The organism is Terrisporobacter petrolearius (genome assembly GCF_020748185.1).
In the GTDB taxonomy this organism is placed as follows: Bacteria; Bacillota; Clostridia; order Peptostreptococcales; family Peptostreptococcaceae; genus Terrisporobacter; species Terrisporobacter petrolearius.
The window spans coordinates 115,343-160,911 of record NZ_JAHZMO010000006.1 but is presented as its reverse complement, the minus strand read 5'-3'; the positions used below and the strand labels follow the sequence as shown (position 1 = coordinate 160,911).

General features: G+C 28.9%; 40 protein-coding genes, 1 tRNA gene and 1 other annotated feature (1 of these 42 cut by a window edge). Of the genes, 6 read left to right on the top strand and 35 right to left on the bottom strand.

The genetic code is table 11. From position 1 onward, the window contains the following. Positions 1–158: 158 nt before the first annotated feature. Positions 159–373, bottom strand: a binding site (T-box leader). Positions 374–464: 91 nt separating this feature from the next. Next, on the bottom strand, positions 465–2,507 hold the full coding sequence (locus tag K0040_RS05965) for an ATP-dependent helicase (protein WP_228108007.1): 2,043 nt from the start codon (positions 2,505–2,507) through the stop codon (positions 465–467). Positions 2,508–2,637: 130 nt separating this feature from the next. On the opposite strand from K0040_RS05965, the gene K0040_RS05960 reads away from it, so the two are divergent. Continuing rightward, complete coding sequence (locus K0040_RS05960) at positions 2,638–3,555, top strand: ribonuclease H-like domain-containing protein (protein WP_228108006.1); 918 nt, start codon at positions 2,638–2,640, stop codon at positions 3,553–3,555. A 124-nt stretch (positions 3,556–3,679) separates the two neighbouring features. On the opposite strand, the gene K0040_RS05955 is transcribed toward K0040_RS05960, so the two are convergent. Next, complete coding sequence (locus K0040_RS05955) at positions 3,680–4,429, bottom strand: CPBP family intramembrane glutamic endopeptidase (protein ID WP_228108005.1); 750 nt, start codon at positions 4,427–4,429, stop codon at positions 3,680–3,682. A 265-nt stretch (positions 4,430–4,694) separates the two neighbouring features. On the opposite strand from K0040_RS05955, the gene K0040_RS05950 reads away from it, so the two are divergent. After that, positions 4,695–5,468 (top strand): ABC transporter ATP-binding protein, encoded by a 774-nt coding sequence (locus K0040_RS05950; protein WP_228108004.1) that lies wholly within the window; start codon positions 4,695–4,697, stop codon positions 5,466–5,468. Between the two features lie 3 nt (positions 5,469–5,471). Continuing rightward, entirely contained in the window at positions 5,472–7,106 is a 1,635-nt protein-coding gene (locus K0040_RS05945) for a hypothetical protein (protein ID WP_228108003.1), read from the top strand. Positions 7,107–7,136: 30 nt separating this feature from the next. Here the strand turns inward: K0040_RS05945 and K0040_RS05940 are convergent, their stop codons facing one another. After that, positions 7,137–7,919 carry a CPBP family intramembrane glutamic endopeptidase gene (locus K0040_RS05940; protein ID WP_228108002.1) on the bottom strand — a complete coding sequence of 261 codons (783 nt, stop codon included), beginning with the start codon at positions 7,917–7,919 and terminating at the stop codon, positions 7,137–7,139. 12 nt (positions 7,920–7,931) lie between these two features. Beyond that, on the bottom strand, positions 7,932–8,189 hold the full coding sequence (locus K0040_RS05935; protein WP_228108001.1) for a hypothetical protein: 258 nt from the start codon (positions 8,187–8,189) through the stop codon (positions 7,932–7,934). 220 nt (positions 8,190–8,409) lie between these two features. Here K0040_RS05935 and K0040_RS05930 point away from each other — a divergent pair, with 220 nt between their 5' ends. Then, positions 8,410–8,583, top strand: coding sequence for a hypothetical protein (locus tag K0040_RS05930; protein ID WP_228108000.1), 174 nt, complete (start codon positions 8,410–8,412; stop codon positions 8,581–8,583). Between the two features lie 808 nt (positions 8,584–9,391). Here the strand turns inward: K0040_RS05930 and K0040_RS05925 are convergent. From K0040_RS05925 to K0040_RS05910, 4 genes are all read right to left on the bottom strand, one after another. Continuing rightward, positions 9,392–10,729 carry an ATP-binding protein gene (locus K0040_RS05925; protein ID WP_228107999.1) on the bottom strand — a complete coding sequence of 446 codons (1,338 nt, stop codon included), beginning with the start codon at positions 10,727–10,729 and terminating at the stop codon, positions 9,392–9,394. After that, positions 10,726–11,436: a LytR/AlgR family response regulator transcription factor gene (locus K0040_RS05920; protein WP_228107998.1), complete on the bottom strand. Its 711-nt coding sequence runs from the start codon at positions 11,434–11,436 to the stop codon at positions 10,726–10,728. Before K0040_RS05920 ends, K0040_RS05925 begins: the two co-directional genes overlap by 4 nt. Positions 11,437–11,610: 174 nt before the next feature. Then, positions 11,611–12,366, bottom strand: a complete 756-nt coding sequence (locus K0040_RS21035; RefSeq protein WP_228107997.1) for a YdcF family protein — start codon at positions 12,364–12,366, stop codon at positions 11,611–11,613. 141 nt (positions 12,367–12,507) lie between these two features. Next, positions 12,508–14,073, bottom strand: a complete 1,566-nt coding sequence (locus tag K0040_RS05910) for a ClC family H(+)/Cl(-) exchange transporter (protein ID WP_228107996.1) — start codon at positions 14,071–14,073, stop codon at positions 12,508–12,510. Between the two features lie 154 nt (positions 14,074–14,227). Between K0040_RS05910 and K0040_RS05905 the strand changes: the two genes are divergently transcribed. Further along, complete coding sequence (locus tag K0040_RS05905; RefSeq protein WP_228107995.1) at positions 14,228–15,463, top strand: cation:proton antiporter; 1,236 nt, start codon at positions 14,228–14,230, stop codon at positions 15,461–15,463. Positions 15,464–15,592: 129 nt separating this feature from the next. Here K0040_RS05905 and K0040_RS05900 read toward each other — a convergent pair. From K0040_RS05900 to K0040_RS05785, 24 genes are all read right to left on the bottom strand, one after another. Further along, positions 15,593–15,685 (bottom strand) — tRNA-Ser (locus K0040_RS05900). A gap of 140 nt (positions 15,686–15,825) precedes the next feature. Next, complete coding sequence (locus K0040_RS05895; RefSeq protein WP_228107994.1) at positions 15,826–16,134, bottom strand: DUF8180 domain-containing protein; 309 nt, start codon at positions 16,132–16,134, stop codon at positions 15,826–15,828. 13 nt (positions 16,135–16,147) lie between these two features. After that, positions 16,148–16,564: a DUF3842 family protein gene (locus K0040_RS05890; protein ID WP_018592077.1), complete on the bottom strand. Its 417-nt coding sequence runs from the start codon at positions 16,562–16,564 to the stop codon at positions 16,148–16,150. A 25-nt stretch (positions 16,565–16,589) separates the two neighbouring features. Further along, entirely contained in the window at positions 16,590–16,781 is a 192-nt protein-coding gene (locus K0040_RS05885; RefSeq protein WP_074919938.1) for a CooT family nickel-binding protein, read from the bottom strand. A gap of 215 nt (positions 16,782–16,996) precedes the next feature. Beyond that, entirely contained in the window at positions 16,997–17,854 is an 858-nt protein-coding gene (locus tag K0040_RS05880) for an ABC transporter ATP-binding protein (RefSeq protein WP_074919939.1), read from the bottom strand. Next, complete coding sequence (locus tag K0040_RS05875) at positions 17,854–18,936, bottom strand: FecCD family ABC transporter permease (protein ID WP_228107993.1); 1,083 nt, start codon at positions 18,934–18,936, stop codon at positions 17,854–17,856. Before K0040_RS05875 ends, K0040_RS05880 begins: the two co-directional genes overlap by 1 nt. Next, positions 18,936–19,961: an ABC transporter substrate-binding protein gene (locus K0040_RS05870; RefSeq protein WP_228107992.1), complete on the bottom strand. Its 1,026-nt coding sequence runs from the start codon at positions 19,959–19,961 to the stop codon at positions 18,936–18,938. Before K0040_RS05870 ends, K0040_RS05875 begins: the two co-directional genes overlap by 1 nt. 402 nt (positions 19,962–20,363) lie before the next feature. Then, positions 20,364–22,292, bottom strand: a complete 1,929-nt coding sequence (gene acsV, locus K0040_RS05865; RefSeq protein ID WP_228107991.1) for a corrinoid activation/regeneration protein AcsV — start codon at positions 22,290–22,292, stop codon at positions 20,364–20,366. 176 nt (positions 22,293–22,468) lie between these two features. Further along, entirely contained in the window at positions 22,469–22,846 is a 378-nt protein-coding gene (gene gcvH, locus K0040_RS05860) for a glycine cleavage system protein GcvH (RefSeq protein WP_228107990.1), read from the bottom strand. A 32-nt stretch (positions 22,847–22,878) separates the two neighbouring features. Next, on the bottom strand, positions 22,879–25,008 hold the full coding sequence (acsB, locus tag K0040_RS05855; protein WP_228107989.1) for an acetyl-CoA decarbonylase/synthase complex subunit alpha/beta: 2,130 nt from the start codon (positions 25,006–25,008) through the stop codon (positions 22,879–22,881). Positions 25,009–25,115: 107 nt separating this feature from the next. Beyond that, positions 25,116–25,931, bottom strand: coding sequence for a carbon monoxide dehydrogenase/acetyl-CoA synthase methytransferase subunit (gene acsE, locus K0040_RS05850; protein WP_228107988.1), 816 nt, complete (start codon positions 25,929–25,931; stop codon positions 25,116–25,118). A gap of 64 nt (positions 25,932–25,995) precedes the next feature. Continuing rightward, positions 25,996–27,345 carry an acetyl-CoA decarbonylase/synthase complex subunit gamma gene (acsC, locus tag K0040_RS05845; protein ID WP_228107987.1) on the bottom strand — a complete coding sequence of 450 codons (1,350 nt, stop codon included), beginning with the start codon at positions 27,343–27,345 and terminating at the stop codon, positions 25,996–25,998. A 30-nt stretch (positions 27,346–27,375) separates the two neighbouring features. Beyond that, positions 27,376–28,320: an acetyl-CoA decarbonylase/synthase complex subunit delta gene (gene acsD / locus K0040_RS05840; RefSeq protein WP_228107986.1), complete on the bottom strand. Its 945-nt coding sequence runs from the start codon at positions 28,318–28,320 to the stop codon at positions 27,376–27,378. A gap of 19 nt (positions 28,321–28,339) precedes the next feature. Beyond that, positions 28,340–29,110 carry an ATP-binding protein gene (locus K0040_RS05835; protein ID WP_228107985.1) on the bottom strand — a complete coding sequence of 257 codons (771 nt, stop codon included), beginning with the start codon at positions 29,108–29,110 and terminating at the stop codon, positions 28,340–28,342. 54 nt (positions 29,111–29,164) lie between these two features. Beyond that, complete coding sequence (gene lpdA, locus K0040_RS05830; protein WP_228107984.1) at positions 29,165–30,556, bottom strand: dihydrolipoyl dehydrogenase; 1,392 nt, start codon at positions 30,554–30,556, stop codon at positions 29,165–29,167. A 33-nt stretch (positions 30,557–30,589) separates the two neighbouring features. Continuing rightward, positions 30,590–31,471 (bottom strand): methylenetetrahydrofolate reductase, encoded by an 882-nt coding sequence (locus tag K0040_RS05825; RefSeq protein ID WP_228107983.1) that lies wholly within the window; start codon positions 31,469–31,471, stop codon positions 30,590–30,592. Positions 31,472–31,501: 30 nt separating this feature from the next. After that, positions 31,502–32,176 (bottom strand): methylenetetrahydrofolate reductase C-terminal domain-containing protein, encoded by a 675-nt coding sequence (locus K0040_RS05820; RefSeq protein WP_228107982.1) that lies wholly within the window; start codon positions 32,174–32,176, stop codon positions 31,502–31,504. Between the two features lie 48 nt (positions 32,177–32,224). Continuing rightward, positions 32,225–33,082, bottom strand: coding sequence for a bifunctional 5,10-methylenetetrahydrofolate dehydrogenase/5,10-methenyltetrahydrofolate cyclohydrolase (locus K0040_RS05815; protein WP_228107981.1), 858 nt, complete (start codon positions 33,080–33,082; stop codon positions 32,225–32,227). A 166-nt stretch (positions 33,083–33,248) separates the two neighbouring features. Beyond that, positions 33,249–33,881 carry a cyclodeaminase/cyclohydrolase family protein gene (locus K0040_RS05810; RefSeq protein ID WP_228107980.1) on the bottom strand — a complete coding sequence of 211 codons (633 nt, stop codon included), beginning with the start codon at positions 33,879–33,881 and terminating at the stop codon, positions 33,249–33,251. Between the two features lie 117 nt (positions 33,882–33,998). Further along, positions 33,999–35,675 carry a formate--tetrahydrofolate ligase gene (locus K0040_RS05805; RefSeq protein WP_228107979.1) on the bottom strand — a complete coding sequence of 559 codons (1,677 nt, stop codon included), beginning with the start codon at positions 35,673–35,675 and terminating at the stop codon, positions 33,999–34,001. Between the two features lie 85 nt (positions 35,676–35,760). Beyond that, a complete protein-coding gene (locus K0040_RS05800; RefSeq protein WP_228107978.1) occupies positions 35,761–36,546 on the bottom strand; it encodes an ATP-binding protein in 786 nt (261 codons plus the stop codon). A gap of 146 nt (positions 36,547–36,692) precedes the next feature. Beyond that, positions 36,693–38,654, bottom strand: coding sequence for an anaerobic carbon-monoxide dehydrogenase catalytic subunit (gene cooS, locus K0040_RS05795; RefSeq protein WP_228107977.1), 1,962 nt, complete (start codon positions 38,652–38,654; stop codon positions 36,693–36,695). Positions 38,655–39,211: 557 nt separating this feature from the next. Continuing rightward, positions 39,212–40,360, bottom strand: coding sequence for a tetratricopeptide repeat protein (locus K0040_RS05790; protein WP_228107976.1), 1,149 nt, complete (start codon positions 40,358–40,360; stop codon positions 39,212–39,214). Continuing rightward, complete coding sequence (locus tag K0040_RS05785; RefSeq protein WP_500301419.1) at positions 40,350–42,131, bottom strand: B12-binding domain-containing radical SAM protein; 1,782 nt, start codon at positions 42,129–42,131, stop codon at positions 40,350–40,352. Before K0040_RS05785 ends, K0040_RS05790 begins: the two co-directional genes overlap by 11 nt. A 113-nt stretch (positions 42,132–42,244) precedes the next feature. Here K0040_RS05785 and K0040_RS05780 point away from each other — a divergent pair, with 113 nt between their 5' ends. Then, positions 42,245–42,445 carry a hypothetical protein gene (locus tag K0040_RS05780; protein WP_039678494.1) on the top strand — a complete coding sequence of 67 codons (201 nt, stop codon included), beginning with the start codon at positions 42,245–42,247 and terminating at the stop codon, positions 42,443–42,445. 3 nt (positions 42,446–42,448) lie between these two features. Here the strand turns inward: K0040_RS05780 and K0040_RS05775 are convergent, their stop codons facing one another. The 3 genes from K0040_RS05775 to K0040_RS05765 all read right to left on the bottom strand — a co-directional run. Continuing rightward, entirely contained in the window at positions 42,449–43,378 is a 930-nt protein-coding gene (locus K0040_RS05775) for a hypothetical protein (protein ID WP_228107974.1), read from the bottom strand. A 197-nt stretch (positions 43,379–43,575) separates the two neighbouring features. Beyond that, positions 43,576–45,276, bottom strand: coding sequence for an arginine--tRNA ligase (argS, locus tag K0040_RS05770; RefSeq protein WP_228107973.1), 1,701 nt, complete (start codon positions 45,274–45,276; stop codon positions 43,576–43,578). A 92-nt stretch (positions 45,277–45,368) separates the two neighbouring features. Continuing rightward, a protein-coding gene (locus K0040_RS05765) for a 2-thiouracil desulfurase family protein (protein ID WP_228107972.1) crosses the window boundary here: on the bottom strand, positions 45,369–45,569 show its 3' portion. It continues 243 nt past the right edge of the window; the window shows 201 of its 444 coding nt (coding positions 244–444); its start codon lies beyond the right edge, outside the window — the gene reads right to left on this strand; the stop codon is at positions 45,369–45,371.

The following is a 45,569-nucleotide window of genomic DNA, read 5'->3' as shown; positions in this document are numbered from 1 at the left end:
CTAGAAAGAATTAAATTACTACATTATAATCAGGGTTTTAATTCGCTTTATATTAATTATTGGCGAAGCCATCACGAATCAATCATTTTCATTATAGCTTGTGAAGAAAGGTTTAATGTTTTTTCCTTATAATAAAAAAAGTCCCTTAGTCATAATGACTAAGAGACGAATTAACCGCGTTACCACTCTTGTTGATAGGCAGTGCACTTACCTATCCACTCAAACCCTTAAGGCAGGCGCTACCTATTATCATACTTAAGTTCTGATAATCTTCTCCAAAGCTCTCTTCACTCTAAACTTTATTATTAGGCTTACACCATACCCTAACTCGCTGTAACTCCATTTAGGTTACTCTCTTTTTCATAGAATTTTCTTTTTCAAATTATTAATAAGATTATAGTCAGATAATTTACCTTTGTCAATAATAAATTTCAGAATTTTTTAATTTTTGTTCATGTTTTTATTTATAGCTGCTTTATAATATTATTTCTCATGCATAATTTATAATCTAAAGTTTTTTCTTCATTTTTAAACTTAACTTGTACCATATCCCCATCTTTACCCACAATTCTTCCATTTCCAAAACTTTTGTGATAAAGTTTATCCCCAATTTTAACACTTTTCATCTCTTCTTTTGTGGGGTTTTTTATATCATTCAAAAATCTTGATTCATAAGCTTTTTTGCCGTATTTATTTAAGGGAGAACTTAAGGTTAAACTTTCTTCTGCACGAGTCATGCCTACATACATAAGCCTTCTTTCTTCTTCTATTTGGTCAGCCTTTTTGTCATCATCATCAACATCATAAGATTTTTCATGAGGAATTGTTCCTTCATTAATTCCTATAATATAAACATATCTGAACTCTAGTCCCTTGGCACTATGCATGGTAGTAAATACTACTCCATCTAATTCCTTTTTATACTGATTTTGCTCCAATTCTGACTTAACTTTTTCTATATGATCTAAATATTCTTCAATAGTTTCAAAGTTAGATGCAGAACTTTCTATCTCATTCAAAATTTCTATTAATCCATTTGTCTTTATTTTTCTATTAACACAATAATCTAAAATATACTTATCATAATCTAAGGTTGTTCTTATATATGATATGGCATCTTGTGGACATTGATGTTTTAAATAACTTATATCAATATCCAAATCATTTATAGTTTTCACTTGCTTTGGATGAAGATTACATTTTGTTATTAAAGCATTTACAAAGTCTTTGTCTTCTTTAATTTGATTCAAATTATCTCTAGATATATATCTAAAAGGTTTATTAATAATTCTTATCCAATCCTCATTACTATGTTTTTTTACAGCAATTTTTAAGTAAGACAGTATATCCCTCGCTGCCCAGTGGTCGTATATTGTCACTATTGAGTCTTTTATAGTAAAAGGTATCCTCATGTCCATAAACACATCTACAAGGGCTCTAGATTGAATATTTGTCCTGTAGATCACTGCAAAATCCCTATATTCTACATAATCCTTTTTAATTTTTTCTAAAATTTCTTTTCCAATTTGAATTGCCTCATCTTCTGAATCCTTTGGTTTAATATAATTTACTATTGCACCTTCACCTTGATTGCATTTTATAGTTTTATCATATCTGCTCACATTTTTTTCTATTAATTTATTAGATACATCAATTATTTCTTTTTTAGATCTGTAATTAATATCTAACAAAATCTTTTCTGTCCCTTTAAAATACTCTTCAAACTGTAATAAAAAATCAGGTCTAGAACCTCTAAATCCATATATACTTTGGTCTTCATCTCCTACAACAAATATATTGTTATTTGGATTTGACATTAGTTTTAGTACTTCAAATTGCACTCTATTTATATCCTGGAACTCATCTACTAAAATATATTTATAAACTTGTCTAACCATATCTAAAGCCTGTTTATTTTGGTTCAACAAATAATAAGTTCTCAGCAACATATCATCAAAATCTATTTTTTTAACTTGCTCCTTATATTCTTCGTACATATTGTAAGTATTTATAAATTCATCTTTTGTTAAAATTTCTGATTCAAAATCTTGCTTGTCCATTAGCTCATTTTTAACATAAGAAATCTCATTTATAACTTGTCCAACTGTTTCATCATCTTCGCCATTTTCTACTTTTAAATTTTTAAGTATGCCTCTAATAGTATTTCTTTTTGTTTTTTCATCAAGAATACTATTCATCTCGTATTTTCCAAAATATCTTAAAATTTTATAAAAAATAGCATGAAATGTTCCAAAAGTAACTTTATTTATTCTACTATCCTTGCAAATTTGAAGAGCTCTATTTCTCATTTCCATGGAAGAGTTCTTTGTGAAACTTATTGCTAATATCCTTGTTGGAGGAATATTTTTATTCATTATCATATTGGCTATTCTATAAGTTATAACTCTTGTTTTACCTGACCCAGGCCCAGCCAATACCATGCATGGTCCTTCTACATGCTCCACTGCTTTTCTTTGATTTTCGTTTAATTTATCTTTATCAATCATCTTTTCCCACCTTGAAGTATTTGTCTATTTATTTATAAAATTACATTTACTATCATTTCTATTTAATATATGATTAAATTACTTTATTCAACGTCTATTATAGTACAAAATTGAAAAAAGGAGAAATATCATGAAAATTATAGAAAAAATATTAATAGATGAAAAATTAAACATGAATAGTAACACCTTTATATTCGACATTGAAACTACTGGACTAAGTCCAAAATTTTGCAAAGTTATTTTAATAGGTATTCTATATAATTGCCAAGATAAGACTGTTATTAAACAATTTTTTGCAGAAAATGAAGACGAAGAAAAAGAATTGCTTCTAGCTTTTGTTGATAATATTAAGTGTTTCAAAAGACATGTGACTTATAATGGTCTAAGTTTTGATATAGGATTTGTAAATTATAGATTAAAAAAACACCACATTGATTTTAATTTAAATAAAGAAGATGACTTTGATATTTTTAGATTTATAAAATCATTTAAATCTCCCTTAGGCTTAGAGGATTGTAGTTTAAACTCAGTTGAAACATACTTTAATATTCATAGAGATGATGTTATAGATGGTGGAGAAAGTGTAAAATTATATAAAGAATTTGTTAAAAACAAAGACCGTAAGCTTTTAGATACTATTCTTTTACATAATTACGAAGATATTTATAATTTAAGTAAACTTGTAAATATTAAAGATTTAGTAAGAGAAAAGTTGGATTTAATAGAACTAGGTGGCATTAATTATAATCTTAAAGTTTTTCCTTTAAACTATAAAATAAATGCAAAAAAATTATGTATTAATTATTTTATTTTCACTGGAGAACACCATAATATTTCAATATACAACGACAATTATTCTATAATATGCCAAAATAATAATATTTCTCTGGAAATAAATATCAATAAAGGTATAGATAGAGATAAAAATAACATATTATTTTATAATTTATCGAAAATTATTCCACTTAAATTCAATGATCATATTTTAGAAGATAATATTTATTCTTTATGTGATTTTATTATTAAAAAAGAACTTAATAATATTTAAAATTTATAAAGATTATATACTTTATTTTATAAATAAAGAAATGATAATAGTAATATATTTGTATTTTATTTACTATTATCATTTCTTTTATAATTTTTAATTCTAATTAATTTACTTGAACTTGCTATTTATTTAAACATTTTTCATGCCTTGGTATTATTTTTGATAGTGGAAAAACAAAACATAAGATGCCTAATAATATTATTACATAATATAAAGTAGAACTAATATTTCCTAACTTAGGTATTATTAATACTCCCATTAAATTAAACACTATATGTAAAATAATGTTTCCTAAAAGTGAATTATATCGCATATATATTAGAGCTAAAAATATACCTAATATAAATGTATATATAATTTGATCAATATTTCCATGCCACAATCCAAAAACTAATGCTTGTGCAATAACTGCAGATACTATCTTATGATTATTTTTAAGATATCCAAATATAACATGTCTAAACATTATTTCCTCACATATAGGAATTAATATTATCACTGATATCATTTGTAAAACTGAAAGACTTATAGGTTCTAACTGATTTTCTACATTCATTACTTGAGTTAACAATTGAGCTAACTTAGGTAGGACAATACTACATCCAACTCCAAATAAACTAATATATATTATATTTCTTAAACTTATTTTCTTAAAAATATTTCTATCAAATACTTTTTCTTTTTCATTTAATAAATCCATTACGTTTAAGGTAACAAATTGACCCATAAAGGATATTATATATATATATTTACTTATTTCATAACCGTCTTCAATACAAATAACTACTATTTGTGCAATTATTCCTATAGTCATTTGAAGTGATAAATATAACCCTAGACATACTCCTAATGATTTAAAAAACTGTTTCATATTTTTACTTCCCCCTATTATAAAATAGTAGATAATGTAAACTTATAACTTTTTATAATAAAGGTCAATATATCTCGGTTGAATAGTGTGTTTTTCATGGTCAACAGTTTTGTGTATACCATTTATTCCTAAAAATCTACCATTTAAGCATTTTTTATATATTTTGCTTTTATTCTGATACAATTATTATAAAATAGCGTTTTATTATGAATGAGTGTATCAAAACACCTAAAACAACATATACAACTCACAAGGGAGCTAGATTATGAATAATGCAATATTTATAAAGGATTTAAGAATGAAATTTGAAGGAAAAGAAGTTTTAAGAGGAATAAATCTAGAAATAGATAAAGGAAATATAATAGGATATATAGGTCCAAATGGAGCCGGAAAAAGTACAACAGTTAAAATAATACTAGGACTTGTGGAGGGCTATAGTGGAACAATCCAAATATTCGGTGAAGATATATCAAATGGAAATGATGAATATAAAAAAAGAATAGGATATGTGCCTGAAGTGGCAGAAACTTATGAAAGTTTAACTGCTCGAGAATATTTAACATTTATAGGCCAACTTTATGGACTGGAATATGATATTGCGGATGAAAAAGCTTGTGAATTAATGGATATATTAGGAATAAAAGAATATTATGACTCAAGAATTAGCTCTTTTTCAAAAGGTATGAAACAAAAGGTAGTTATAATATCTAGTTTAATACATAATCCAGATATACTATTTCTAGACGAACCTTTAAGTGGATTAGATGCAAATAGCGTAATGATAATAAAAGAAATTCTAATGAGTTTAAAAGAAAAAGGTAAAACAATCTTTTACTCTTCACATATCATGGAAGTTGTAGAAAAGATAAGCGATAGAATAATACTTTTAAACAATGGAAATATTGTTGCCGATGGTAAATTTGAAGATTTAAAAGAAAGTGTACATGAAAAATCTCTACAAGAAGTATTTAACAGCCTGACAGGATTTAGTGAACATAAAGAACTTGCAGAGAAATTCATATCCATAATAGAGGTGTAGATTATGATGAATTTTATTACACTAAAAATACTTGATAAATTTAGATTTTTATATGAAAAACTAGGTGTTGACTATGATGATATGAGATTAATACTAAATACAAAACTAACAATATATTCAAGAGAAAAATCTAGCATATTAAATAATTGTCAGTTTATGGAATTTCCATCTCAATATCTAACGTTATTACTATATACTCTTTTTAGTTTTTGTACTATGTTAATTATGATAATAAATAAAAATGTTTTTTTAGCAATGTCTGTATACTTTTCAATGTTCTTATTTTTTATGTTTACAACAGTTATGTCAGATTTTTCGTCTGTAATATTAGATATAAAAGATAATGGTATATTAGCTACTAGAGGTGTCAACCTAAAAACATTAAACGCCTATAAATTAACACATGTTATGATCTATATAATAAATACAAGTTTATTATTAAATGTATTTGGATTAATTGTATCAATAAAGTATGGATTAATGTTTCTTTTAGTCTTCTTAATAGATATAATACTTATGGATATTTTTATAATTATTATATCTGGACTAGGTTATCTTATAGTATTAAAAATATTTGATGGTGAAAAACTTAAAGATGCAATCTGTATTATACAAATAGTGGTTGCAGTCTTGTTTAGTGGATCTTATTTTTTTATTGATACTATAACGGAAAATATAAATTTAGTGGAAAACATGGATATTGGTATAATAAGTTACTTTTTCCCGTCTTTTTGGTTTGCAGCTCCACTTGAAATAATATCAAAAGGTAATATGGATAAAAATTTATTTATACTTTCTTCCTTTGCTTTAATTATACCTATAATATCATTTTTAATATATATGAAACTTACACCAGTATTTGAAAAAAAACTTCAAAAACTTAATAAGGAAAGCACACGTAAAAAAGTAAAAAATCATAATTTAACAATGAAATTGAGTAAGGTTATATGTAGGGATAAAGAAGAAAGGATATTTTTTAATTTTATTTCTAATGTAATGAGAAAAGATAGAGATTTTAAACTTACAGTCTATCCTCTTATTATAATGAACTATGTACTTCCTCCTTTAGTTTTTTGTTTTCGTTGTAGTGATGATTTTATAAATTCATATTTATATCTATTTATATATATGTGTTTGATGAGTATTCCTATAATATTATTTGAGTTAAAATTTTCTACAAATTACAAAGCCTCATATGTATATACAACTACACCTATAAAGAATGAAATTTGTATATATAAAGCATGTATTAAAACTTGCTTCATTAATATAATAATACCTATTTTTTTAATTCAAAGTATAGTTGTTATGTTTATTTGTAAAGTAAATATAATTCATCATATTATCATTATATTTTTAGCTTCAATATTTATATCTATAATGTCATTTAAAATGTTAAAAAAAACTATGCCATTTTCTTATAAATTGAATCCATTTGATAAGAAAATCAATCCACTTAAAAGTGACGCAGTACTAGAATATTGTTTAATTGACATTTTAATATTTATTATGGCAATTGCTCACTTTCTTATTTCACTTACTGGCATTTATGGAATTAGTATTTATATGATAGCTATTTTAATATTAGATATAACTTTATATAAATCAACTTTTAGAGTATGTAAAAATAAGATGTAGATATTAAATTTCTACACCTTATTTTTATATTTAATCCTCATATAATATTTTATCTAGCTGTTCTTTGTATTTATTGCTCATTTTAATAATTGAAAAAATAAATAAAGCAATGGAAATAATTATAGCACCAATACTTATTACTATATTACCATTCATTACAGTAGGTATTACAAGACTTCCAAATAAATTATATACCATATGCAAAATTATACATCCTATCATGGACTCACTATACATATAAATTAAGCCTAATGCTATACCTAATGCAAAAGTGTAAATTCCTTGCACAATATTCATGTGATAAACTCCAAAAGCTAAAGCTTGTAAAACAACTGCAAGTACGATGTTATAGTTATTTTTTAAATATGTAAATATTATTCCTCTAAAAAGTAATTCTTCACATATAGGAATTAAAATAACCATCAGTAACATTTGTATTAAAGAATTATTTGATTCCTCTATCATATTACTTATATCTGAATAACCTTGGAATACCAAAGTTAACATTCCTGCTAATATAGACAAAATAAAACTAATCCCTATTCCAAATAATACAATATATACAATCTCTTTTTTATCTATTTTTTTTATATCTAATTGTTCTAATAATCTCTTACCTTTTACATAGCTTAGTGAGTAATATAAAGGTAAAAAAATCACATATGCAAAAAAGGTTGGCAAAAATATAAATTGCTTTAATTTTTCTAGATCATCAAAAGTTATCATGAAAATTAGTTGAATAACAGTCATAATTGCTATAACTATTAATGGTAGACCTATACATATTCCTATTGATTTTAAAATTTTCTTCATTTAATCACCTTACTAAAATAAACCATTAGTATAAGCTAAATATACTGCTAAAACCCAATTTAATAAACTTAAAACTAAACCTATTATACTTAAAATCAACCCTATTTTATACGCCTTGAATTTTTGTTCTTTTAATCTCTTTCTAGATACCAATATTCCAAAAATACCTGTTATAACACCTATTAATGGTATGAACCATGAAAATAAGTTTACTATGCCTAACACCATAGGTGCTTTATATCGTTTTTGTTCCTGAATTTGACCTTCCATAATTTACCCCTCCCTCTTTTATAAATCGTATCTATTATTACCTTATAGTCGTTACCAATAATTATCAATATATTTAATCTAAATAGTATTTTTTTTGGTATGAATGGTTTTTGATTTATCATTCATGTTAAAAATCATACCATTCACACAATTTGTATTACTTTTTAAAATTTTTGTGATAATATTATCTCGAATTAAAAATTTATAAGAAGGTCTTATCATGGAAGAATTAAAAATTGATGAATTAGAAACAGTTAATGTAGGAGACGCACTAGTAAGTTTTGTTGTTGGTTATTTAGGCAGTAAAGCTGTAGATGCTTACGGCAAATATGTTTTAGGAATAGGAGTGAATAAAAATGGTAGAACTCAAGGTAGAAGTAGAGGATACTTTTAAATTCAACAGTAAGATTATTAAAAGTATTAATTGTTGTCATTAGTATATTGGGATTGCTTTTCAAATTTTGTTATAGACCTTTTATTTATAAAAATAATCTTTCTGATTTAGGAATAGCTGATTGTTCTCCTAACTTTTTTTTGTAATGTTTATATCATGTGTTATCATTGCTTTTAAAATTTCTCAAAGAGAAAACATTACTATTAAAAAAATTAAGAACATAGTTTTTTTCTCTATGCTAGGTATTTTAGTATATGAATTAGAACAATTATTTTCAAATATGACCTTTGATTTTTTTGATGTAATATCAACAATATTAGGAGGCATAGTTATATTTTTTATCTTAAAAAAATGGCTTATTACAAATTATACATAACAGTATGAAGTTAGATTTACACAAAAATCTCTACAAGAAGTATTCAACAATCTTACAGGATTTAGTCAACATAAAAACCTTGCTGACAAATTAATTTAATAATCATTATGATTTTTTCTATTTCAAATTTCATTTATGAAATTAATAAATATAAAAAATATCTCTACTTAATTTTGAACTGCCCCCTGTCAAGTGATAGGAGTCATTTCAATTTTTATATTATTATTTAAAATAATTTCAACAACATATTGTTTCTTTGATGTTCTTATAATTAATGTTTTAATGAGTTTTATTCTACATCAAAATAAAAGCACACAAAATGTGAAATAATAAAAAGCAAAGTGATAAACATATACAGTGTTTATCACTTTGTCATACAATTTTAATATATTAAATTAAAATTAATCATACTATGCAAAAATTCACCTAGATTTATATATCATGATAAGGAATCATAATCTTAACAGTAAATATATTTTCAGAATGACTAACAATTAATTCTCCAAAATATTTTTCAACTGTACTTCTTACATTATTAAAACCTATTCCATGCATATATGAATTTTTTTTATTAGTTAAAAATAAATTCTTTTCTTGCTTAATTTCGTTTGTTTTAGTATTTTCAATTAAAATAATACAAAACTCATCTATATATTTACTTTTTAAAATTATTTTCTTAGATATATTATAAGAATTTACTTTATCACAAGCTTCAATTGCATTATCTATTAAGTTGGAAAATATAGTGCATACGTCCACCATATCAATAAAATCACTCTTAGAAAAATCCATATCAACAAGAAAATCAATGTTTTTTTCCATACATATTGATTTTTTAACTCTCAAAATTGAGTCTAATATCATGTTACCTGTGTATGATTCTTCATTTAACTTATTATAATTTCCTATATTACCTTCCAGGCTATCTATATACTCTAATACTTTGTTTCTATCTTTTTCTTCACACAAGTGTCTTATACAAATAATATGATTTTTCATATCATGGTATAGAGATCTCACTTTATTTTTTTCTTTATTTATATCTAAATAATAATTATATTCTTTAAGTACATTGTCTTTAATAATCTTATTCTCATAATCTAATTTATAACTATCTATGCTTTTTCTGATTATATAAAAAGTACAAACATTGTAAATTAATGTTGAAATCGTTATAGCTATCAAAATTACAATACAATATTTTATTAAAAGTTTATCTATTGCTATTATTCTAAATACGATTATTAATATTAATATATTTATTATTATAGGAGTGCATATAACAATGTATGTTACTTTTTTACATGTATTTTTAATGTTTTTCAATTTTATCATTTGATTGAATATTTTGCCTATAACTATCATAAATATATTTTCAATTATCATACATTCAATTTCAACAATTAGTGAATCTGTATAAAAATATTCAGTTAAATCATTGTAATTTATATTAAAAGCCAAATATAAGCTAATATTTTCAATAGGTATATATACAAGAAACCAATATATCAAACTAATTAAAAAACACTTTAAAATACTTTGTTCATAGTTAATTTTATAAAAAATAGTACAAATAAGTATAAATATTATTTCATTCTCAAACTCAAATACAAGTATAAAAATAGCAATAAAAATAATAATTATATAATTAATACGTTCATTAAACTTTTTACAATTAAAATTATCCAATATTGATTTAAATAAAATTAAATATGATAATCCAGTAGTAAAGCTTAATGTATTATAAAAGGAATTGCTTATATCCATCATATTAAGCTTCCTAATACATCTGTGATTTTTATTTTTAAATCTTTCATTTTATCTCTACTAACCAGTATTTCATTGTTTTTTATAAAAACTGAGTTTTGAGCAATAGAGTTTACTTTACTTATATTTATTAAATAGGCCCTATGACACCTGTAAAATAAATTTTCTTTTAACTCTTTTTCAATTTTTTTAATACTAGATCTTGTTTTATATATTTTATTATCTGTATGTATTAATGTAAAACCAGATTCTGTCTCTGCATATAATATAGAATTTATAGGAATAATAACTGTTTTTCGTTCATCTTTTTCTTTTATTGTTATATATTTTTCATTATTGTTCACAATATCATTTTTACACTGAATTAAATGCTTCGAAAAGTCCTTATAATTTATTGGTTTCAATAAATATCTAAATGCCCTTACTTCATACCCCTCTTGTATAAAATCCCAAAAAGATGTGGTAAAAATTATCATTACATTACTATCAAATAACCTTATTTTTTTAGCAGTTTCAATACCATTCATACCTGTCATTTTAATATCTAATAAAAGTATATCTAATTTCTTAGGATATTTTTTTAATAACTCTTCACCACCACTGAACTCTACCACTTCATAGGACTCACTAAAAAATACTTTCCCCAGATAATCCCTTAGTATGTTCCTATGTATTGCTTTATCATCACAAATGGCTATATTAAAAATCATATATATGCCCCCTTTTGCGACTATAAGAATCCCCTCTTCATAATAGTCCTTTATTTTATTTTGTTAAATTTTCGTAAAATCCAAAATTAATTTTACCATATTTTGTATTTATGTTCAATTTGATTGGTGCATTAATTCTAAATCATAAAATAATTGATTTGCCTAATTGACTGATTATTTCTCTTTTATACTTCTATAAAAGTCTATAATACTTGTTGGGTACTCCCTTATCATGTAATATATCCGACTTGATAAACTGCTTGTGGAACATAGACCTTCATTATCAATTCCTAGCATGCTAGCTATAAATCTTCCCCTAAATAAATGATAATCACTAGTAACGATTAAAGCTTTATTTTCTAATTTTAAATCTTCCATTATCTCTTTGCTAAACATTATATTTTCTAAAGTTGTAGTTGCTTTATTTTCTAATATTATATTGTTTTTATTTACTCCATTTTTTACAAGATAATTTTTCATTGCCCATGCTTCGCTCATCACTTCGTCCTTACCTTGGCCACCAGATACAATTATATTTAAATGTTTATTTTCATTGTAGTACTCAATTGCTTTGTCTAACCTTTGCTTTAGAGTCTTAGACACTCCTTCTTTATTTACTTTAGCTCCTAAAACTATCATCGTGTCCATACTATTTGTAGAATTTACATCCTTGGCTTTGTGCATATTTATGATGATTGCACTTTGCAATAAAATAAACGATGTTATAAATAATATCATTACTGTTTTATAAATTTTGTATATTATTTTTGTATATTTATTTTTATAATCAATATTTTTAGCACTTATTAATAAGTATATAAGTATCATTGATACAATTACAAATACTGTAGAAAAGCTTAGTCCCCATTGAGATAATGCTAATATTATTGGAATACTTAGTACTATAAGTAATTTTATATTTTTATTCACAACTATTCTCCCTTTCAATTTACGATTATCCGTTATTTGCAGTCAATTATAGCATACTATATTAAAATTCAAAAAGGAGTGATTTAGTCAATGTTAAAGTATTCACTAATTCACTCCTTAATTCTAATTTTTAATTATTTATTAAACAGTAGATGCCATTTCTGATATATCTTCTATCATACATGAAGCACTCTCTTCATTTGTCATTACTACTAATAAGTCCCCTGCATAAATTTTTGTATCTCCCCTAGGCAAAATTTCTTTTTCACCTCTGTGTATTGATACAACTAAACAATTTTCAGGCCATTGTATATCTTTTATTTCTTTATTATCTAGATCACTATATATGTGTACTACTATTTCTATTAATGTTTTCTTTCCTGCTCTACCTTCATACTTATTAGTTCCTTTAGCTAAGATTCTACTAAGTAAACTTTCATAAATTGGCTCAGAATTTAAAATATCTGAAGTTAATTGAGAAACTATTACAACTACAGCTAAGGCTAACAAATGATTTAATGAACCTGTCATTTCAGAAATTAACAATATGGCCGTGATAGGTGCTTTTACTATTGATGCAAAATGACCTGCCATAGCAAGAACAATAAAGTTTACTAAATAAACATCTGGTATTCCTAAATATTTAACATATATAAGTCCTACAAAATTACCTACTAAGGCTCCTAAAACTAGTAGTGGGAAGAATATTCCTCCTGGAACTCCAGATCCAAAACTAATAAATGTAAATAGGAATTTTATAATTATTAATGAAAATAAAAATATTAAAGTAAATTGACTTTCTTTTAAGGTCATGATTAAATCATGGCCTCCACCTAAAACTATAGGACATAACATTCCTATTATTCCTGTCATTACAAAAGGAATAATACATTTTATCTCTACAGATGTGTTTAATTTTTTATATAGATCCTGAGTTTTTAAAAGACCACTACTGAATATAACTCCACTAACACCTATAATTATACCAAGGATTATCAAGCCCCAATAATATTTTAAAGGTAGAGAATTTAATTTTGAAAAATGTAGGGACGGTGCCATACCAAAGAAATTTTTTGAAATAAAATCAGCAGTTAAAGATGCTATCATTGCTGATAATAGTACTAATGGTGAAAAATTTTTGTGAGTTTCCTCCAAAGAAAACATTACACCTGATATGGGTGCATTAAATGCTGCAGAAAGGCCTGCACTTGCTCCACTTGTTATTAAATACTTCTTTTCATTTTCTAATTTTTTACTTTTCTCAGAAATTCCCTCACCAATACAAGCTCCCATTTGTACCGATGGTCCTTCTCTTCCAAGAGAAAGTCCTGCTCCTAAACAAATTAACCCGCCTATAAACTTATAAACCAATACCTTAAACCAATTTTGTTTTAAGTTTCTAGTTAATATTCCCTCAACTTGAGGAATACCACTACCGCTTATCATAGACTCTTTTTTTACCATTTTACCAACTATAAATCCTAAAAAAATTAAAATTAAAAATACAATAGGTATTAGTATTATATTTTCTGTAGCTTTATTGTATAAATTTATAAACAGGGGGCTTGCTTTCAATAATAGTATTCTGTGTATTACAATTACTAATCCCACTATAATACCTATTAATAAAGAATCCATAATTAATCTGTATTTTAGATTTTCAAGTCGTTTTAACATATTATATACTCTGTCTTTCTTTGTATCCATAATATCTCCTTTCAAATCTAATTTTAAACATATTTCATTAAAATTACAACCAATTGACAAGAATCTTATATACGTTAATTTAATATAGCATAATAGAATATATGTTTTTGCAAATAATAAATTTAACAAAATCATCTTAGAAAGGAAAATCATCATGACCGAGAATATTTCTGCAGTTAGTTCTAATGAGCTATTACTCGTTATGGCATCAATATCTGTACTAGGCATAATTGGTGCTTATATAGGAGAAAAATTAAAAATCCCCGATGTGGTTATATATTTATTATTTGGAGTTGCTTTTGGACCAACTTTTTTTAATTTGGTAAATATTAATTCATTTCCTGTGGCAAATGAGTTTATATTAACATTTGGCTCTGCTTTTATTCTATATGAAGGTGGTAGCGAAATTAAACTTAAGGTTTTAAATAAAGTAAAGATAACCGTTTTGTTATTATCTTCTTTTGGTGTATTTTTAACTGCTGCAATAATTGGAGTAAGTTCAAATGCTATATTAAATTTACCTCTTCAAACCAGTATTTTGCTAGGTGCTATAGTAGCTTCAACAGACCCAGCTAGCTTGATACCCGTATTTAAGCAAGTAAAAATTCAAAATACACTAAAACAAACTATTATTAGTGAATCTGCATTTAACGATGCATTTGGGGCTATACTTTTTACTTCAATTTTAGCAAGTATAACTTTATCTCAAAAATCTAGTTTACTGGAAACTAGTTTGCAACTAGTATTTATGATTACAATCGGATTACTTGTAGGAACTGGCGTGGCGCTTATTGGAACAGCATTAGCATCTACAAAAATTTACGGTATTTTTGGTAAATATGAAGCAATAATGTCATTGGCAGTAGTAGTCTTTGCCTATGAAATATCTGAAAGATTAGGTGGTAGTGGTTATATGTCTGTTTTTATAGCAGGTTTAGTAACAGGCAATAAAAAACTTTTTAATTTATGGATAGAAGATGATATATATATAGAAGGTGTCCACTTTAGAGAGACAATTTCAACAATTGCAAGAATGGCTATATTTATAGTTCTTGGTACTCATTTAGACTTAAATTCATTAGTTAAATACGGCTGGAAAGCTTTTTTAATAGCATTAATTTTAATATTTATATCTCGTCCTATTGTTGTTATAATTTGTACATCACTTGACGTAAAAGCTAAATGGAGTAAAAATGAAAAATTATTTATGATGTGGGTTAGAGAAACTGGTGTTATACCTGCTGCACTATCAGGAATTGTGGTCTCAAACAAAGTCCCTGGATATGAAATTATATCATCTACAGTATTTATGTGTATAGTTATAACACTGTTAGTCCAAGCTAGCACAACCGGTATTGTTGCTAAAAAATTAAATGTATTAGAGGAATAGTTTTTTACATATTATTTCATATATTATATAAAAAGTATTAACTAGTGGATATTTATGAGGAAAAATATATAAATCAATAATTTAACTATAATAAAAAAGACTATGGAACAACTTCCATAGTCTTTTAATTGGCGGAGAAGGAGGGATTCGAACCCTCGCACCGGTTTAATCCAGCCTAATCCCTTAGCAGGGGATCCTCTTGAGCCACTTGAGTACTTCTCCAATACTATTTCATTATATTATATGAAAACCTTTTTGTCAACTATTAGTATTTATTAAATATAATTTGTTCTCAATATTTAATTTTATTATTAACAAAAGCAAAGAAAATTTTCATATTCTTTGCTTTTTATCTTAAATAACTACATATTTTTTTTAGCTTCTAATAACATCTCATTAGCTTGTTGCATACATACGATTGCTTTTTCTATATACTCAGCAGTTTCTTCTTTACCCATTTCTTTTGCTTTGTTTACCCATTCTCTAAAACCTTCTTCATGAGATTGGTTATGGTTAACCCAGTGTACTAATAAAATGTTTAAAGTTTTTTCATCTTTACTTACTTCTTCCTCGTGATTATGACAGTTTCCTCCACAACCACATTCAGCATGTACATGATCGTGCTCATGATGATGACCTTCATGATATAAAGCTACATTTTTATTAAACATTTTAAACTCCCCCTTATTTTATATTAAATTCTCTTTTTATTATTTTAATCGTATCTTTAATTAATAATGATAATGGTTTGCCTTCTATACCTATTACTTCAAAATTTTCTGGCATTATTGGTAATAATATTTTAAACGCTTCGCTATCACATACGGCCTCACTTATGGTACTTGTTACTTCTCCCATCATGGTATTGGGCATTACAATCGAAATAGGCGAAACAATTATATTGGCTTTTTTTGAAGATACTACTATGGCATTTTCTCCTGTTGCACCTTTATTTGCATGGGCCTTCATCATGGCACTTGTAGCTATTGAATTTGTACCTAATGCATATATTTCCATATACGATGGTAGTTCTTCTCTTAACGCACTAACTACTTGAGCTCCTATACCGCCACCCATTCCGTCTATTACTGCAATTATCATATTTGACCTACCTCTAATTTGATTTTTATTTTTCTGCTAAAATTATTTTGTGGTCCATTAATCTTATTTCTTTAATAAAACCATCAACTATTTTTTGTTCTCCCAACAAATCTGTTAAGTAAACCTTTCCTTCAGCTGGATCTACGTTTACCACATTTTCCATTACTTTTTCTAATTGATTATCTTTTCCTAACACAAATGCAGATGATTCACACATATAAAAATCCCCCTTAACTATATAAATCTAATCAAAAAAAGATTTCTAAAGGCATTACAATACCATAAGAAACCTTCATGATTTCACTTACAAATTTTTCTATTAATATAAGTATATACTCATATTATTTGCAAGTCAAACACTTAAGTACAATTTATTTTCTACAATAAAAAGTATTGCAAAAAATCCTTGTTTTCCTATTGTATTTTACTAAATTAGACATATATTTGATTTTCTTCATGAGAATGTAATCCTGTAAATCCATCTTCATGTATATGATTATTACCTACCCCATTTATATGCTCATGAGTATGCATAAAAGACACTTGTAGTTTTTTGTTAATTGGATTTTTACCTACATAAGCATTTACTCCAAATATTTCTTTTAATGTTTGGGCTGTTATTACTTCTTCCACATTTCCAAATTTTTTTATTTTCCCATCTTTCATAACTATTAAATAATCACAATACATAGATGCTATATTCATATCATGTATTGCCGATAATGTTGTTATTTTCATACTTTTTACCAAATCCATTAACTGTATTTGATACCCTATATCTAAATGATTTGTTGGTTCGTCTAATATTAAAAAATCTGTATTTTGTACTAATGCCCTTGCAATTAAAGCTCTTTGTTTTTCTCCCCCTGACAAGTTTGAAAAACTTCTATGACTATAATCATCTAAACCTACTTTTTTTAACATTTCTGATACCATTTTTAGATCATCCTTAGAGTAATCTTCAAAAACCGATTTATAAGGATATCTCCCCATTTTTACTATTTGCTCCACAGTGAAGTCAAACTGGGAATTACTTTCCTGGGCTAATACAGCTATTTCTTTTGCACATTCTTTATCTTTCATTGTAAATAAGTCTTTATTATCCAAAATTATCTTCCCACTTGAAGGTTTGTATAATCTATATATATTTTTTAATAAAGTAGATTTTCCTGAACCATTTGGCCCTATAATACCTACAAAACTTCCTTTAGGAACATCAAAGGATATATCTTTCAATATTTCTTTATTATCTATACTAAATCTTAAATTTTTCACTTGAATTTTTTGCATTATTCTTTTCCTCCAAAGTCATAATTTCTGTTAGAAATTAAATATAAGAAGAATGGACCGCCAACTAATGCTGTTATTATTCCTATAGGTATTTCTATTGGTGGGAAAAGCCCTCTTGCAAATACATCTGATATTATTAAAAATATTGACCCTACTAAAGAAGAAAGTACTATTAACTTTTTATGATCATTTCCTCCAATAGTTCTACACACATGTGGTACTACAAGGCCTATAAATCCAATTGCACCTGTTATTGCAACTAAAGATGATGTCAATAATGTGGCTAAAATTAATATGGTAGATTTTATAAACTTCACATTTATACCCAAAACTATAGCATTATCATCTCCTAAAAGCAGTATATCTAAAGATTTTGACATTATAAACACTATTATCATCACTATAACTAATATGATAAAAGGAAGTAATAATACCTCCCATTTTGCTCCACCTAAACTACCAACAGTCCAAAACAACGCATTTTTAGCTTGATTGGAATTTTCTGCTGAATATATAAGTAAATTAGTTAATGCTGAAAATATTGTTGATATGGCCATTCCTGTAAGCACAAGTCTTGTTGTTGATGTTGTCTTTCCCATTTTAGTTCCTATTGCAAATACCAATACTCCTGATATTATAGATCCAACAAATGCACCTGCACTAACACTGTTAATTCCTATTGCTGATATTCCTCCAAGAACAATTACTCCAACGGCTCCACAAGATGCACCTGACGATATTCCTAATATATATGGCTCTGCTATTGGGTTTTTTGTCACACATTGCATCATAACACCACAAAGGGCCAATCCAGCTCCACATATGGCTCCTAATAATACTCTAGGAAATCTAATTTCCCATATTATATTTTGCGTCATAACAGTTCCCACGTCACCAAATAAATTTCCTTTTGTTAACTTATTCAGTAGTACTTTGTATACTTCTCCAGGTTCTATGTATGTACTACCCACAGCAATAGCAATAACTACTGTTGCTGCTAATATGACTGTTAACAACAGTATCCAAAACAAGAAACCTTTCTTATTAGAAAGGCTTTTATTTTGTTTTATTGATATTTCCATTATTTATTTTCTCCATGAAAATATCCATACATTTCTTCTATTAACTTAGGATTTCTGATACCTGGAGATAAATCTGCTAATCCTACAACATATATCTTATTATTTTTTATAGCTGATACATCTTTTAATGCTGGATGAGATTTTAAAAACTCAATTTTGTCTTTAACTGGTTCTCCAGCCATAAAATCAGTTACTAATATTACTTCTGGGTTTTGTGATACTATACTCTCAAAAGAAACATTTATATATGGTTTTTCTGCATCTTTTCCAAATATATTACTTCCACCTGCTAACTCAATTAAATTATTAGCAAGACCTGATCCAACTACCATGGCGTCTTTTTCTCCTGAATCATATACCATCATTTTTACTCTATCTTCATCTTTTATATTTCCTAATTTATCAGTTACTGATTTTATATCATTTTTCATTTTATTTATTACTTCTGTTGATTTATCTTGAACACCAAATATTTTTCCAAGTAGTTCAAAATCTTCATAAACAGTCTCTACTGTAGCATCTGCAGAATAGGATTTAGCCATAAATGGTGCTATATCCTTTTCAATAAGTTCCTGTGGAGACCCTGTTGTTTGCTCGCTTATTGATGAGTCCCAACCACTAACAAAATCTGCTCCTGTAGCCATAAATCCTTCTTTTGCTACAGAATGCCCCTCACCTATTTTAAGTTGTGGTATCTTTTCATAAGCTTCCTTAAATTCTGGAAGTATTGGGTTATCTAAAAGTGCTGTTCCTATCATTCTATCTCCTAAATCTAATGCAAGTAACATCTCTGTCATAAATTGTGATAAAGTTACAGCTTTTTGTCTTGGAGTTTCTACTTTTACATCGTAATCTTTTGCTCCATCAGAATATGTATACTCTACTTTTTCAAAGTTGCTTGATTCAACTTTAGTTTCTGGTGTTTCTGTCTTTTTATTATTAGATGAACACCCAACAGCACCTAATGTTAAACTTATTACTGATATTACTGCTAGAACTCTTTTTAAACTTTTACTTTTTGCCATAAAATTTTCCCCCTAAAATTACTCTTCTTATGTTTATTAAATATAAAAGACCATGAGATTGTATATGTCAATAAAGACATATAAAACCTTCATGGTCTTAATTACTGTGTTTATGCTGTTATTATGTAGCATTAAATCTTTTCTTAGCTTTTTTCTCATATTAATCTTCTGATAAATATTTAGCACTTCTTGTGCTTTATTCAATAATAATATAACATTTATTACTTTATATGTAAATAATGTAAAACATTTGCAGAATATTAAATATTATACATAATACTACATTTTTTTATTTTTATACAAAATACGACACATATAATTTATTTAACATTATAAAAAAGCTATGAATTACGCAGTTTTACTTGATTCCATAGCTTTTTTATCTGTTATAAATTATTATTTTCATTCTAAAATTTCTTTTACTGTTGGGAACTGATCTATATTAGTATGTGGCAAAAAGCACGCTGACACAAATTCATCCATATATGTAGGATATACACTTAACTCTACATATGTCATTTGAGATGCAATTTCTTCTAGTTTGTGTCTTGCATTTGAACTTATTAAGCTTAAATATGATCCAACTAATGAACTATTTCCTATATACTTAAACTTACTTCTTTCTATATCTGGAAGCAAACCTATTAAGATTGAGTTTTCAATATCAAGGTTATTTCCTATTCCTCCTGCTATATAAACATTATCAACCACTTCAAAATCCATGCCCAAACTTTCTACAAGCACTGATGCTCCTGAATATATAGCACCTTTTGTTCTGATAAAATTATCAATATCTACCTCATTAATAAACAAATCATTTTCCAAACCTTCGTAGTCTTCTTTAAATGCTAAGATATATTCACCTATATCATGTTCATTAAATCTGACTCTTTTATTATCTAACTCTCTTTTTATTTTTCCTCTTCTGTCAATTATGCCTTTAAGTAGCATCTGACATATTAAATCTATTATACCTGAACCACAAATTCCTATAGGTGTACATTCGCCTATTATTGTTAATTCAGGTTCTAAAGTATTTTCGTCTATACTAACTTTTTCTACTGCTCCATCTGATGCTCTCATACCACAACTAATTCCTCCACCTTCAAAGGCTGGTCCTGCTGAGCATGCACAACACATCATAAAATCTTTATTTCCAAATACAATTTCTCCATTAGTACCAAGGTCTATGAATAATGTATTTTCTTCGCTAGCCCATATTCCTGCTGATAATACACCTGAAGTTATATCTCCACCTACATAACTTGCCACGTTTGGAGCTAAGTATATTAAAGCACTTTTATTAACATTTAATCCTACATCTTCACCCATTAAGTTTGGTGATTTTAAGTATGGTGGAATATATGGCTCTAATCTTAAATAGTCAGGATATATGCCTAAGAAAAGCGTAGACATTGTTGTATTTCCAGATAATACAACTCTTACTACGTTATTTTTATTTATGCCTGCACTTGTGTACAGAGATTCAATTAATGGATTTAAAGTATCCTCTATAATTGCTTTTCTCATAATTTCTAAATTGTTTTTTCTAACAGCAAATACAATTCTATTAATTACATCAGCACCATATTTTATTTGTGCATTTCCTGAAGATGCTTTTTCCACAACTTCATTAGTAATTAAATTTACTAAGCAAACAACTACAGATGTTGTACCTATATCTATAGCTAGTCCATATAGTTCCCCTTCTTTATTTCCTGGTTCTACATTTAATATTGTAACCTTATTTTTCTTTTTAACATAAGTTAAAGTTATTTTAAAATTATCTTCTCTTAATACTAATGGCAGTTTTTTTAATATATCTAACCTAAAATCTATTCCATCAATACCCAAATCTTGTCTTACTTGTCTATCTAATCTGTCCACATCGCTTATATTGTCATCTAATGAAGGTTCATCTAATTCAATGTATTTTTTCTCCACATTAGTACTATAAGAAAATTCATTTTCTTCTATTATACCTCTCGCTCTATCAAATAATTTCTTATCTACTTTTTTCCCTGTACCCTCAATTTTCATGCCATGCATAGAAGATGAAAGTTTAGATGGAACATCTACAACAATATCTTCTGTTACTTCAGTTGCACAAGCTAAAATATATCCTTGTTCATATTCTTCATCACTAATATGTACTGTCTTTTCTGTATCACATTTCCCCTCTAATAACTTTACTTTACACTTTCCACATGATTGAGATCCATTACAAGGCGCATCTATAAAAATATCTGCTTTTCTTGCTACATCCAGTAATTTTTCTCCAAGTCCACATTCTACTTCCTTGTTATGTGATTTAAAAAAAACTTTAGCCATTCTACCTCACCCCAATAAATTAATTTTAATAATCACTCAACCTTATATATTACTAAAATATGTATAAAATACCCTTTTATTATTATTTTAACTCAATATACTTAAAAAAGCATAGTAAACTTAATTCTATTAAATTTACTATGCTTTCTTTTTAGTTCAAATTATCTATCTAATTCTTATTCTAAACCTTTTTCGTAATCTTCTCCACTTAATAAAGTATCTAATTCAGATGTATCTGACATTTTTACTTTACATATCCAAGCATCGTAAGGAGCTTCATTCACATACTCAGGTTCATCTTCTAATTTGTCTTCATTTATTTCAACTACTACTCCTGAAACTGGAGCTATTAAATCAGAAGCCACTTTTGATGATTCTATAACACCAAAAGACTCATCTTTTGTTAATTCATCATCTATTTCTGGCATTTCAACAAATAAAACTTCTCCTAATTGTTCTTGAGCAAAGTCACTTACTCCAATAAATGCAAATTCCCCTTCAACTTTTACCCAAGTATGTTTTGGAGAATATTTTAATCCTGCTACTGTACTCATATATTTTTTCTCCCCTAATATTTTTATTTAAATTACATTATTGGATCCATAGATAATGCTGGATGTCCTTTTTCTTCAAGGAATGCACAAACTCCTTCAGAATCATCAGCTATTGTTTCATCACAAATCATTTCGCTGAAGTTTTCTATTCCTACCATTTCTTTAACTGTTTGATCTAATTTATCAGCTACGAAATCTTTTAATTCTTTTGGCATCCAAACTATTCTTTCTGGTCCACCTTCAGTATAAGCAAATTTCTTTGAAGATATGAAATGTCTACCATGACCCATGAATCCTGGAGTTTGAACTCCACCACCAGTCATAGATGCAAGTTCACCGAAAGTCATACCAACAGGAGTTATTCCTGGGAACTCTCTATTTACTATAACTAATCCATTAGCTTCTGGCATAATACCACATATACATTCGAAGCATCCACAAGAAGTCATAGGATCTTCCATTATAGAGTAAAGAGTAACTTTCTCAACTGCACCTTGAGATATTTCGTTTACAGTTTCATTAACTGATTCCCAAATACCTTTCTTTTCATCTATACAATCACCTTTAGCTATTGGTTGACAAGGTCCTGTTGGGTTAAGTTCTTTAGTAGCTTTTGCATCTAACCAAGAAACTGCTCCACAAAGTCCTAATCTTTCAGGAGTAACTACACAAACGTGAGCTGGTGCGAATGATTGACACATGTTACAAGAATAGAAATCTTCAACACTTTCATCAACAAGTGATGCTAATCTATCATCTCTAGATTCATATTTAGCTAAAGCTTCAGCTTTTCTTTCATTAACTATTGCTTCATCAGTGATTATAGTAACTTCACATTTATCAACAACAGCTTCAAATTCATCTTTCATCATAGCATACATAACTTCACCTATATGCTCAAGAGTGAATCCTTTTTCAACAGCATCTTTAGATATTCTTACCCAAGACATATCCCTTTGGCCTACATGCATTAATCCTTCTATATAGTTCATAAAGTAGTGGAATCTTCTTTCAAGAACTGGTTCGAAATCTTCTTGCATTGCTTTACCTGCTACATTAACTACTATAGCAAGTGGCAATCTAGTAATTCCCTCTGCTAATTTATCTGGATCTATATTTTCACCTATAACTTCTATTTTGTGGTCTTCTATTTCTGCCATAGATTTAGCTATAACTAATTCCCAAGCAGGAGTTTTATTTCCACCAAATTCGTAAGCCATTTCAGCTTTTCTTATTCTTTCACCTTCGAAAGCTGCAGCGAATCCAACTGGTATAGGTATTTCAGTAACTTTTATTTTTATATTTCTAGCTTCTAATGAAGTAGCAACAAATTTATCATAATCTCTTTGAGTTAATAAGTTGCAAGGAACTTCAGTAACTACTTGGTCAGTTATAACTGGGAATCCAAGAGCTATAGCTCCAGCACCACAAGCAACTATTAATTCACTAAGTGGTCCAAATGCATTAACAAATGCAGGAACTCTCTTAGCTGTATATTCTAATAATTGGTTTAAATCACCTGGAGGAACAGCACCGAATATTAATGCAGCTCTTATAGCAACAGAAACAACGTGTATAACTGCTGTTACATCATATCCTAGAGGTATAACACGAAGTTCTACACTCATTTTTACTCCAGCTTCTATAGCTTGATCTATAACTTTTCCAACTAAGAAAGTCATTATACCCTTAGATTGGTAATCTTTAACTACTTTTGCTAATGTTTCAGCATCTGGGCATTCACCAAGAACAACTGCAACACCAGGTATATCTCCAGTAACTAGTGGTACACCTAGAGATCTTATTATAGGGTCAACTACGTGTCCTGCACATGGAGCTTCATATGGAGTTGGATTTAAAGCATATTTAACTGCTTCAACTATTTCAGCGGCTAAAGCTGTAGCTAAACCAGCATTTAAAGCTGTTTCTAGTAATGGTTTTTCTACTATTAAAGATTTTACTATTGCTAAAGCACCTTCTAAATCTGCTAAAGTAGCCATTTTTTTGCCTGTTGCAGCATATATACATGGAAGAGAATATGCTGTATCTGGAAATGCCACCGGACATTCTTTACCTTTTTCTGCTATTGCAGCTGTAAGTGCTCCGTTTGCTGCATCATATGCTTGGTTTGCACCTGTGTAGATTATGTTATATAAATTCACTTTTTTACTTCCCCCTTTTATGAATTATATGTTTATATTTAGGCTAAGCATTAGTTTTTGATGCCTAGCCATTTAAACCTAATTCTAATTTAAAATTCTAATTTTTATTATCCTTTATAATCAAAAGCTAAATCTTTTACTTCTAAGAAAGAGTCTGCATATAAGTTTGCATTTCTTATTATGTCGCAAGATTTTATAGTTTGCATTAATAACTCATCTAATGGGTTAACTATTGCAGAAGAGAATCCATTAGCCATAGCCATTGCTAACCAATTACTATCTAATATTGGTCTTATGTGTTTTGGACAACCATTAGATACGTTTGATAATCCTCCAGTAGTTTTTAATCCCATTTCAGTCATTTGTCTTATCGCATCTATAACATCCATTTGTTTGTCTTGCATTCCTTTTATAACTAGGCAAAGTGGGTCAAAGTATACATCTGTTTCTGGATCAATTCCAGCCATAGCAGCTGCTTCTATTAGCTCAGTACAATATCCCATACGTTGCTCATTGTCTGATGGTATACCTTCCTTAGCACATAATGCTATTATAGCTGCATCATATTCTCCAGCTACTTCCATTAAATGCATTCTATCTCCAGCATCAGCAGAGTTTATGATTGGTTTTCCATGAGTTCTATCATATACTTTTAATCCAGCTTCTAAAGCTGCAACGTTTGCTGTATCTAAAGCTAATGGAACATTATTTAATTCACTTTGAAGTAATTTAACTCCCCACTCCATTATTTCTGCTCCATCTCTTTCAGCTGGTCCTATGTTAAAATCTATAACATGAGCTCCTGCATCTAATTGCTCTATCGCTCTTTTTATTATTGGCTCTGGATTTCTTTCAGCTATAGCTTTTCTTATTGGTGGTGCTATACAGTGAATTCTTTCACCTATAATCATAAATTTTTCCATATTAATTTTATCCCCCTTAGATTTTATATGTTTATATAATTTTATTAATAAAATAAAACTTTATCTATTTTCCATATCTCTCTTTTAAGAATTTTGGAAGTTCCATAGCTTCTGGAGTACCAACTATAACATTCCAATCTGGTAAGTTATCTTGTATGTCTGCTTGTATAACAGCAACTTTACCTGGTATGATTAAGTCTCTGCTCTTAGTCATATCAGCTATACCACACTCTTTAACAAAATTTCCTATTACACTACCACCAAATTTACCAGCAGCCCAAGATGTAAGAACTGAATATCCACCAGCATCTGGTATTACTAACCAGCAAGGAACTTTAGATCTTTCAAGTTCACCAGTTACAACAAAGTAAGTTAATGCAAAGTCAACAGTTACTAAAACTGGAGAGTTCTCATCTGGGTTATTTATTGGATAAACTTTAGTTTCAACTCTCATTGGTTTTTGAGGGTCAGTAAATAAATTTTGTCTTAAAGCATATAGTGGTAATGCTTTTGCATAGTTTATGTCATCTATTACTATTATAGAACCGTATTTAACTGTAAATGCAGATGATAATGCAACTTCCATCATTTCATCTCCATTGGCTAATTTACTTACAAATACTATAGATGGATATCCGAAAGTTCTATCTTGTTCTTTTAATGCTGTTCTTCTTACTTGAACTGCATTAACATATGTATCTTTTACAGTTTCACCTGTTACATCAAGTATTAATTCTTTATATCCAGCTTTTTGAACTAATTCTGTTGTTTCATATAACTCTTCTAAGCTTGCAGCTTTTAGGCCTAGAGCTAAGTTATCACCTTTAACTACATCTATCATAGCTTCATAGTTATCTTTAGTTGCTCCAACTACTACTGGTTTTAATCCAGCAAGTGCTGCAACAGCTTCTTTAGCTACTTCAGCATCATCTACATTTAATATGAAAGCTACACTAGTTTCTGCTTTTAATTTATTTATTATATTTAAGAAATTTTCTTTATTATCACTGTAAGTAACACAAGCAAATTCAGCTTTCATTATTTCGCCGATTCTTTCATATTCTACAGCTTTTATATTAGCTATTTTAGCATCTACTTGTTCTTCAGTCATACAATCGCAAAATGCTATAGCATATCTATTTTTACTTACTAAAGTTTTTTCATGTCTAAATAATACAGTTTCTCCACCTAGAGTATATTCACTTTCTCCAGCTCCAACTTTTAAAGTTTTCATTGGAGGTGCAGTTGCCTCTGATAATTTTTGTATTGATTCATCAGACATATGTGGACATTTTTCAACCTCAACCGCTCCTGAAGCAACCTTCATAGAGAAAGCCATACAAGTTGGAAATCCACATTCTTTACAGTTTTTCTTTGGTGTTAATTTAAATATATCTAAAGCTTTTAGTGCCATTATTTTATCCCCCTAACCTTACAAATATTATTAAGCTAACTCGCTTATAAATGATTTTATAGTTTTTACTGATTCTGGATGACGAAGTATTACAGCGTCAGATCCGCCTACTAAAACAGCTGTTGCTGTAGAAACTTCCATTGCTATACTTCTCTTTTCACTGCATCCCCATTCTGGTTGATCTGCTTCATCAGCTATAGCCTCTTTAACATGACCAACTTCAAAAGAAACCGGTGTAACTATTGGTATTTGTAATTGCTTATCATTTTGGTTGAAAGCAGCAAGTCTTATTCTATCTATTGTAGATGCAACATACTCATATCCATATCCAACAGCTGAACACCCAATGTTCATAACTATATTTTCAGGTTTAACACCTAATTGAGTTAGCAAAACATTCATTTGTTTAGCTAAGTTTATATCAACAGCTGATTCTGCTCCAACTTTTTGACCATAAGCCAATCCTGCCGCAGCACCTACTTCTTTGTAGTTATCTTCAACTGCAGATAATATTAAAACATTTTTGCCTTCTAAAGCTTCTGCAACTTTAGCAAATAATTTACCATCTTTTTCAGCAACACCACATCCTGCAACTACTAAAGGTAAGTCTATTGCGTCAGCAACTTTTTTAGCTACTTCTGCACATTCTTCAGGAGACTTATCATCAGCGTTAGGATCTGCTCCAACAAATCTTAAGCATATAAAATCTGCTTCTGAATTATCTTGAACATATTTTGCCCAAGCAGCAGGGTCATTTGCTACATCTTTGTACATTTCTTTGTAGCTATCAATCCAAGTTTCTGGATATACGTCATTTATCTCAATCCCTACTTTTTGAATATTACCTGTATCACCATCAAAGCTATAGAATGGTAATACATTCTCTCCACCTAGCGTTATAGCTTTTTCTCCTGTTCCTATTACTACTTCACTTATTTTTCCAGAACTCTTTTGAACAGACATTTTAAATGCCATATTTTTTTCCCCCTTAAGCCTATTTTAATTCTAATTTTGCCACTATACTCTCCATGGCTAATCTAGATTTTGATTCCTTTGGTAATTTCACTAATGGAATTCCATCTGAATCATATTTATATATTAATTCATCTAAAGGTACAACACCTAGAAGATCTAAATTATGCATATTAATTTCTTCTTTTACACCATTACTTAATATGCCCTCTGGAGCTTTATTTACTATAAGATAAACTTTTCCAACACTTAAATTTAATTCCTTAGCTAAGTCTCTAATTCTTGCAACAGCTTGAATACTTCTTCTTGAACAATCGCTAACTAATAATAAAGTGTCTATATGTTTAGTTGTCTTCCTACTTAGATGTTCCATCCCTGCTTCATTATCAGTAATAACATAATTGTACTGACCAGAAATCTGTTTAACTTGTTCTCTTAGTATTCCATTTACGAAGCAATAACACCCTTCGCCTTCAGATCTACCCATTACTAACAAGTCATATCCGTTTCCTTCTACCAATATAGAATTTAACTTCCATTGCAAAAATTGAGCTTTTGTCATACCTCCAGGAAATGAATTTCCTTTTTTTTCAGTCATATTAGCTTCTTCTCTAATTTGACCTATAGTTTCATCAACTTCAACACCTAATACTTCATTAATGTTAGCATTGGCATCAGCATCAACTACTAAAATCGGTTTTTTATTTTCTTTCAATAATATATCTATCAAAAGCCCTGTAAGACTTGTTTTGCCAGTTCCACCTTTTCCTGCTACTGCTATGTTATAACTCATTTTAGGATTTCCCCCTTAATATGCCTAAGCAGAGCTTTTACTCTATTACTTAGCTTATAAAGATGATGGTACTGAGTGAACACATTCTCCATGAATATCATGTAATGCTTCCATAATACCTTCTGATAAGCTTGGATGTGCGTGTATTACTCTTCCTACATCTTTAGCTTTTAGACCTAAACCTACTGCTAGAGATAATTCAGTTAATAGGTCTGTACAGTGAGGTCCTACTAGAGTTGCCCCTATTATTACATCGTCTTTATCAACTAATATTTTGATAAATCCTTGTATTTTTCCTATAGCTTTAGCTTTACCTAAACCTCTAAAATCAAATTTACCAACATGATATTCTACACCTTCAGCTTTTAATTCATCTTCAGTTTTTCCTACACCTGCTACTTCAGGTTCTGTATATACACAACTTGGGATAGATTTATAATTAACAGTTTCGCCATTTCCTTTTACTGCATTTTCTGCAGCTACCATACCTTCAGCAGATGCAACGTGTGCAAGCATTGCTCCTGGTATAATATCACCTATAGCGTAAACACCTTCAAGATTTGTTTCCATGTATTCATTTACTTCAATGAATCCTCTATCAGTCATTTTAACACCAGCTTCAGCTACACCAGAGTTAGCCAAGTTTGGTTTTCTTCCTGTACAAAGTAATACTACTTCTGCTTGTAAAGATTTGCCGTTATTTAAGTTAAGTTTAACTATGTCATCACTAACTTCAAAGCTATCAGTTGCAACGTTACACATAACTTTTATTTTGTCTTTCTTGAATTGTCTTGCAAGAGCTTTAGCACCATCAGAATCCATTCTTCCTAATATTTGTGGAAGAACTTCTACTATCGTAACTTTTGTTCCTAGTGAAGAATAGAATTGACCTATTTCAGATCCTATAACTCCACCACCTATTATAACCATAGATTTTGGTAGCTTTTCTAAACTCAATACCTCATCAGAAGTTATAACATTTTTACCATTGTATGGCATAAACGGAAATACTGTAGGTATAGAACCGTTAGCTAATATTATTTTATCAGCTTTAACTTCCTCTACACTTCCATCATCCTTAGTAACTTCTATAGTGTTTTTGTCAATTAGTTTTCCAAATCCATCTATTTTTTTAACTCCTCTTTTATCGAAAAGGAATTGGATTCCTGCAACTAATTCATCTGTTATTTTTTGTTTTCTAGCTACTATAGCTTGAAAATCAGGTTTAACTTCACCTTCAACATTTATTCCAAAAGATTTTGCTTCTTGAACTGTTCTTAATACATCACTAGAAGCTAATAATGCTTTAGTAGGTATACATCCTACATTTAAGCAAGTTCCTCCTAGTCTACTTTTTTCTATTACTGTTACTTCAGCACCAAGCATAGCTGCTTTTAAAGCTGCTACATATCCTCCTGGGCCACCACCAACTACTGCAACTTTCATGTTCAATCCCCCATTTAACTTAAAATAAAATTTTTATAACCCTGCTTCGTCTAATATTTTTGGAACATTTTCTTCTGCACCAATTGCCATTATATGTACTCCATCACATAGATTTTCTTCTTTAAGTTGTTTAATGAACTCACCAGCCATCTTAATACCTTCTTGTACATAATTGCCTTTACCTGCTGCTTTTAATCTTTCTATTTGATCATCTGGAACAAATATGCCAGGAACATTTGCTGTCATAAATTTAGCCATTCCAGGTGATTTTAATGGAACTATACCAGCCATGATTTTACAATCCATATCCTTAGTAAGTTCTCTAAATTTTCTCATATGTTCTATATCATAAACTGCTTGAGTTTGGAAAAATTTAGCTCCAGCATTTATTTTCTTCTGCATTTTTAATAATTGTACTTCTATTGGATCATATTCAGGTGTAACACAAGCTCCTAAGTAGAAGTTTGTTTTTCCTTGTAATTCAAGTCCCACACTATCTGTACCTGCATTTAAAGTAGAAGCTGTTTTTAATATACCTACAGAATCTAAATCAAACACTGGTTTAGCCTGTGGATGGTCACCTACACTTGTATGGTCACCTGTTAAAGCTAATAAGTTGTCTATACCTAATACACCAGCAGAAAGCATTTCACCTTCTATTGCGATTCTATTTCTATCTCTACCAGTCATTTGTATTACTGGCTCTAATCCTATATCTTTTAACAATTTACATGTAGCTAGAGAAGTTGCTCTCATTACAGCAGATTGGAAATCTGTTACGTTTGCAGCATGAACTCTTCCTACACATAATTTAGCACATTCTAGTAAGTGAGAAAGGTCCGTACCTTTTGGTGGTGCCATCTCTGCAGTTACAGCGAATTCTCCTCTTTCAAATGCTTCTTGTAACTTACTCATGAAAATAATCCCCCTTTATTTACCTAACTTTTAAGCTTCAGCTTCAGCTTTTCTATTTGCGTTGTGTCTTCTTGGATTTAATTGTTTAGAATAATCTTTTGGAGCTCTTACTTCTAATAAGTTATCTAGTTGATTTAAATCCTTAAGTCTTTCATAGATTTTTACCCATGCACAATCATTGTCTGGATCAACTTCACATTTACCATTTTTAGCTCCGCCACATGCACCATTTATTAGGCCTTTAGCACACATAGTAACTGGACAAATTCCTCCAGTCCAACCAAGTTCACATTCTCCACATGCCTTACATGCTTCTTCAAATTGACCAACTCTTTCAACTTCACCTATAAATAAAGTGTTATTAGCTGGGTAAACAGGAATATTTTGTTTTTTAGTATTTTTTACAATAGTTTGAGTTCCATCTCCACATGCTAATGATAATATTGCATCAGCATCTTTTAACTCATCTTTTAATGATTTGAATTCTTTCTTACCTAGTAACAAGTTACAAGCTGTATCTGGAAGAAGACATCCCAATACTTCTTTTCCTTCAGCTTCTAATAAAGCTCTCATTTCTTGTATTTCAGGTTCACCACCAGTTTTACTAGCAGCTGCACATTGGTTACATCCTACTAATATAACCTTTTTAGCATCTTTTAAAAATCCTAATATTTCAGCCATTGGTTTTCTATCAGATATTACCATAGATATTTTCCCCCCAAAGTTTTCTATTTCAAATACATTTGTGTCTAATTACTTGTTGTTTTGTTGTTTACATGCTTTTATCACATGTTTAGCAAGTATAGAAGTTGTTACTGAACCAACACCCGCTGGAACTGGAGTTACCATTGATGCTTTTCCTACAACATCATCAGTATCAACATCTCCGCAAATTCCTCCACCTTCAGGTTTAGCATTTATACCAACATCTATTACAACTGCACCTTCTTTAACATACTCAGCTTTAACCATTCTCGCTCTACCAACACCTGCAACTAAAACATCTGCATTAGCACAAACTTTTGGTAAATCTTTAGTTTTTGAATGACAAATTGTAACTGTAGCATTTTCACCTAGTAATAACATTGATACTGGTTTACCAACTACCATTGATCTACCTAGAACAACTACATTAGCCCCTTTTAGCGATACATTATAATGTTTTAATATTTCAACCACTGCTGTTGGAGTACATGGAGGGAATCCAGTCTTGTCTCCTTCCATAAGTTTTGCTGTATTCATTGGACTAAAGCAATCAACATCCTTTTCTGGTGCTATAACATTTTTTATTACTTCTTCATCTATACCTTCTGGTAATGGTCTAAAAGTTAATATCCCGTGCACTGAAGCATCCTTATTTAACTTTTCTAATACTTCTATATATTTTTCTTGAGTTGTTCCATCTGGTAACTCAGTAACTTCTGCTGTAATTCCTATTGTTTCACATTTTTTAAGAGCGCCCTTTTCATATGAAAGGTCATTAGGCTTAGCACCAACTCTTAAAATAGCTAATTTAGGTTGTATACCATCTTTAACCAAGGCTTCACACTCACCTTTTAACACTTCGCTAAGTGCATCTCCAACTGGCTTACCTTTAATTATCTCTCCCACTCTACTTTTCCTCCCACATTTATTAAGATTGTTTTCCGTTTGTCCTTAATTAAATTATATACTTATCTTATTATTTTCGCTTTTATATAAATAGTTTTGTATAAAAATATATTATAATTCTGAAGCTATAATATATTTTTATGTTATTAGTTTAACCTGAAAATTCTTATCCTAAAGCAATTAATACTTTTTGATATACTTCATCACAAATTTTAACACCATCTTGTACTAATTGATTACATTCTGTTTCTATTTTCCCTGCATATTCTCTGTCTTTCATTGAATTAACATTAATTATTACATTCAATTGACCTGATAATATAGCAGCTCTTAAACATTGAACTCCGCATCCCACGTCACTTATAGCAAGCTTAGAGCCTTTATCAACAAGTTCTTCATGTAGTTTTATAGAGTCGAAGCATAATCTTACTATATTCATAGGTACTTCACATGCAACTTTTAAACATTTTTCCATTGTTTCAGATTTATATTGCTTTTCTTCTTCAGTAGAAGTTGGAAGACCATATGCTTTTGATAATGGATAAAATCCTTCTGCATCTTTATCTATCATAGATAAAAGTTCTTCTTCTAACTTTGCTGCTTTAGCTAGTATTTCTTGAATAGTTTCTTCATACTGAGCATACTTTTTCTTTCCAGTAGTTAAATTACAAACCATACTTCCTAGAGCCATCCCTATTGCTCCAGCAAGTGCAGCGGCTCCTCCGCCTCCTGGTACAGCAGATTTAGAAGCTAATACTTCAATAAAATCTACACAACTTTTTTGCGCTATTTTTTCCATAAAGATTTATGCCTCCTTAAATTATTCAAGGTTAGTTAGAAGGTAGTGCACAAAATAGTATTGTGCACCACTTCTTTATATTTATATGTTTAAAGATTAATTTTCAATTTTATAATTCTAGAATAATCCTGAAATTACTCCATTTTCATCAACATCTATTCTTTCTGCAGCTGGGCGTTTTGGAAGTCCTGGCATCTTCATTATTTCTCCAGTAAGAGCAACAACAAATCCTGCACCTGCAGAAACAGTTACTTGTCTAACTGTAATTTTAAATCCAGTAGGTCTACCTAATACATTAAGATCATCAGTTAAAGAATATTGTGTTTTAGCCATACATACTGGCATATTTCCAAATCCTAAACCTTCTAATCTAGTTAGTTCCTTTTTAGCTTGAGGAGTAAAGTTAACTCCATCAGCTCCATATATTTTAGTAGCTATCGCTTCTATTTTTTCTACTAATGTTAAATCGTCTTCATAGCAGAATTGGAATTCATTTGGTTGATCACAAAGTCTTACTACTTCTTTAGCTAATTCAATTCCACCTTCTCCACCTTTAGCCCATACTTGAGATAAAGCAACGTTAACACCTAATTCTTGACATTTAGCTCTAACTAATTCAACTTCTGCTTGAGTATCAGTTGGGAATTCATTTATAGCAACTACTGCTGGTAATTTATAAACTTGAGTTATATTTTCAACGTGTTTTAATAAGTTTGGTATACCAGCTTCTAGAGCTTCTAAGTTTTCATTATTTAATTGATCTTTTGGAACTCCACCATTATATTTAAGTGCTCTAACTGTAGCAACTATTATAACAGCATCTGGTTTTAAGTTAGCCATTCTACATTTTATATCTAAGAATTTTTCAGCACCAAGGTCAGCACCAAATCCTCCCTCAGTAACAACGTAGTCTGCGAAGTGCATAGCCATTCTTGTAGCTATAACAGAGTTACATCCATGAGCTATATTAGCAAATGGCCCTCCATGTACAAAAGCAGGTGTTCCCTCTAAAGTTTGAACTAAGTTTGGTTTTAAAGCATCTTTTAATAATGCAGCCATAGCTCCATTAGCTTTTAATTGTTCAGAAGTTACTGGTTGACCTTCAAAGTTATAACCAACAACTATTCTTCCTAATCTAGCCTTTAAGTCCATAATATCACTTGCTAAACAGAAAGCAGCCATTACTTCTGAAGCAACTGTAATATCAAATCCATCCTCTCTTGCAACACCATCAGCTCTAGATCCTAATCCATCAACTACGTTTCTTAATTGTCTATCATTCATGTCTACGCATCTTCTCCAAGTAATGGTTCTACTATCAATTCCTAATTCATTCCCTTGATGAATATGGTTATCTAATATTGCAGCTAATAAGTTGTTAGCAGCACCTATAGCATGGAAATCACCAGTAAAGTGTAAGTTTATGTCTTCCATTGGTACAACTTGAGCATATCCACCACCTGCTGCACCACCTTTGATACCAAATACTGGTCCCAAAGAAGGTTCTCTTAATGCAACAAGTACATTTTTTCCTAATTTATTTAATCCATCAGCAACACCTATAGTAGTAGTTGTTTTTCCTTCTCCTGCTGGAGTAGGGTTTATAGCTGTAGTTAATATTAACTTAGCTTTTTTACCACCATTGTCTTTTTTCAATAGATTATAATCTACTTTAGCTTTGTACTTACCATATAACTCTAAGTCGTCCTCTGTTAAACCTAATTTTTTACCTATTTCTCTAATATCTAGAGGTTTTGCTTCTTGAGCAATTTCAATATCTGATTTAAATCCCATAACTATTCCTCCCACAGTTTTTATAATAAGCAGTAAAAGCATATTTTTATGTACTATTACTGTTTTAAGCTTACTTTATCAATTTTTAACTGTTCTGATTCTTTATTTCAACTAGTCTATTTTTAATAGCTTTTATCTCATTTCTAGTTGCTTCACTTATATCGTAAGGAGATTGGTTTGCTCTATCTGAATCAATCACTTGCTGATTATAATGAATAAACCCTAAAGCTTCCCCATCTTCAAGATTACCCTTTATAAACTCAATATCTTGTTCGTCTCTCATTTTATTTCCAACTACATATACTTTTTTAACACCTATATCATTACCTAGTTTTTTAACTTTTCTATAGGTTTGTAAACTTCTTTCACCAGGTTCAACTACTACTATAAATGCATCAACACCTTGAGCAGTACCTCTTCCTAAATGTTCAATTCCTGCTTCCATATCCATTACAACTACATCGTTGTTTTGTAATATTAGATGTGAGCATAATCTTTTTAATAAGACATGCTCTGGACATACACATCCAGATCCTCCTGTATCAACAGTACCTAGTGTTAACAGTCCTACTCCATTATGTTCTTTACAATATTTTTGTGGAATATCATCAACTTTTGGATTTAATTTAAACATTTTATTAAAAGTACCCTCGCTAGTTGCAGTTCTTTCTGATACTAATTTTTTCATTTCAGATATTGGTACAATTGATTCATAAACATCCTTTGGAAAACCTAATGCTAAAGCTAGATTGGCATCTGGATCTGCATCAACAGCCACAACTCTAAAGCCTTCATCTGCAAACATTCTTGCTATCATTGAGGAAAAAGTTGTTTTACCTACTCCACCTTTCCCTGTTATTGCTATTTTCATATTCCCCTTCATCTCCCGTCCTTAGTGTATTGTCTCAAATTTAATAAAAAGCTAGTTTTTACCTGAATATATATGTAGTTAGTTTATTGTTAATTGAATATTAACAATAAACTAACTTTTATTAACTTAATTTTGTAGATTATTTATTACTCAGCAGCTACTCCTGCTAATCTTTTGTTTAAAACTCTTTCTTGATATAACTCTTCAAATGCTGGACGTTTAGATTCTATGTCATCCATTATCATTTTAGCTAATTCTACTGGATCTTCGTTAACAAAGAAGCAAGCTCCTACTTGATCTTTTAATCCACCACATAATAATTCAACAGCTCTAGAAGAACCTGTTACTGGTGGCATAACACCTAAGAAAGTATCTATACCAGAAGATACAACATAAGTACCTATAGCTATTGCTTTTTCTGACATCCACTCTGGAGCACATCCAGCAACTGGTAAATCAGAGATATCCATATCACAAGCATTTGCTACTAGTGAACAAACATTCAGTATACGAGAGTTATCAACACAAGATCCTAAATGTATTACAGGAGGTATATCAACTAATTCACAAACTGTTGCCAAACCTTTTCCCGCGTATTTAGGAGCATTTTCTTTTAACATCAAACCATTCTTAGCAGCTGCAGAAGCACCACATCCTGTAGTTACTACTAAGAAATCGTTTTTGATTAATTCTTTTATTATAGTTAAATGGTTATAGTTAGTTGGAGTTTTAGCATTGTTACATCCAACAACACCTACAACCCCTCTTATTACTCCAGATGCAAGAACATCTACTAATGGTTTTAATGTATCCATTTCATCTATTTGTGTATTAACAACATTATTTAATTGTCCTACTATAGCTTCTTCAGCATATCCAACCATACCTTCTGATTTTAAATCTGGAACTAAAACTTTAGATGCATCTCTATTTTTAAAGTTCATTATAGCTTCTCTTACTATTGTTTTAGCATCTGCCATAGCTGTATCTTCATGGAATTCCATATGTGTAGCTCCAGTTATTCTAGCTTTTGGAGATGTAGTTATAAATTTAGTATGATAATGACTAGATAATTCAGGTAAAGCTGGGAATATACATTGTACGTCAACTATCATAGCTTCAACAGCACCAGTTATTATAGCCAATTCTTGTTGATGGAAGTCACCAGCTATTTTAACACCATGTCTCATTGTTAATTCATTACCTGTACAACATATTCCAGATAATGTTATTCCATCAGCTCCAACTTCTTTAGCTAATTCTTGCATTTCTGGTAATTCAGAAGCTGCAACTATCATTTCTGATAATGTTGGCTCATGTCCATGTAATATTATGTTTACGTTGTTTCCTGCTAATACATTTAAGTTAGCTTCTGTATGAACTGGTTTTGGAGTTCCAAATAATATATCAGAAATCATTGTACCTATCATAGATCCTGCCCAACCATCTGCCATTGAACATCTCATTGACATATGTATTAGAGAGTCTAAGTCAGCTGTACATCCTATATGAGTTGAATGCATTACTGTAGCTATTTCTCTATCTATAGCTCTTGGTTCTATTCCTAACTTATGCCATAATTCTTGTCTTACTTTTGGAGCTCTCTTTAATAATTTTGATACACCAAATGGCTTACCAAATTCCATTAAACATACTTCAGCTACTTCATGAGCTAATTCATATATATCTTTACCTTCAGGATCAACATCCATAAATTTAGCGAATTCTATTAATTTTTGAGGTTCTTTAACTTGATAATCTCCTCCTGGGCAAGTTAAAGCTAATGTATGAGTTATATCTCTAGCATGATCTGAATGGGCAGCAGTACCAGCAGCACACATTCTTGCAAAGTTTCTACCTACTATAGTATGTTCATCAGCTCCACAAAGTCCTCTTGGAGTCTTTGCACTTATTCTACATGGTCCCATACCACAGTTTCTACAACATACACCTTGAAGACCGAAACCACATTGAACTTTGTATCCTAATTTTCTTTTATACATAGTTTCAACGCCATCTTTTTCTGCCTTCTCTAACATTACCTTACTATTTAAGTCCACTGTCATATTTTGCATTTGCTCAAGAACGTTAATATCTTTTTTTTCCATATTCTTTTTCCCCTCTTTGTAATTTTTTAACCCTATTTTTTGAAACAACAAAAAGATGCCTTAGTTATATATTTCAATATATTTAAAAAAATATATGATAAACAAAATTATTAGGAAATAATTTCCCTAATTTAAAAAAATTATTTTTTTCACAAGCATAGATATAATTTGTTATATTCACATAACATTAAACGCATAACTATCTACCGCTCTTATACAATTTTAAAAAGATCGTTCTTTATTAATTAATTATTTGAAATTATTTTGTCGATGGAAATTTAGATTAGAACATAAGATTAGATTTATCACCATTTATTTTCCATTTTTTTCATTTAGTCGCTTTAATTAGATTATATATTAATTTACTTGAATTGTATACCGATTTACATTTTAAAAATACCATTTATTATCATTCTTTTTTTAATTTCCTTTATAGAATAATGATTTTTTTCTTTCATAAACATTCTCTTTTTACAAAAAACCATAGTAAGAGATCATTTATCTCTAACTATGGCATTTTTTATAAAATATATAAAGTTTTTAAATATAACTTTTAATTAGTTAACTCTATAATTATCTAACTCTCTCATACAAGAAATTGTTATTTCATCTTCAGGATTCAATTCATAAGCTCTTTCTATATAATAAATGGCATCATCAATATCTCCTGTATTTAAATATGCCATTCCTAAGTTGCAAAGAATTTCAGGATCTTCTTTTATTTTTGCCGCTTGTTCTAATAGTTCAACAGCTCTATCCATATTAAATAATGAAGCTTCACATAAAGCAAGTTCGACTAAAGTATCTACTTGTTTAGGTCTTATCATTAGTATCTTTTCAAAATAAAGCATAGCTTTATCTATTTCTCCCATATTTTTATAAGCTATACCAATAATAAATAATAAGTTCCACCAATCATTATATTCTTCTTCTAAAGGTAATAATTTTTCAAGACCTTCTTCAAATTTTCCTTGGAATACTAAAGAATATCCTTCTTCATATTGAACTTTATAGTCCATCTTTCCTATGTTTTCTTGTATTTCTGCTATTATATCTTCATCTAAACCTAACTTCATTGCTTCTTCCCAGATTGATTTAGCTTTAATATATTGATTTTGATTATAATAGTGGTATCCTAAATGATAATATGCTAAGGCAAAGCTTTCATCCATTTTAATTATTTCTTCAAGTTTTTCTCCTGCTTCTAATAAAAATGCATTCATTACATTTGCGTCACCATCTTTTTGATAAGTTGTTGCAACTTCTTGACAAACAATAGCATAATTATAAAGCCCTTCAATATCACTCGGATATAATGTAATTAATCCTTTTATATAAATTAATGCATCCGTATATTCTCCAAGCTCAAAGTATTTTCTAGACATATATCCAGCATAAGATCTTACTTCAAAGTTTACTTTTTTCTCAAGAGCACTTAAGAATTTTTTATACTCTGAATTATACTTAAACTCTGGATCAATACCTATTATATATATCATTGCATCTGCTATAGATATTGAGTTTAGACCTTCCTGAGCTGTCTTTTCCTTTATTCCTTTAACAAGAACATCATTTTTTATAGGTACATTTAAACCTTCTTTTGGTATTTCATATCCATCTAAATGAAAATCTCCATCTTTTTTTACAGTTATAAATGCAAGTTCTTCAGTTTTTCTAAGTAAATATTTATCTATTTTAAACTTCATTTTCTTCTCCTACCTTTACAGTATAAGTTTTTGACTTATCAAATACTTTATTAATATTATAGTCAAATAGTATTACAGTTTCTTCATTTTTTAATTTTACACTAATATCTTCTTTTAATCTTAAAATATCATATTTAAACGGTTCAAAATGAATATATTTTAAAATATATTTTGTTGGTGTATTTGCAAATTCCGGTAAGTATTCTTTAAGATTGTCCACATTATGCAGAAAATCATGACACTTACTTTTGAAATTACTTATTTCAATTTTGTTGAAAATAGGTGGAACTGTTGATATTTTACCTAATGATAAATAGTCATATTTTAATACTTCACTAAATAAATCATTATCTTTATTTATTTTTTCATTATAGAAATCTAACAATATTTTGTATAGCTGATTTTTTCCTTGAGCCATATGGAAGTATCCCATTTCTTCAAAATATGTTGAAAATTCTTCAAAGAATTTAAATGGACTTTCACTATAATAATTTTGAATTATATATTCTAAAGACAGAGGGAAGTTATTAGAGTTATAATAAGTTTCTAATATTTCTTCTATATCTTTTATTTTTAATATTTCATCATAACTTATAAAATCATTGTATAAAACCTCGTATGGAGCATAATCTTTAAATCTATATCCATACTTTTTCGAATTATATCTCATACCTGTTCCTTTAATCATCTTTAAGAAACCAAGTTGTAATTGCTCTATTCCTAAATTAAATACATCATTGAAGGACTCTTGAAATCTTTCATATCCTTCATAAGGAAGACCAGCTATTAAGTCTAAATGTTGATGTATGTTTCTATATGATTTTATGGTCTTTACAACATATGATAATTTTTCAAAATCATCTCTTCTACCTACTGCATCTAAAGTTTTTTGATTAGTACTTTGTACTCCTATTTCAAATTGGAATAGTCCTTCTTTACAATTTTTTAGGAAGTTAAGCATATCATCATCTAGTAAATGTGCTGTAACCTCAAAATGATATGTTGTATAACCATTGTCATTTTCCATTAAAAAATTCATTATTTCCTTAGCAAATTTCTTATTTGCATTAAAAGTTCTATCTATAAATTTAATCTGAGATACTTTTGCATCTATAAGATTTTTTAAGTCTCTTTTTACTCTGTCAATACTAAAATACCTAAGACCTTTTATGGCTGATGATAAACAGTACTGACAGTTAAATGGACATCCTCTAGATGTTTCATAATAAACTATTCTATTTTCATATTCTTTTATATCTAAGTTATCATAAGGACTTGGTATTTCATCTAAATTTTGTAGCAATTCCATTTCTTCACTTACTACAATATTTTCGTCTTTTCTATATACAATCCCTTTTACATCTTCTATATTTTTCTTACCTAAAAAATGTTTAACTAAATCTCTAAATACTAACTCACCTTCACCACATAGTATATAATCTAAAAACTTATATTCTTCCATAGCATTTTCGCTATCATAAGTAACTTCCGGACCACCTAAACCTATTTTAATCTCTGGTTTAACTTTCTTTAAATTGTCACATAATTTTACTATGTCATAAATATTCCATATATATGTTGAAAAGAATACTATATCATAATTATTCTTGTATATATCTTTTAAAATATAATCTAGTTGATTGTTAATTGTATATTCTCTAATATCCACATCAACTAAATCTTTTACGCTCTCTTTTAAGTATCTTATTGCCAAATTCGTGTGAATGAACTTAGAATTTAGCGTAGTTAATAATATTTTCAAATATTTCACTCCTTTTTAAATTTATACTATGTTTTTATATGGTTTTTAAGTTAAAATAATATAGTAAGGTAAATTTTACAAAAATATACTAAAATCAACAATTTAGAAAGGATGTATTTATTATGGAATCTATTGATCAAGTATCTATAAATGATTTATCAAAAAGGGATTTATTATTATTGATCAAAGCTCTTGAGTTTACTGGGGAGAATACTAAACTTGATGAATTCATTAATCTCAAAAACAATATTGTTAAAGAATTATGTTTTTTAACTGAAACTACTGAACAAGAATTTATTAGCTATTTAGAACAAAATAGTTAATTCTTATGCTTTTTTAAATTTAAAATTATATTCACCTGATTTTGATTTAACTTTTACGTGAAGAACATTGTCCCTCAATTCTTTTGATGCAATATTTATTTTATTTAATATAGCATCGCAGACAATTTCGCCTTCATCGTACTTAATTAAATTTCTAGGGTCTGAATTTAAATCATAAGTTTTTTTGTTAATTACATACTTCCTTAATTTTATTATGTAATGAGACATTTGCTCAATAAAATCTATATTATCCATATTTAATTTTGATTCCTCGCCCAATATTGATAATATAGATTTTTTTATGCTTAAAATTCCTATATTACTTACATTTCTTTCTTCTATATAAATATCATATATAACATTTAATAAATTTTTTATTATTTTTCCGTCACCATAATCGTCTACTTTTAAATCTATATAATTGTCAATTAATTGTATAGCATTAATTCTAACCATTTGAAATTTTACCATATTTAGTTTTTCTAATTCAATGGAAAATCCTATAATTCTCTCCTTTAATAATTGCAATAATATGTCATACTCTATATTTTTGTTGTCCAAAATATAATGTATTAATGCATTGTACATAAGAGCTCCTATAGTATATTCAAATAAATTATCCTCTTTTTTAAAGTATTTAACATATTTTTGAATTAAACTTATTACTTCATCTTCTGACTTTTGAATATTAGTATTTGCAAGTATTAATGGTAGTAGAATGTTTAGTATATCATCATAAGATGGTTTTATACCATAAAAATTATAATATCTTAATTCATCTTTTAATCTATTATTATCTATGTATACATATCTTTGAATTTTATCGTCAATTAAACACTTAGTATTAATAATAATTAAATCTGTTAACCCTTTTTCCTCATCATTAATGTTAAAAGAATTTAGATAAGAATTTCTTATTAAATTATCCTTCATAAATTAACTCCCTTATAAATCTTTTACCTAGTATTTTTATCAATTTTATTGCCTTGTATTCATACACCCATAATCATGATTTTCAAAAATTAAAAATAGCAGCTAAAAGCTGCCATTTTTAATTCTTCATATTGAACAACGAATATATCCGAAGCTAAGCAAAGATTTATCGTTGGCCACAAGAGTAGAGCGATTTTTTACATTCTTTCTGGTGCATGCATTCCTAATATTGCTAGTCCATTTTCTAATGTTTGTTTTGTTGCAGCAACTAAAGCAAGTCTTGATTTTCTTATTTCTACATCTTCAACTATTATTGGGTTATCATGATAGAATTTATTGAAAGCTTGAGCTAAATCTAGTACAAATCTTGTCACTATATGCGGCTCATTTCTTCTCATTGCAGAAACTATCGCTTTATTAAACGATCCAATTACTTTTAATACTTCTGCAGCATCCCCATCTGATAATAATTCGTAATTTACATCTGAAGTTACTTCTTCGTTAGCTTTTCTTAAAACTGCACAACATCTAGCATGTGTATATTGAACATAAGGTCCAGTTTCACCTTCGAAGCTTAAAGTTCTTTCCCATGAGAATGTATAGTCTTTTATTCTACTATTTGATAATTCTTGGAATACAACAGCTCCAACTCCAACTTGTTTAGCTATTTCATCCACATTTTTAGCATCTGGATTTTTAGCAATAACAGTTTCCTTTGTTTTTTCTACAGCTTGTTTTAAAACATCTTCTAAGAATACTACTCTACCTTTTCTTGTAGACATAGTTCCCTCTTCTAAAGCAACCATACCAAATGGTACGTGTATTAAGTCTTTTGACCATTCAAACCCCATAAGCTCTAATACTTTAAATAATTGTTGGAAATGTAGAGCTTGTTGAGAACCAACTACATATATACATTTTTCAAAATCATAAGTATTTTTTCTGTATATTGCTGCTGCTAAATCTCTTGTCATGTATAAAGTTGAACCATCATTCTTAGTTATAAGAGCTGGTGGCATATTGTGTTCTTCTAAATCAACAATGTTTGTACCTTGAGATTCTTTTAATAGTCCTTTTTCTTTTATTCGTTCTATAGCAGTATCCATTTTATCTGAATAGAAAGATTCACCTGCATAAGAATCAAATTCTATATCTAATAAATCGTAAACTCTGGCAAATTCTTTTAAACTTTCGTCTCTAAACCATTGCCATAATGCTTTAGCTTCTTCGTCACCATTTTCTAATTTTGTAAACCAAGCTCTAGCTTCATCTTCCATTTCTGGTTTCTTTTCAGCTTCATCATGGAATTTTATGTATAATTTTAATAACTCTGGTATTGGATTAGCTTCTACAGCTTCTTTATTCCCCCAAAGTTTGAAAGCAACTATAAGTTTACCAAATTGAGTTCCGTAATCTCCTAAGTGATTTACTCTTACTACATTATATCCTTGAGAGTCATATATTTTATATAGAGCATTACCTATAACAGTAGTTCTTATATGTCCTATATGGAAAGGTTTAGCTATATTAGGAGATGAAAAGTCTATTACTACAGCTTTTTCTCCGCCTAAATCACTATGACCATAATTTTCTTTTTTAGTTAAAACATCTTTTATAACACTCTCAGCTAATTGAGATTTATTTACAAAGAAGTTTACATATCCACCAAGTGGCATTACTTTTGATATTTCGCCCTTAGCTTCTATAGTTTCTGCTAATTCTGCAGCTATCATGTTAGGAGCTTTTCTAAATACTTTAGCTAATTTAAAGCACGGAAATGCATAATCCCCCATTTCTTTATTTGGTGGAACCTCAATTAGCGCTATTATTTCTTCTAGTGTTAAATCTTCAATTTTTTCCTTAAGGCAATTAGCTATTGCTACTTTAAAATCTTGCATTATTTTCTCCTCTCTACATCATTATTCTTCTATGTTAAATTAATTTCTACATTTTTTCAAGTTATTCCTATTGTTATATTTTCAAATATATATTATAATTCTTTTTCACTAAAAACTTCTATATTATTTTCTTTAAATAAAGCTGCTGTAACACCCATACCAGGGATTTTATTACCTGTAAAAGTTCCATCATAAATTAAGTTACATCCACATGATGGGCTACCTTCTTTCAAAAGAGCCTGTTTGCAATTGAACATTTTAGCAATCCTTAGACTTTCCTCTGCTCCCTTAAT

What these genes read in the sequence shown, in the direction of transcription:
- K0040_RS05965 (WP_228108007.1), bottom strand. Translation starts at nt 2,507, where the DNA reads ATGATTGATAAAGATAAATTAAACGAAAATCAAAGAAAAGCAGTGGAG.
- K0040_RS05960 (WP_228108006.1), top strand. Translation starts at nt 2,638, where the DNA reads ATGAAAATTATAGAAAAAATATTAATAGATGAAAAATTAAACATGAAT.
- K0040_RS05955 (WP_228108005.1), bottom strand. Translation starts at nt 4,429, where the DNA reads ATGAAACAGTTTTTTAAATCATTAGGAGTATGTCTAGGGTTATATTTA.
- K0040_RS05950 (WP_228108004.1), top strand. Translation starts at nt 4,695, where the DNA reads ATGAATAATGCAATATTTATAAAGGATTTAAGAATGAAATTTGAAGGA.
- K0040_RS05945 (WP_228108003.1), top strand. Translation starts at nt 5,472, where the DNA reads ATGATGAATTTTATTACACTAAAAATACTTGATAAATTTAGATTTTTA.
- K0040_RS05940 (WP_228108002.1), bottom strand. Translation starts at nt 7,919, where the DNA reads ATGAAGAAAATTTTAAAATCAATAGGAATATGTATAGGTCTACCATTA.
- K0040_RS05935 (WP_228108001.1), bottom strand. Translation starts at nt 8,189, where the DNA reads ATGGAAGGTCAAATTCAGGAACAAAAACGATATAAAGCACCTATGGTG.
- K0040_RS05930 (WP_228108000.1), top strand. Translation starts at nt 8,410, where the DNA reads ATGGAAGAATTAAAAATTGATGAATTAGAAACAGTTAATGTAGGAGAC.
- K0040_RS05925 (WP_228107999.1), bottom strand. Translation starts at nt 10,729, where the DNA reads ATGATGGATATAAGCAATTCCTTTTATAATACATTAAGCTTTACTACT.
- K0040_RS05920 (WP_228107998.1), bottom strand. Translation starts at nt 11,436, where the DNA reads ATGATTTTTAATATAGCCATTTGTGATGATAAAGCAATACATAGGAAC.
- K0040_RS05910 (WP_228107996.1), bottom strand. Translation starts at nt 14,073, where the DNA reads ATGGATACAAAGAAAGACAGAGTATATAATATGTTAAAACGACTTGAA.
- K0040_RS05905 (WP_228107995.1), top strand. Translation starts at nt 14,228, where the DNA reads ATGACCGAGAATATTTCTGCAGTTAGTTCTAATGAGCTATTACTCGTT.
- K0040_RS05895 (WP_228107994.1), bottom strand. Translation starts at nt 16,134, where the DNA reads ATGTTTAATAAAAATGTAGCTTTATATCATGAAGGTCATCATCATGAG.
- K0040_RS05890 (WP_018592077.1), bottom strand. Translation starts at nt 16,564, where the DNA reads ATGATAATTGCAGTAATAGACGGAATGGGTGGCGGTATAGGAGCTCAA.
- K0040_RS05885 (WP_074919938.1), bottom strand. Translation starts at nt 16,781, where the DNA reads ATGTGTGAATCATCTGCATTTGTGTTAGGAAAAGATAATCAATTAGAA.
- K0040_RS05880 (WP_074919939.1), bottom strand. Translation starts at nt 17,854, where the DNA reads ATGCAAAAAATTCAAGTGAAAAATTTAAGATTTAGTATAGATAATAAA.
- K0040_RS05875 (WP_228107993.1), bottom strand. Translation starts at nt 18,936, where the DNA reads ATGGAAATATCAATAAAACAAAATAAAAGCCTTTCTAATAAGAAAGGT.
- K0040_RS05870 (WP_228107992.1), bottom strand. Translation starts at nt 19,961, where the DNA reads ATGGCAAAAAGTAAAAGTTTAAAAAGAGTTCTAGCAGTAATATCAGTA.
- acsV (WP_228107991.1), bottom strand. Translation starts at nt 22,292, where the DNA reads ATGGCTAAAGTTTTTTTTAAATCACATAACAAGGAAGTAGAATGTGGA.
- gcvH (WP_228107990.1), bottom strand. Translation starts at nt 22,846, where the DNA reads ATGAGTACAGTAGCAGGATTAAAATATTCTCCAAAACATACTTGGGTA.
- acsE (WP_228107988.1), bottom strand. Translation starts at nt 25,931, where the DNA reads ATGGAAAAATTTATGATTATAGGTGAAAGAATTCACTGTATAGCACCA.
- acsC (WP_228107987.1), bottom strand. Translation starts at nt 27,345, where the DNA reads ATGGCACTAAAAGCTTTAGATATATTTAAATTAACACCAAAGAAAAAC.
- acsD (WP_228107986.1), bottom strand. Translation starts at nt 28,320, where the DNA reads ATGGCATTTAAAATGTCTGTTCAAAAGAGTTCTGGAAAAATAAGTGAA.
- K0040_RS05835 (WP_228107985.1), bottom strand. Translation starts at nt 29,110, where the DNA reads ATGAGTTATAACATAGCAGTAGCAGGAAAAGGTGGAACTGGCAAAACA.
- lpdA (WP_228107984.1), bottom strand. Translation starts at nt 30,556, where the DNA reads ATGAAAGTTGCAGTAGTTGGTGGTGGCCCAGGAGGATATGTAGCAGCT.
- K0040_RS05825 (WP_228107983.1), bottom strand. Translation starts at nt 31,471, where the DNA reads ATGAGTAAGTTACAAGAAGCATTTGAAAGAGGAGAATTCGCTGTAACT.
- K0040_RS05820 (WP_228107982.1), bottom strand. Translation starts at nt 32,176, where the DNA reads ATGGTAATATCTGATAGAAAACCAATGGCTGAAATATTAGGATTTTTA.
- K0040_RS05810 (WP_228107980.1), bottom strand. Translation starts at nt 33,881, where the DNA reads ATGGAAAAAATAGCGCAAAAAAGTTGTGTAGATTTTATTGAAGTATTA.
- K0040_RS05805 (WP_228107979.1), bottom strand. Translation starts at nt 35,675, where the DNA reads ATGGGATTTAAATCAGATATTGAAATTGCTCAAGAAGCAAAACCTCTA.
- K0040_RS05800 (WP_228107978.1), bottom strand. Translation starts at nt 36,546, where the DNA reads ATGAAAATAGCAATAACAGGGAAAGGTGGAGTAGGTAAAACAACTTTT.
- cooS (WP_228107977.1), bottom strand. Translation starts at nt 38,654, where the DNA reads ATGGAAAAAAAAGATATTAACGTTCTTGAGCAAATGCAAAATATGACA.
- K0040_RS05790 (WP_228107976.1), bottom strand. Translation starts at nt 40,360, where the DNA reads ATGAAGTTTAAAATAGATAAATATTTACTTAGAAAAACTGAAGAACTT.
- K0040_RS05780 (WP_039678494.1), top strand. Translation starts at nt 42,245, where the DNA reads ATGGAATCTATTGATCAAGTATCTATAAATGATTTATCAAAAAGGGAT.
- K0040_RS05775 (WP_228107974.1), bottom strand. Translation starts at nt 43,378, where the DNA reads ATGAAGGATAATTTAATAAGAAATTCTTATCTAAATTCTTTTAACATT.
- argS (WP_228107973.1), bottom strand. Translation starts at nt 45,276, where the DNA reads ATGCAAGATTTTAAAGTAGCAATAGCTAATTGCCTTAAGGAAAAAATT.